Origin of the sequence: Chryseobacterium contaminans, assembly GCF_001684955.1 — a bacterium.
Classification (GTDB): domain Bacteria; phylum Bacteroidota; class Bacteroidia; order Flavobacteriales; family Weeksellaceae; genus Chryseobacterium; species Chryseobacterium contaminans.
In genome coordinates this window covers 1-57,671 of record NZ_MAYF01000301.1, presented here as the reverse complement: position 1 = coordinate 57,671, position 57,671 = coordinate 1, and the positions used below count along the sequence as shown (strand labels likewise).

At 36.2% G+C, this 57,671-nt stretch carries 41 protein-coding genes and 1 pseudogene (1 of these 42 running past the window's edge); 19 read left to right on the top strand and 23 right to left on the bottom strand.

Features of this window, described 5'->3' with window-relative positions:
• A protein-coding gene (gene ileS, locus BBH99_RS14405; protein ID WP_066697034.1) for an isoleucine--tRNA ligase crosses the window boundary here: on the bottom strand, positions 1 to 1,364 show its start. The gene continues 2,032 nt to the left of window position 1, outside the view; the window shows 1,364 of its 3,396 coding nt (coding positions 1–1,364); its start codon is at positions 1,362 to 1,364; the stop codon falls past the left edge of the window.
• 430 nt (positions 1,365 to 1,794) lie between these two features.
• Here ileS and BBH99_RS22990 point away from each other — a divergent pair, with 430 nt between their 5' ends.
• From BBH99_RS22990 to BBH99_RS14390, 3 genes are all read left to right on the top strand, one after another.
• Positions 1,795 to 3,480, top strand: coding sequence for a M23 family metallopeptidase (locus tag BBH99_RS22990; RefSeq protein ID WP_066697032.1), 1,686 nt, complete (start codon positions 1,795 to 1,797; stop codon positions 3,478 to 3,480).
• Between the two features lie 86 nt (positions 3,481 to 3,566).
• Positions 3,567 to 4,859: a phenylacetate--CoA ligase family protein gene (locus BBH99_RS14395; RefSeq protein ID WP_066697030.1), complete on the top strand. Its 1,293-nt coding sequence runs from the start codon at positions 3,567 to 3,569 to the stop codon at positions 4,857 to 4,859.
• A gap of 67 nt (positions 4,860 to 4,926) precedes the next feature.
• On the top strand, positions 4,927 to 5,538 hold the full coding sequence (locus BBH99_RS14390) for a hypothetical protein (protein WP_066697028.1): 612 nt from the start codon (positions 4,927 to 4,929) through the stop codon (positions 5,536 to 5,538).
• Between the two features lie 34 nt (positions 5,539 to 5,572).
• On the opposite strand, the gene BBH99_RS14385 is transcribed toward BBH99_RS14390, so the two are convergent.
• Complete coding sequence (locus BBH99_RS14385) at positions 5,573 to 6,823, bottom strand: NAD(P)/FAD-dependent oxidoreductase (protein WP_066697026.1); 1,251 nt, start codon at positions 6,821 to 6,823, stop codon at positions 5,573 to 5,575.
• A gap of 98 nt (positions 6,824 to 6,921) precedes the next feature.
• Here BBH99_RS14385 and BBH99_RS14380 point away from each other — a divergent pair, with 98 nt between their 5' ends.
• The 7 genes from BBH99_RS14380 (at position 6,922) to BBH99_RS14350 (ending at position 15,228) form a co-directional block, all read left to right on the top strand.
• Positions 6,922 to 8,442 (top strand): HAL/PAL/TAL family ammonia-lyase, encoded by a 1,521-nt coding sequence (locus BBH99_RS14380; protein ID WP_066697024.1) that lies wholly within the window; start codon positions 6,922 to 6,924, stop codon positions 8,440 to 8,442.
• Positions 8,443 to 8,513: 71 nt separating this feature from the next.
• Positions 8,514 to 9,245, top strand: coding sequence for a 3-oxoacyl-ACP reductase FabG (gene fabG / locus BBH99_RS14375; RefSeq protein ID WP_066697022.1), 732 nt, complete (start codon positions 8,514 to 8,516; stop codon positions 9,243 to 9,245).
• Between the two features lie 111 nt (positions 9,246 to 9,356).
• On the top strand, positions 9,357 to 10,577 hold the full coding sequence (locus BBH99_RS14370; RefSeq protein WP_066697020.1) for a beta-ketoacyl-[acyl-carrier-protein] synthase family protein: 1,221 nt from the start codon (positions 9,357 to 9,359) through the stop codon (positions 10,575 to 10,577).
• A gap of 4 nt (positions 10,578 to 10,581) precedes the next feature.
• Positions 10,582 to 10,836, top strand: a complete 255-nt coding sequence (locus BBH99_RS14365; protein WP_047377388.1) for an acyl carrier protein — start codon at positions 10,582 to 10,584, stop codon at positions 10,834 to 10,836.
• 105 nt (positions 10,837 to 10,941) lie between these two features.
• Complete coding sequence (locus BBH99_RS14360) at positions 10,942 to 11,826, top strand: LpxL/LpxP family acyltransferase (RefSeq protein WP_066697018.1); 885 nt, start codon at positions 10,942 to 10,944, stop codon at positions 11,824 to 11,826.
• A gap of 179 nt (positions 11,827 to 12,005) precedes the next feature.
• On the top strand, positions 12,006 to 13,523 hold the full coding sequence (locus BBH99_RS14355; RefSeq protein WP_066697016.1) for a phytoene desaturase family protein: 1,518 nt from the start codon (positions 12,006 to 12,008) through the stop codon (positions 13,521 to 13,523).
• 10 nt (positions 13,524 to 13,533) lie between these two features.
• Entirely contained in the window at positions 13,534 to 15,228 is a 1,695-nt protein-coding gene (locus BBH99_RS14350) for a C45 family autoproteolytic acyltransferase/hydolase (protein WP_394333797.1), read from the top strand.
• 37 nt (positions 15,229 to 15,265) lie between these two features.
• Here the strand turns inward: BBH99_RS14350 and BBH99_RS14345 are convergent, their stop codons facing one another.
• From BBH99_RS14345 to BBH99_RS14270, 16 genes are all read right to left on the bottom strand, one after another.
• On the bottom strand, positions 15,266 to 16,438 hold the full coding sequence (locus BBH99_RS14345) for a DUF2062 domain-containing protein (protein ID WP_066697014.1): 1,173 nt from the start codon (positions 16,436 to 16,438) through the stop codon (positions 15,266 to 15,268).
• Between the two features lie 4 nt (positions 16,439 to 16,442).
• On the bottom strand, positions 16,443 to 16,919 hold the full coding sequence (locus BBH99_RS14340; protein WP_066697010.1) for a hypothetical protein: 477 nt from the start codon (positions 16,917 to 16,919) through the stop codon (positions 16,443 to 16,445).
• Positions 16,916 to 17,296, bottom strand: a complete 381-nt coding sequence (locus BBH99_RS14335; RefSeq protein WP_083188839.1) for a 3-hydroxyacyl-ACP dehydratase — start codon at positions 17,294 to 17,296, stop codon at positions 16,916 to 16,918. Before BBH99_RS14335 ends, BBH99_RS14340 begins: the two co-directional genes overlap by 4 nt.
• A gap of 76 nt (positions 17,297 to 17,372) precedes the next feature.
• On the bottom strand, positions 17,373 to 18,008 hold the full coding sequence (locus BBH99_RS14330; protein WP_083188838.1) for a hypothetical protein: 636 nt from the start codon (positions 18,006 to 18,008) through the stop codon (positions 17,373 to 17,375).
• Entirely contained in the window at positions 17,974 to 18,600 is a 627-nt protein-coding gene (locus tag BBH99_RS14325) for a LolA family protein (RefSeq protein ID WP_066697007.1), read from the bottom strand. Before BBH99_RS14325 ends, BBH99_RS14330 begins: the two co-directional genes overlap by 35 nt.
• The gene (locus BBH99_RS14320) at positions 18,593 to 19,348 is read right to left on the bottom strand and encodes a polysaccharide deacetylase family protein (protein ID WP_066697004.1); all 756 of its coding nucleotides are present in this window, start codon (positions 19,346 to 19,348) and stop codon (positions 18,593 to 18,595) included. Before BBH99_RS14320 ends, BBH99_RS14325 begins: the two co-directional genes overlap by 8 nt.
• 186 nt (positions 19,349 to 19,534) lie before the next feature.
• On the bottom strand, positions 19,535 to 20,596 hold the full coding sequence (locus tag BBH99_RS14315) for a beta-ketoacyl synthase N-terminal-like domain-containing protein (protein ID WP_066697001.1): 1,062 nt from the start codon (positions 20,594 to 20,596) through the stop codon (positions 19,535 to 19,537).
• A complete protein-coding gene (locus BBH99_RS14310) occupies positions 20,593 to 21,792 on the bottom strand; it encodes a beta-ketoacyl-[acyl-carrier-protein] synthase family protein (protein ID WP_066696999.1) in 1,200 nt (399 codons plus the stop codon). The genes BBH99_RS14315 and BBH99_RS14310 overlap by 4 nt, the downstream gene beginning before the upstream one ends.
• Before the next feature lie 87 nt (positions 21,793 to 21,879).
• A complete protein-coding gene (locus tag BBH99_RS14305) occupies positions 21,880 to 22,137 on the bottom strand; it encodes a phosphopantetheine-binding protein (RefSeq protein ID WP_066696998.1) in 258 nt (85 codons plus the stop codon).
• An 87-nt stretch (positions 22,138 to 22,224) separates the two neighbouring features.
• Positions 22,225 to 22,764 carry a beta-ketoacyl-[acyl-carrier-protein] synthase family protein gene (locus BBH99_RS14300; RefSeq protein WP_083188837.1) on the bottom strand — a complete coding sequence of 180 codons (540 nt, stop codon included), beginning with the start codon at positions 22,762 to 22,764 and terminating at the stop codon, positions 22,225 to 22,227.
• 10 nt (positions 22,765 to 22,774) lie between these two features.
• Positions 22,775 to 23,917: a beta-ketoacyl synthase N-terminal-like domain-containing protein gene (locus tag BBH99_RS14295; protein ID WP_066696996.1), complete on the bottom strand. Its 1,143-nt coding sequence runs from the start codon at positions 23,915 to 23,917 to the stop codon at positions 22,775 to 22,777.
• Positions 23,914 to 24,342: an acyl-CoA thioesterase gene (locus BBH99_RS14290; RefSeq protein WP_066696993.1), complete on the bottom strand. Its 429-nt coding sequence runs from the start codon at positions 24,340 to 24,342 to the stop codon at positions 23,914 to 23,916. The genes BBH99_RS14295 and BBH99_RS14290 overlap by 4 nt, the downstream gene beginning before the upstream one ends.
• A gap of 68 nt (positions 24,343 to 24,410) precedes the next feature.
• Positions 24,411 to 25,679, bottom strand: a complete 1,269-nt coding sequence (locus tag BBH99_RS14285) for an ABC transporter permease (RefSeq protein ID WP_066696992.1) — start codon at positions 25,677 to 25,679, stop codon at positions 24,411 to 24,413.
• On the bottom strand, positions 25,666 to 26,424 hold the full coding sequence (locus BBH99_RS14280; RefSeq protein ID WP_083188836.1) for an ABC transporter ATP-binding protein: 759 nt from the start codon (positions 26,422 to 26,424) through the stop codon (positions 25,666 to 25,668). The genes BBH99_RS14285 and BBH99_RS14280 overlap by 14 nt, the downstream gene beginning before the upstream one ends.
• 1 nt (position 26,425) lies before the next feature.
• Positions 26,426 to 27,421, bottom strand: a complete 996-nt coding sequence (locus tag BBH99_RS14275; RefSeq protein ID WP_066696990.1) for a BtrH N-terminal domain-containing protein — start codon at positions 27,419 to 27,421, stop codon at positions 26,426 to 26,428.
• 49 nt (positions 27,422 to 27,470) lie between these two features.
• On the bottom strand, positions 27,471 to 27,875 hold the full coding sequence (locus tag BBH99_RS14270; protein ID WP_066696988.1) for a hypothetical protein: 405 nt from the start codon (positions 27,873 to 27,875) through the stop codon (positions 27,471 to 27,473).
• A 434-nt stretch (positions 27,876 to 28,309) separates the two neighbouring features.
• Between BBH99_RS14270 and BBH99_RS14265 the strand changes: the two genes are divergently transcribed.
• Complete coding sequence (locus tag BBH99_RS14265) at positions 28,310 to 31,222, top strand: M16 family metallopeptidase (RefSeq protein ID WP_066696986.1); 2,913 nt, start codon at positions 28,310 to 28,312, stop codon at positions 31,220 to 31,222.
• Between the two features lie 853 nt (positions 31,223 to 32,075).
• On the opposite strand, the gene BBH99_RS14260 is transcribed toward BBH99_RS14265, so the two are convergent.
• From BBH99_RS14260 to BBH99_RS14240, 5 genes are read right to left on the bottom strand one after another with little or no spacing between them, the layout of a single operon-like run.
• Positions 32,076 to 32,519, bottom strand: a complete 444-nt coding sequence (locus BBH99_RS14260; RefSeq protein WP_066696983.1) for an ABC transporter permease — start codon at positions 32,517 to 32,519, stop codon at positions 32,076 to 32,078.
• A gap of 7 nt (positions 32,520 to 32,526) precedes the next feature.
• Positions 32,527 to 32,958 carry a hypothetical protein gene (locus BBH99_RS14255; protein WP_066696980.1) on the bottom strand — a complete coding sequence of 144 codons (432 nt, stop codon included), beginning with the start codon at positions 32,956 to 32,958 and terminating at the stop codon, positions 32,527 to 32,529.
• Positions 32,958 to 34,097 (bottom strand): beta-ketoacyl-ACP synthase III, encoded by a 1,140-nt coding sequence (locus BBH99_RS14250; protein ID WP_066696976.1) that lies wholly within the window; start codon positions 34,095 to 34,097, stop codon positions 32,958 to 32,960. The genes BBH99_RS14255 and BBH99_RS14250 overlap by 1 nt, the downstream gene beginning before the upstream one ends.
• Position 34,098: 1 nt before the next feature.
• Positions 34,099 to 35,013, bottom strand: a complete 915-nt coding sequence (locus tag BBH99_RS14245) for a hypothetical protein (RefSeq protein WP_066696972.1) — start codon at positions 35,011 to 35,013, stop codon at positions 34,099 to 34,101.
• Positions 35,014 to 35,055: 42 nt separating this feature from the next.
• Entirely contained in the window at positions 35,056 to 38,709 is a 3,654-nt protein-coding gene (locus tag BBH99_RS14240) for an MMPL family transporter (protein WP_066696969.1), read from the bottom strand.
• Positions 38,710 to 38,880: 171 nt separating this feature from the next.
• Between BBH99_RS14240 and BBH99_RS14235 the strand changes: the two genes are divergently transcribed.
• The 8 genes and pseudogenes from BBH99_RS14235 to BBH99_RS14195 form a co-directional block, all read left to right on the top strand.
• On the top strand, positions 38,881 to 39,894 hold the full coding sequence (locus tag BBH99_RS14235; RefSeq protein WP_066696967.1) for a hypothetical protein: 1,014 nt from the start codon (positions 38,881 to 38,883) through the stop codon (positions 39,892 to 39,894).
• 12 nt (positions 39,895 to 39,906) lie between these two features.
• Entirely contained in the window at positions 39,907 to 41,055 is a 1,149-nt protein-coding gene (locus BBH99_RS14230; RefSeq protein WP_123873190.1) for a hypothetical protein, read from the top strand.
• 495 nt (positions 41,056 to 41,550) lie between these two features.
• A complete protein-coding gene (locus BBH99_RS14225; RefSeq protein ID WP_165601951.1) occupies positions 41,551 to 45,348 on the top strand; it encodes a T9SS type A sorting domain-containing protein in 3,798 nt (1,265 codons plus the stop codon).
• A 662-nt stretch (positions 45,349 to 46,010) separates the two neighbouring features.
• Complete coding sequence (locus tag BBH99_RS14220; RefSeq protein WP_083188834.1) at positions 46,011 to 50,591, top strand: T9SS type A sorting domain-containing protein; 4,581 nt, start codon at positions 46,011 to 46,013, stop codon at positions 50,589 to 50,591.
• 1,478 nt (positions 50,592 to 52,069) lie between these two features.
• Positions 52,070 to 53,206: an EpsG family protein gene (locus BBH99_RS14210; protein ID WP_066696961.1), complete on the top strand. Its 1,137-nt coding sequence runs from the start codon at positions 52,070 to 52,072 to the stop codon at positions 53,204 to 53,206.
• An 81-nt stretch (positions 53,207 to 53,287) separates the two neighbouring features.
• The gene (locus BBH99_RS14205; protein WP_066696959.1) at positions 53,288 to 54,436 is read left to right on the top strand and encodes a hypothetical protein; all 1,149 of its coding nucleotides are present in this window, start codon (positions 53,288 to 53,290) and stop codon (positions 54,434 to 54,436) included.
• A 54-nt stretch (positions 54,437 to 54,490) separates the two neighbouring features.
• Positions 54,491 to 57,052 carry a type I DNA topoisomerase gene (gene topA / locus BBH99_RS14200; RefSeq protein ID WP_066696957.1) on the top strand — a complete coding sequence of 854 codons (2,562 nt, stop codon included), beginning with the start codon at positions 54,491 to 54,493 and terminating at the stop codon, positions 57,050 to 57,052.
• 148 nt (positions 57,053 to 57,200) lie between these two features.
• Positions 57,201 to 57,671 (top strand): annotated as a pseudogene (locus tag BBH99_RS14195) (arginase); the annotation flags it as partial.

Below are 57,671 nucleotides of genomic sequence, written 5' to 3'. Positions count from 1 at the left end.
GGATAGGAGTGAACATATTTCTCTACTTTGAAGGCTTTGTTCTCTGTTTTTAACAAGATCGCCAATTCTACGTCCCAAGATTTCTCAGGGGCAGTTCCTTCATCGTAATATTCATTTTTGATATATTTTCCTGAGAAAACTTCAGGAACATTCTCGCCCTGGATAAATTTACCCTGTAAATCTACCAATGGAACAAGATTGTCATTGTCATCCTTTACCAACATCGGCGGGATCTCCGGCTGAGCCATTTTAGCAACTCTCGCATCATCAGCACCAAAAGTAGGAGCGGTGTGTACGATACCTGTACCATCCTCAGTGGTTACGAAATCACCTAAGATTACTCTGAAAGCATTTTCAGGGTTATCGTTTGGCGTAAACCAAGGAACTAATTGCTCGTATCTTGTATCCACAAGCTTTTCTCCGGTGAACTCTTTTAAAATTCTGAAAGGAATTACTTTCGTTTCCGGAGTATAGTTGGCAAAATCTTCGTCTGTACCTTCAGCATATTTCTTACCGAATACTTTAGGTAAAAGAACGCTGGATAATACAACGGTTACCGGCTCAAATGTATATTGGTTGAATGTTTTAACAACAACATATTCAATATCTCTACCAACTGTTAATGCGGTGTTGGATGGCAACGTCCAAGGAGTAGTCGTCCATGCAAGGATGTGTACATCTCCATCAACATCGTTGAACAAAGCAGATGAATCTTTCTTTACTTTAAACTGAGCTACAACCGTAGTATCTGAAACATCACGATACGTTCCAGGCTGGTTTAGTTCGTGAGAAGAAAGCCCTGTTCCTGCTTTTGGAGAGTAAGGTTGGATTGTGTATCCTTTATACAACAAACTTTTGTCGTATAACTGCTTCAACAACCACCAAACAGTTTCCATATATTTCGACTTGTACGTAATGTACGGATCATCAAGGTCTACCCAATATCCGATTTTCTCTGTAAGGTTATTCCATACATCGGTATAACGCATTACAGCTTCACGACAAGCTTTATTATAATCTTCAATAGAGATTTTTTTGCCAATATCTTCTTTTGTAATTCCTAATTCTTTTTCTACACCCAGTTCCACAGGAAGACCATGCGTATCCCAGCCAGCTTTACGGAAAACCTGCTTTCCGTTTTGAGTCTGGTAACGGCAGAAAATATCCTTCAATGCTCTTGCCATTACGTGGTGAATTCCAGGCATACCGTTTGCTGAAGGCGGACCTTCATAAAAAACAAACTCAGGATTTCCCTGACGAATCTCAACACTTTTATTGAAAGTTTTATTTTGTTTCCAAAATTCCGCTACATTCTCTGCTACGTCAATAAGGTTGAGGCTTTTGTATTCTTTAAATTGGCTCATTGTAAATATCTCAATTCGTTGATTAATTAAGTCTGCAAATTTAGTGAATTTTGTCGGTTTATAAGATATGTTTTCTGTAGGTAATTTCTATTAAAAACTTCAATCTCAGAAATATAAATGAAAAGAGGGATAAAAAGTGAATGATGAATGGTAAATAAGCGGATTTTCAGCTTTGTTTTTATGCAGGTTTTGAAGTTGTTTTTATTCAATAGAAGCGGGCTTTAGCCCGCGAAAAAAATAAAACACGATCCATTGGCTTTAGCCAAAATCTAAATATAATCTCTCGCAAATCAGGCAGATTTCGCAGATTGACGATCATCATCTGTGAAAATCCACGTCATCTGTGGGAAAATAAACCAAGTTAGAGCACTATAGCACGATCATTGCTTGAAATCTCGTATATTTAAGTAGAACTAAACCCAAATGCTGTATGAAAATCTTTCCCAAACTGATGGTTGCTATTTGTTTTATCCATACAATCATCACACAGGCTCAAAATTACCCTCAAAACTATTTCCGCAATCCACTGAATATTCCTATGCAACTGGCTGCCAATTTCGGAGCAGTACGAACCAATCATTTTCACATGGGATTGGATCTAAGGACGAACAGCCAGGAAAATTTATCGGTATTGGCTGCAGCTGATGGGTATGTAAGTAGAATAAAAGTGGAACGTTATGGTTTCGGAAATGCAGTATACATTACACATCCCAATGGCTTTACTACCGTGTATGCTCACTTGAATAAATATTTTGATAAGCTTGACGAATATGTAAAGGAGAAGCAATATAAAGACGAAAAATGGGAACAGGATATCACATTTCAACCAGGACAATTTCCGGTTACAAAAGGTCAGCTCATTGCTTTAAGCGGAAATACCGGAGGCTCAGCAGGTCCTCACTTACATTTTGAGATAAGAGATACCAAAACCGAAGAATGTCTTAATCCTCTGCTGTTTGGATTTAATATTCCCGACTCTGTATCACCTATTATCAGTGGACTGTATTGGTATGATCGCAGATTCAGTACCTATGAGCCTGGAGCAAACGGAATTCCTGTTAAAAAAGTAGGAAATACTTACACTGCAGATGTTGTAAGAGTGAATTCTCCGATGATAAGCTTTGGAATTAAAGCTGTAGATAAAGCCAACCAGGGTTTTAATCTGGGAATTTATAAAGCCGAATTATTAATGGATGGAAAGTTAATCTACGGTTTCAGTATTGATAAAGTAAGCTATGACGACACCCGCTATCTGAACGGCTGTATAGATTACACCAAGTTCAGCAGGGATAAAGTAGGAATTCAGCATTTGTCTGCATTACCGGGGATGAAGCTGCAAAACTACAGCACGCCCAACCTGTCGGGAATTATCAATCTTCAGGATGAGAATATTCATACGATTGAAATTGTTTTAAAAGATGTAAAAGGCAATACCAGTCGGCTAACCACAAAAGTTCAGCTGAGTAATGTTGGGAGTGGAATTACTTCTTCAGGGAAAACAATTTTACCCAACGAAGGAAAAACGCTTACTACTGAAAATGCGGAAATCAGTTTCAGTAAAAATGCATTATATGATGCTGTAAATTTCAGTATGTATGAAAAAAGCAGTAGTGATGGTAATGCTGTTTCCAACACAATCGTTTTACAGAATCCATATCTTCCGGTTCAGGATTATTATACTGTAAAAATTAAACCTAACAGAAAACTTTCCAAGGAAGAAAAAGATAAAGTAGTAGTTTTATTTAATTACGGAAGTGATAAAGATGCCGTAAAAGCAAAATGGAATGGAGATCAGGCAGAAGCACAATTCAACAGATTGGGTACTGCAGAATTGATATTGGATAACAGCTTACCATCAGTTTCTTCAAACTGGAAAGACGGAGCTATTGTAAGTGGTGGTTCTTTACGATTAAAAGGAAGCACAAAAGTGGGTGATATTGTTTCATTCAGAGCGGAACTTGATGGGAAATGGCTGCGGTTCGCCCGTGTAAAAAATGATTTTGTCTATATTTTTGACGAAAGATGTCCAAAAGGTTCAGGTTCGCATACTTTAAAAGTGACTACCATTAACAGCGCAGGAAATGCCAATACACAAAATTTTACATTTCAAAGGTAAATGACTGGGGAAGGCATAATCTTTTGATCTTTTACTGTTTCAATCCTTTAATTTTAAATAAATTTGTCCTTTAAAAATTAAAATCATTGGAATTTCATCCGCTCATCGAAAAATCAAGTACTCAGGAAATCAAGGCGTTTCAGGAAGAAAAACTTCAGCAGCTTCTGGCTTATCTTGAAGGAAATTCACCTTTTTATCAGAGACTGTTTACAGAAAATAATATCAATATTGCAGAGATCCGTACATTGGAGGATCTTCAGAAGATTCCTACCACAACAAAAAATGATCTTCAGCAAAATAATCATGACTTTTTCTGTATTACTCCGGATAAAATTGTAGACTATAGTACAACTTCCGGAACGTTAGGAGATCCGGTAACCTTTGGCTTATCTGATAGAGACCTTGAAAGGCTGGCTTACAATGAAGCTATATCTTTTGCCTGTGCAGGAATTCAGAAAGGGGATGTGGTGCAAATGATTACAACGATTGATAAACGTTTCATGGCGGGACTTGCCTATTTCTTAGGATTAAGGAAAATGGGGGCAAGTGTTGTGCGAATGGGACCTGGAATTCCTGAGCTACAATGGGATTCTATTTTCAGATATAAACCGAAATACCTGATTACAGTTCCTTCATTTTTATTGAAAATGATAGATTATGCCGAAAAACATGGCCTGGATTATAAAAATTCAAGTGTTTATGGAGCGGTATGTATAGGGGAGAGTATTAAAAATCAGGATTTTACGGATAATATCCTTTCGCAGAAGATTAAAGAAAAATGGGATATAAAACTATTTTCCACGTATGCTTCTACAGAAATGAGTACAGCTTTTACAGAATGCGAGTACCAGATTGGAGGTCATCAACATCCTGAACTTATCATCACAGAAATTCTTGATGATGAAGGAAACCTTGTTAAAGAAGGTGAAAGTGGTGAACTTACCATTACAACTCTGGGTGTAGAAGCAATTCCTTTGTTGAGGTTTAAAACCGGAGATATTGTAAAAGCCCATTATGAACCTTGTCAATGTGGAAGGAATACAATGAGATTGGGGCCTGTCATCGGAAGAAAACAGCAAATGATCAAATATAAGGGCACAACGCTGTATCCACCTGCAATGAACGATATTCTGAATGATTTTAATAATATTCTGTGTTATCAGATCGTGATCCAGGCTAATGAGATCGGGTTGGATGAAATTATCATCAAATTAAGTACAGATCAGGAAAATGAAAACTTTGTAAATGAAGTAAGAGATCATTTCCGTGCCAAATTAAGAGTAAGCCCTAAAATTGAAATCATTGATTTTGATATTCTGTCTAAAACTGTTTTTAATCCCAATAGCAGAAAGCCAATTACTTTTATTGATCTTAGATAGATTAAATTAAAAATACAGATCAAAAAAGTCATTTTTTCTAATATCTTTGCCGCTTAACTATAAAATTATGAAAAGATTATTTCTGCTGATGCTTACCATTATGGTAACAACAGTAGCATTTGGACAGGAGAGAATGAGCGTAGTCTCTGGAAATTTTGAGGTTTTAAAAGATCAGACTGAAGTGAATGTAGAAGTTCAATTTGAGAATGTATTATTTATGAAGGAAAATATTACAGAAACTCAATACCTGGAAAACAGAAAAAAACAAGTGTTGGAAAACCCTAAACGAGGTGAAGAAGCATGGAAAACATGGATTGCAGAATGGGAGAAGTATAAAAAAGAAGAGTATGTTCAATATTTTGCAAATGGTTTAAATAAAACCTACAAAGAAATTTCCTTTAAAAAGGATAATGCTGCAAAATATACGCTGCTTTTAGATACAAAATGGGTGTTCCCGGGTTGGCATGCAGGATTGACGGCAATGACAGCAGAAATAAGTGGAACTATAAAATTGGTTGAAACCAATAATCCTTCAGTTGTTTTAGCAGAAGTAGCACTTAACAAGTTTGATAGGTTTGTTCATAATGATCAGTTTGTAATGGAATATGGCAGAATTGCCGCAGCCTATGAATCAGTAGGAAGAACTTTAGGAAAAAAAATGAAAAAATCATTGAAATAAAAAGGAAAACGGTCTGAAAATTCAGACCGTTTTTTTATTCTTGAGTTTGCTCTTTCTCCAGTTTGATGAGGTTGGCAAGATTCTTAATTACCGTATCATGCTTTTTCACAAAAGGATTGTCTTTGTTCCAGACATATCCGGCCAATACGGCGCAGATCTTTTTCTTCACATCCGGGTTTTCCGGTTGGTGGAAGAATAATTCCTGAAGATTTCCGGTATACCATTCCTTTACGTAAGTGGTGAAAACATCTACACCATATAAAATATAATCGGAGTATTCTGTTTGCCAGTCGATTTTCTCACCATTTAGCTGTCTTAATGCTAATTTAGCAGCAAGCATTCCGGATTCTGTAGCAAAAGCCATTCCTGAAGAAAAAACCGGATCAAGGAATTCCGAAGCATTTCCGGTTAAGGCAAATCCTTCTCCGAATAATTTTTTTACAGAACATGAATAATCTTTCAGATGTTTTGGTTCAAAAAGAAATTCCACATTGCCAAAACGCTTTACATAATATTCTGAAAGGGAAATTGCTTTTCTTAAAGCCTCTGTAGGATCTCCGTTTTCAGATAATTTGTCGATATATTCAGTGGGACCTACAATCCCTAAACTTGTATTTCCATTGGAAAAAGGAATCACCCAAAGCCATACTTCAGTTTCAATAATATCAAAAGAAATTAAAGTCCCTTCTTCACCAGGTTCTCTGTTGATATCATTTACATGAGAAAAGATAGCCGAGTGCGGAGATAATTTTGAAGGTTTTTCAAGATCCAAAAGACGGGGTAAAACCCTTCCGTAACCACTTGAATCAATAACGAACTTTGCATGGATCTCTTTTGTTTCTCCATCTTTAGTTCTTACGGTTGTGATAGAGTCTGTTCCATTAAATTTGATGTCGATAACTTCTGTTTCAAATTCAAGATCAATACCTTTATTGATGACTTCCTGAGCAAGTGTATTATCAAAGTCAGCTCTAGGAACCTGCCAGGTCCAATCCCAGCCTTCTCCAAATTTATTACTGAAATCAAAAATGCAGACTTCATTGCCGCGAAGGAAACGGGCACCTAGTTTCTTTTCAAAGCCCATTTTATCCAGCGCAGGGAAAAGTCCCGCCTCGTCAAAGTGGTCCATTACCCTTGGAATTAAGCTTTCACCAACTACCAGTCTTGGGAATTTTGTCTTTTCAACAACTTTTACGCTGACGTTATTGTTCTTTAAGTACGAAGAAGATACGCATCCGGAGGGTCCTGCTCCGATTACAAGAACGTCAACAAATTCTTTGCTCATCTTTGATTTTTTATTTTAATAATAACTTTTATCTTTGCCGCAAAATTAGTGACAAATAATTAATATTTTACAAAATTATCAACTATTACTTTTAATTGATGAAAATAAATAACTTTTTAGAACTGAAAGACTTTCAAAAAATTATCATTGAGAATGAAAAAATAGAACTGGATGAATCACTTTTATCAAGGGTGAATACAAGTTTTCAGTTTTTAAAGGAGTTTTCAAAAAATAAAGTAATATACGGTGTGAATACCGGTTTTGGGCCAATGGCTCAATTCAAGATCAGTGATGAAGATACGCACCAGCTTCAGTATAACCTGATAAGAAGCCACTCTTCGGGTATCGGAAATCCTTTGCCTGCTGAAGAAGTGAAAGCTTGTATGCTGGCAAGAATGAATACCTTATCATTAGGAAATTCAGGTGTGCATGAATCTGTTATCTATCTTCTTCAGCAATTGATCAATAGAGATATCATTCCATTGATCTTTGAGCATGGAGGAGTAGGAGCAAGTGGTGACCTTGTTCAATTGGCACATCTTGCATTGGTACTGATTGGAGAAGGTGAAGTATTCTATAAAGGAGAAAGAAAGTCTACCAAAGATGTTTTTGAAACAGAAGGATTAGAACCCATAAAAGTAGAAATTCGTGAAGGTCTTGCCTTAATGAACGGAACTTCTGTAATGTCAGGAATCGGTATTGTTAATGCTTATAAGGCAAATCAGTTGACAGATATTTCCATTAAGCTTTCCTGTGCCATCAACGAGATTGTTCAGGCTTATGATGATCATTTATCAGAAGCATTAAATGGAACCAAAAGACACTACGGTCAGCAGAAGGTTGCAGAAAGAATGCGTGCCCACCTTGCCGACAGTAAGCTGATCAGAAAAAGAGCAGACCATTTGTATACCCACTTTGAAGAACAGGAAAAAGTATTCAAGGAAAAAGTACAGGAATATTATTCTTTAAGATGTGTTCCACAGATTTTAGGCCCGGTATTGGATACTTTGGAATATACTGAGAAAGTTCTTGAAAACGAGATCAACTCTGCGAATGATAACCCAATCATCAATGTTGAAGATCAGCATGTTTATCATGGCGGTAATTTCCATGGAGACTATATCTCTCTGGAAATGGACAAGCTAAAAATTGTGGTAACCAAGCTTACCATGCTTGCAGAAAGACAACTGAACTATCTTTTAAATGCTAAAATCAATGAAATTTTGCCCCCTTTTGTAAATTTAGGTAAATTAGGGTTTAATTTTGGAATGCAGGGAGTACAGTTTACAGCAACTTCTACTACAGCAGAAAGCCAGATGTTGTCTAACCCTATGTATGTTCACAGTATCCCGAATAATAACGATAATCAGGATATCGTAAGTATGGGAACCAATGCTGCAGTGATTTGCAGAAAAGTGATTGAAAATGCCTTTGAAGTATTGGCGATTGAAGCGATTACAATTATTCAGGCTATTGAATATCTTGGTTTCCAGAATGAAGTTTCATCGTCAACAAAAGAGCTGTATGATGAGATCAGAAAAATAATTCCTGCCTTCTCAGATGATATGGTAATGTATCCGTACCTGGAAGAAGTAAAGAAATATTTAAAGGCAATGTAATTATTTGCAATAATAAATTGTCTATAAAACAAGGTAACTTAAAAAAACTAAAACAAAATAAACACTAACGCATGAAATGTGCAATTATAACAGGAGGCTCCAGAGGAATCGGGAGGGCAATCTGTATAAAACTGGCTGAAGAAAAGAACTACCATATACTCATTAACTACACTTCCAATGAAGCTGCAGCAAAAGAAACTTTAGCTAGAATAGTAGAGCTTGGAGCTACAGGTGAAATTCTTAAGTTTGATGTAGGAAATACCGAAGAAGTAAAGGAGGTACTCACAGCATGGCAGGAAAACAATCCTGAAGCAGTGGTAGAAGTGATTGTTAATAATGCCGGAATTACAAGAGACGGTCTTTTTATGTGGATGCAAAAGGAAGACTGGAGTAGTGTCATCAATACCAGCTTGGATGGATTCTTTAATGTTACTAATTTCTTTATTCAAAAATTACTTCGTAACAAATACGGAAGAATCATCAATATGGTTTCAGTATCAGGAGTAAAAGGCACAGCCGGCCAAACAAACTATTCAGCAGCTAAAGGAGCGCTAGTAGGAGCAACCAAAGCCCTTGCTCAGGAAGTTGCCAAGAGAAATATTACTGTAAATGCAGTAGCACCGGGGTTTATTAAAACTGATATGACTCAGGAGTTTAATGAAGATGAACTCAAAGCAATGATTCCTGCCAACAGATTTGGCGAAGCAGAAGAAGTGGCAGATCTTGTAGCGTTTTTAGCTTCCAGAAAATCTTCATACATTACAGGAGAAGTCATTAATATTAACGGCGGAATTTACTCATAAATAATCTAACAATATACCAATGTACCAGTGTACCAATGCTGATTGAATGAATCTCAATGAAAATATTGTTACATTGCTAGACTGATACATTGTTAAATTCAATATCAACACATGGAAAATAGGGTTGTAATTACCGGAATGGGAATTTATTCCTGCATCGGGACGTCTTTAGAAGAGGTCAGGGAATCCCTATATCAAGGAAAATCCGGTATTGTCTTAGATCAGGACAGAAAAGAATTCGGTTTCAGATCAGGGCTTACAGGAGTTGTTCCAAAACCTGATTTAAAGAACCTTTTGAACAGACGCCAGCGTGTAAGCATGGGAGAAGAAAGTGAATATGCTTATCTTGCTACCCTTGATGCACTGAAGCAGGCCAATCTTGACGAAACCTTTTTGGATACCCATGAAGTTGGGATTTTATACGGAAACGACAGTGTTTCTCAGGCCGTGGTAGAGTCTATAGACATTGCAAGAGAAAAAAAAGATACTACTTTGATGGGGTCGGGAGCGATCTTTAAATCAATGAACTCAACCGTAACGATGAACCTTTCTACCATCTTTAAGCTGAAAGGGATCAACCTTACGATCAGTGCAGCCTGTGCCAGTGGTTCACACTCTTTAGGGCTTGCTTTTATGATGATTAAGAATGGGTTTCAGGATATGATTATCTGTGGTGGAGCTCAGGAAACCAACAAATACTCTATGGCCAGCTTTGATGGATTAGGCGTTTTTTCCGCAAGAGAAGACGAACCTACAAAAGCGTCAAGGCCTTTTGATGCTGATAGAGATGGCTTAATTCCAAGTGGTGGAGCCGCTTCTTTAATCGTGGAAAGCCTTGAGTCTGCCCAAAGAAGAGGGGCTCCAATCATTGCAGAAATTATTGGATATGGCTTCTCCTCAAACGGAGGGCATATTTCAACGCCAAATGTGGATGGGCCTGCTTTAGCTATGGACAGAGCCTTGAAACAGTCTGGTTTGAAAGCCTCAGATATCGATTATATCAACGCTCATGCTACTTCAACACCAATTGGTGATGCCAACGAAGCCAAAGCTATCTATCAGATCTTTGGAAGTGAAGTTCCGGTAAGTTCTACCAAATCCATGACCGGACACGAGTGCTGGATGGCTGGTGCAAGTGAAGTTATTTACTCCATTCTGATGATGCAGAACGATTTTGTTGCTCCAAATATCAACCTGGAAAATCCTGATAATGAGGCTCAAAAGATAAATTTGGTCTCTAAAACAAAAAATCAAAAAATTGATGTATTTTTGTCGAATTCTTTTGGGTTCGGGGGAACCAATTCTGCACTAATAGTTAAAAAATTTGATTAAAAACATGGAAAGGGAAAAAATTGTTGCTATTGTTAATGATTTTCTGGTTAACGAATTTGAAGTTGACGGAGATGAAATCAGTAATGATGCCAACCTTAAAAATACACTGGGACTAGACAGCTTGGATTATATTGATATGGTCGTAGTGATTGAATCCAATTTCGGAGTGAAATTAGGAGAAGCAGACTTCAAGAAAATGGTGACATTTGATGATTTCTATACAACGATTGAAAATAAAATCGCTGAGAAAAACGCATAGTTATTAAGTAATCTATATTCCTTACAAGGTACCAATGTAATAATAGAAGAGGACACTCACAGATATTGTTACATTGGTACTCTGTTATATTAGCAAACTGTATTTATGAACAAATGGAAAGGTAAATCTAAAGGGACGGTACTGGGGTACAGAATATTCGTCTGGTGTATTAGAAATATCGGGATCAGAAGTTCATATTTTGTATTGTACTTTGTGGCTGCTTATTATACGATATTCCAGAAAAAAAGCAACCAATACATTCTCTATTATTTCCAGAAAAGGCTGAATCTCGGCTATTGGAAAGCGAAGCGCTCTATTTTTAAAAGCTATTTCACCTTTGGGCAGGTTTTAATTGATAAAACGGCTATTTCTGCCGGATTGCGGGAAAAATACACCTATGAATTTGATGGAATTGAAAACCTGAGAAATCTCTTAGCTGCCAAGAAAGGAGGAGTGCTTATCAGTGCCCACATCGGTAACTTTGAAGTGGCGGAACATTTCTTTGCAGACATTGATTTTGACTGTCAGATCAATCTGGTAACCACAGACCAGGAAGTAACTGTTATTAAAGAATATCTGGAAAGTGTTTCCGTAAAGAAGAGTAATATCAAGTTCATTTATGTGAAAGAAGATATGTCGCATATCTTTGAGATTAATCAGGCTTTATCCAACAACGAACTGATCTGCTTTACCGGAGACCGTTATTTTGAAGGTTCAAAATTCCTTGAAGCCGATTTATTGGGGAAAAGTGCCAAGTTCCCGGCAGGCCCGTTTCTTATTGCTTCCCGATTGGGAGTACCCGTGGTATATGTTTATGTAATGAAAGAAAAAAATCTTCATTATCATTTATATGCAAGGGTAGCTCAGAATATTAAAAACAGAGATTCCCAGGGGCTTTTACAATCGTATGTCCAGAATCTTGAAACCATGATCAAAAAATATCCGCTCCAATGGTTTAATTATTTCGACTTTTGGGATGATATTGATTAATTTTTCTATTTTTATTCCCTAAAAACTAATACAACTCAAAACCATTAAGAAGCCCGGAGAAACTGAGATTCAAAAAAGATATTATATTACCCAAATAGGATTTTATCGTACAGTAATCACAAAATAATATCCAAATTTCTTAAATTCCCAATCTCTTAATTAAAAAAGCACATTCTCCTTTGAAAAAAGAATATGACATACTTGTAATCGGCAGCGGATTGGGAGGTCTTGTTTCGGCTCTTGTTTTGGCGAAAGAAGGCCTGAAAGTTTGTGTGCTTGAGAAAAACAATCAGTATGGGGGAAATCTGCAGACATTTTCAAGGGATAAGCTCATTTTTGATACCGGAGTACATTATTTAGGCGGACTTTCAAAAGGACAGAATCTGAACCGTTTTTTTTCTTATCTGGAGATTATGGATGAGCTGGAACTTCACAAGATGGATGAAGACGGATATGACAGAATTTCCTTCGGTGATGATGCTATTGAATATCCACATGCTCAAGGCTACGAGAACTTTGTAGAACAGCTATCTGCTTATTTCCCTGAAGAAAAGGAGAATCTTGAAAACTATTGTGAAGAAATTCAGTATGTATGCAGTCAGTTTCCGAGATATCATGTAGTGGGAAAGGAGAATTACAACGAAGAGATCCTGCATTTAAATACCAAAAGATTCATTGAATCCGTTACCCAGAATAAAACCCTTCAGGCAGTCTTATTGGGATCTAATTTCCTGTATGCAGGAGATTCAGAGAATATTCCTTTTTATGTTCATGCTTTAACGGTAAACTCTTACATACAAAGCGCCTATAAATGTGTAAAAGGAGGAAGTCAGATATCAAAGCTGCTCATTAGAAGGCTTCGTCAGTATGGAGCTGAAGTTCACAAGCATTCGGAAGTTTCCGAATTTATTTTTAATGAAAAAAATACCCTTATTTCCGTAAAAACAAAATCAGGGAAAGAATATGCCGCTAAGCAGTTTATTTCCAATATTGAAATCCGTTCTACCATTAAGCTGATAGGGGAGAACAGACTGAAAAAATCTTTTCTGAACAGGGTTTTAAGCTGGCAGCCGGTTTCATCATGCTTCAGTGTTTATATTGTTTTAAAACCCCGTTGTTTACCCAATTTTAATTATAATATCTATCATTATTCCTCTGAAGATCAGGTTTGGAATGCATACCATTACCATAAAGAAGCCTGGCCGGAGACTTACATGCTTTCATCTACCCCCGCAAAGCATCATCCTGAATTTGCAGAAAGTCTTACCGCTATTTCCTATATGGATTTTGATGAGGTGAAGCAATGGGAAAATACAGTTAATACTGTTGTGGATGAACATGAAAGAGGAGAACAGTATGAAAAGTTCAAATTGGAAAAAACGGAAAGGATGATTGATGCTCTGGAAAAGAAAATTCCCGGCTTAAAACATGCTATCCAACACATATATACCTCTTCCCCTTTATCTTATCGCGATTATATCGGAAGTTATGAAGGAAATATGTATGGCTATATGAAAAACTCAGATAACCCACTTAAAACTATGGTTTCTCCCCGTACAAAAATTGATAACCTGTTCCTCACCGGTCAATCCGTCAATATGCATGGAATTTTAGGGGTAACGATAGGAGCATTCAATACCTGTGCTGAAATTCTGGGAAAAGAAACTATTGACAGCCGTTTGGACTCAATGACCTAATAAAATAACCGTGAAGAAAACTAAGATCCATAACCTGTCCTATAAAAGGCTTCTCCTATATTTCCTTTTTTCCTGTCTCCTGAGCGCATGTGGAGTGTCTAAATCTGTTCATCACCTTCCTGATGTACATCAATATACACTGGAAATTCCGAAGGTTAATAAAATCAACGACAGCACATTCTCTTATAATCAGAATTTTCTTACTAAAAATAAGCAACAGCTTTGGGAACTTTATATTAAAGGCAATCCTTTGCAATTAGGTTATAACAACGGAGCATTAACTGAGGATCTGATGCAGAAACAGGAGAGTATCTTCTTCTCCAAAGTGGAAAGCTTTGTTCCCTCAAAGTTTAAACAAAAGCTTTTAAAAACCTTCTTGAAGTGGTACAACCGTAAAATGTATCTGAATGTAAGGGAAGATTATCAGGCAGAATTGTATGGTTTGTCCCAATATTCATCTGATCAGTATGATTTTATCGCACCAAGGTATCTGAGAAACCTATATTTACATGGAGCTCATGATATTGGGCATGCCATGCAGGACCTGGCAATGGTAGGTTGTACTTCCCTTGCGGTCTGGAACGAAAATACCGAAGATGGTAGTATGCTGATCGGAAGAAACTTCGATTTTTATGTAGGAGATGAGTTTGCCCAAAATAAACTGGTTGAATTCGTGGAACCAGAAGATGGGATTCCTTATATGTCTGTAAGCTGGCCGGGAATGATAGGAGTCGTTTCCGGAATGAATAAAGAAGGAATTACGGTAACCATCAATGCAGGAAAATCAAGGATTCCTTTAACGGCGAAAACACCTATTTCTTTAGTAACAAGGGAAATTCTGCAATATGCTAAAACCATAGAAGAAGCCATTGCCATTGCTAAAAAAAGGAAAGTTTTTGTTTCAGAATCCATCTTAGTGGGAAGTGCTCATGACAGAAATGCCGTCATTATTGAAGTTTCACCGAAGAGTTTCGGTGTGTACAGGGTTCAGAATAGCAGCAGAGTGCTTTGTACCAATCACTTTCAGTCTGATGCTTATAAAGCTGATAAGAGAAATCAGAAACAGATTGAAGAAAGCCACTCGAAATACCGTTATGAGAAACTTCAGGAACTGTTGCAGGAGGAAAAAAAGCTGACTCCTGAGAAAATGGCTGCTGTTTTAAGGAACCGCTCCGGTTTAAAAGATAAAAGCATCGGATATGGAAATGAGAAAGCATTGAACCAGCTATTGGCTCATCATGCGGTTATATTTTCACCCGAAAAAAAACTGGTTTGGGTATCTTCCAATCCATATCAACTAGGAGAATTTGTATGTTATGATCTCAATGAAATATTTTCAGATAAGGTTTTAAAGCCTAATGATTTTTCAAAATCGCAATTGAATATTCCGCGTGATCCTTTTGCAGACTCTGAAGAATTTGAAAATTATGAAGTCTCCAGAATGGTGAGTAAAGAGATTAATGATGCTGCAGAGAGTAAGGGTATTGTCCTAACAAATGATGCTATCCCTTATTATCAGTCTCTGAATCCTGATTTCTGGAAAGTCTATTTTTTGAGCGGAAAATATTATTATCACAAAAAAGAATACTCAAAGGCAAAGCTAGAGTTTGAAAAGGCCCTTACCAAAGAAATAACCACGGTTCCGGATCGGAGAATGGTGGAAAGATATCTTGATAAGGCCAATAAAAAGATTAAGAAACAATAAAAAGTATAAGCTTCGAAGTGTTTCGGAGCTTTTTATTTTAATTATTCTCAGGATTCAGTTTATTGAGGAATAGAAAAGTACTTATTCCCGCAACGGCAGATAATGTGGTACTCAGGATAAAGCTTCCGATTATATACTGAAGTAGATTATTTTTAATAGATTCAAAATCAATATTTTGAATGACTAGATTACTATCACCATGTACAAACGGTGCACCCAGAAATAAGGAGGCTGCAATAATAAACGGAATAAAAGGCGGTAAACTTACATTGGAAGCTACAAACGCCAGCACTTTATTCAGCTTAAAAAGTACAGATAAACTGATCACAAGCAAAGTCTGGAATCCCCAAAAAGGAGAAAGTCCTATAAATACTCCAAGCGCAATGGAAAAAGCCTTTGTACGGTTGCTTCCGTCGCTTTCCAGCACATCTTCCTTTATGAACCTTTTAAAACTTTTTTTTTTGAAATTATTCACGAAGTTCCTCGGAACAATGTAGAACAGGGTAATCGTAACCAAAATCGTATTCAGAATACTGATCCGGGTAAAATCCTTAAACGGTCTGAAATGAGAAACACGCTCTGCAGGATCATAGAGAACCTTGATGGGAACATTCTTTACCGGAACGTGTCTCCAGGCTGTTCTTACGATAATCTCAATTTCAAATTCAAACTTAGGAGTAAAATATTTCTTTGGAATTTTGTGTAAAGGATAAAGTCGGTATCCGGATTGGGTATCTTCCAGCTTAATTCCGGTTTCAAACCAGAACCAGAAATTGGAAAACCGGTTTCCGAAACTGCTTTTCTTTGGAATCCCGTCCTGGGACATGTTTCTGTTTCCAATCAGAAGAACATCTTCATCTTCCTGAAGAAGTGCTTCTACAAATACAGGAATATCGTCCGGATAATGCTGCCCGTCAGAATCAATAGTTATGGCATGATCATAACCCAATTCTTTTGCTTTTCTGAAGCCTGTTTTAAGCCCGTTTCCCTTTCCTTTATTCTCAGATAAGGAGATTACCGTAATCTGAGGATATTGGCTAAGGATCTGAGCGGTGGAATCGGTGGAGCCATCATTCACCACAATAATACTTTCGGTGTAATCTAAAACGCCGTCAATTACCCTTCTCAGGGTCTTTTCATTATTGTAGGTAGGTATTAAAACACAGATCTTCCTTTCGGAAATTGCATTTTGTACTTCAGCAAGGGACATGTTTTTATTTTAAAGTGGCTCTTTCCGCCTCGGTAATAGTTTTAGACTGCATCGCAAACCTTTTGATATAGTTTTTTAAGGCCGCATTCTGTTTGCTGTAATTATTCAGAAGAAAGGCTTTGTCATCTTTTAAGCTTCCTCTGTAACCCACAATTTTAGGGATGTTTTCCTGAACACTTAGTCTTATCAGACGCAGTTCTGCATTATTAGGATTGCTTTTAATGATCCCTTCAAGGTTGGTTGCTCCTGTTTTTACCAGCGCTTTTCTGTTTCCTTTGGAAACTTTGGCTTCCATAATTTTGGCTGCTGCTTTGTAGCCTAAAGTTACCGGATCAGAACCCGATTGCTTCTCTGCAACTTCAATAAAGCTGGATGTATTGGCACTGGAATCATTGGCTTTGGCATAGCTGTTCCTCAGTGCTTCAAGATCAGACTGAAAGAAAAATAAGAATGCCGCTATGAAGGATAGAATAAGTTTCATGACATTAATTTTTTATAGCTTACAGACAGTTTCAATGCAATAGTCTCGCCAAAAGAGGTTGAATTTTTTACTTTAACATCCTCACCATCTTCTGTAATATCCAACTGAAGTTTAAGATCAGGAGTTTCAAAAGGGTTGATAATGGCCATGAATTTTACATTCGAAGCTGTTTTTAAAAATAATTTTGAACCTGTAAATTCTTCTGTCAGTTCCTTAATGATCTGCATCATACAAACTCCCGGAGTCACAGGGTTTCCAGGAAAATGTCCCTTGAAAATATCGTGATCCTTATTTAAATGGATATGGGCGGTAAAGCTTCCGTTTTCTGCTTTGTCGTATGATGTTAAAGTATAAAAATCTGTAAGAATGGTCTGCATGATCTTATTTTTTAAGATTAAATGGATGATAAATTCCTGTCTGAAAAGTGATGTTCATCTGTTTTCATGTTGGGAATCATTCTGTTTCGGTTATTTGAAATAGTTTTATATTGATCTTAAAATCCTTATGTTGTAAGTTTAAGCTGTCTGCGAAGATATGCTTTTTTGCATCAAAAGTAAAATCGATCTTTTCCCTGTTGTTTTTTGTGTAAATGATCTGTTTCAGCAGGTTGTTTTCTTTGTTGAAGAACAGATAATAGCTTTTATTGTCAATTTTAGAGAGATAGATTTTAGCATTTTCATTTTCAAAACTTTCACTCACAGGATATTGTCTTTTTAACAGCTGTTGAAAATCATTTTTCAGAAAGTTGATGACAATTTTCTTATCCAGATCCGGAAGTACGTAATTGAGCTTGAAATTCTGATCTGAGATTTCAAAATCAATCAGTTTATTCCCGAAATCAGAGGTTAATGCAACACGATGTGTCGTTTCATTCAGCTTTTTGATGATCAGGATGCCGCTCACATGGTTTTTATAAATATCCATCTGGCATTTATACACATAGTCTTCGGCAGATGAAAAATAAAGATTTTCAACTGTTTTTTCCGTTGCCGGAACTGACTTCACATCAGTAAGCTGATAAGATTTACAGGAAACAGCCAGTATTAAAATCAGGCTATAAAGTAAATTCTGACGCAGGAATGGAAGCATTGATCTTTGTATTTTTGAAAACAATATTAGTTGTATCACCTGAAGCCTCAGTCATATTCACCTGGGAAACGGTAGATTGGCTTTTAGGAAAGTAAAGTTCAATCTGCTTGATGTATTTTAAAAGCTGCGAAGTCTTCGGAACAAATTTCGCTACATTGTAATTTCCGTTTTTGAAATATGTTACTGTAAACTCAGGATCATTAAACATTGTTCCGTTTGAACTTCCTACAATCAGTTTATTGATCTTTTCAAAAGTCTTGCTCTTAGCATCTACAGACGATTTTTTCCCCTGGTCATTAATGTAGATCTTGTTGCTTTTAAAAACGATACTATACTGATAAGGCTTAGTATATTTCCAGCTCAGCATACTGGGAGTTTGCAAAGACATTTTTCCGTAAGTAACAATGCTTTTATCCAGAAAATCCATTTTCTTCGTCTGGGTAAAATCACTCTGCAGCGTTTTGATTTCTTTAGTATCTGCCGAAACTTTAGATACAAACGCTTTTGCCTCTGCTCCGGACATCGCCGTGTTTTGGGCAAAAAATAATCCGGATACCAGTAAAAATGCTCCGAAAGCAATATTTTTAATCATTTTGTCTTGAATTTCTAATGGAATCAACTGTAAAAGTTGAGTACTTTTTATCTGCCAAAAATACTAATAAATCTGCCAGCACACGATACGTTTTTTCTGAAGTGTCATGAAGAAGGATAATGCTTCCTTTTTTTAGCCCTTTGGTTACTCTTAGGTAGATTTTCTTCTCATCATCAATAATAGTGTCCAGGGAACGGACATTCCAGCCGATGCTTGTTTTATGAGTCCTTCTGATCGCTTTGGCAATACTCGGATTGGTAACCCCGAATGGAGGTCTGTATAAATGGGTTTGTATATTGCCAACATCCTTCATGATCTTATCACAGTTTTCAATCTCAGCCATCATTTTTGAGGTTGATAAAAAACCTGTTGAATTGGAGTGGGATAAAGTATGATTTCCGATGGTATGACCTTCAGCAATAATTCTTTGAAAGGTCTCGGGATATTTTTCAATCTGTTTTCCGATACAAAAAAAGGTTGCTTTTATTCTATGTTCTTTCAGTAGATCTAAAAACTTAGGCGTAAATTCCGTAGGGCCATCATCAAAAGTAAGGGCTACTTCTTTGATTTTTGTTCTTTTATGGGTAATACTGTTGACAAAATATCCCAGTTCAATAGCAAATGATCCCCAAACCACGACTGCTGAAAAAGCAAGGAAACATGCAATATACACCCAAAGACTTCCATGAAACGCATAGATAAAAACGTTACAGAAGATATAAAACAGGATGAATGAATAATGTTTCATGATTAGTGAGGTATTTCTAGTAGAGATTCTTCCTTCGTCAGAATGACAATCGTAAAAATTTTATGTCTGCTTGATCTATTTTAGAGTTCTTTTGTCACTCTGTAAGAGTCTAAACTTATATATGTTGAGATTCCACGCTCCACTTCGTTTCACTGTGAATGACAGAATTACGCTATAATAAAATAATTAAGCTCTTTCCAATAAGACCAAACTATGATCGTCCCCTGCCAGATGATTGTAAAGAAGTATATTTTTTATTTCCTGCTTTTTCTCTGCGTTAATCATCATCACTTCCGGAATCTGTTGTTCCTTAAGAATATGGCAAGCGATAAACGTAGAAAAACCGCTCGCCGTATTAAACTCTCCGCTCAAATGCTTGTAATACAGTAATGCTGAACCTGGAAACAGGTCCATTGCTTTTGTATAATAAATATCAGAGTCTGCATCACTACTGAAACCTAAAATAACAGCATCAATATCTTTTGCAGAAAGATTATTCTTTGTTAAAAACTCCTGAATAAAATCTGAAGTTTCTTCAGATTCTAGTTTGTTACTGATTTTAATGTCAGTAAGTTTGGCGTAGGAATTTTCTGTTTTATCTTTTCCAACTACGAAAAAGCTTGCCCCTTCGCCCCAAATAACCCCTTTGGTAGTGGAATGCAGATAATCCACAGGAAGATCTGATTCTTTTTTAATGGTATTATTCAGGCAGTAGAGTTCCATAGTCCTGTCGGTCTGCTCATCGGTAGCCCCAACCAGTATATTTTCAGCTTCGCCATCCTTAATCTGAAGTTGGGCATCCAATAATGAAAACTCCAGCGACGAAGAAGTATTTACATAGGTAAAGTTGTAGGCGTGGCATTGTAATCCCAGTGCAATCTGACCTGCAACGGTATTATGGGTAGACTGAATGAAAAATGTTGGAGTTAAAAATTCTTCATGATGATCAATCACGTTTTTCAGGAACTTTTCAGAATCCTGTGAACATCCCATTCCGGTTCCTACAATAATGGCATCCGGTTTTTCAATTCCAGCTTCTTTTAAAGCGTAATGAGAAGCTACAGAACTCATTTTAACAGTTTTAGACATTCTCCTGATCATGGCAGGCGGAATGAATTCTTTGTAGTTAGGTTCTATGGCTTTTATAATCTTTGCGGAGTTTTCCGGCTTAAGATTCTGAAGGATATTTTCGTTTAAAGTGTCCTGAACAGAGATACAGGATGCACTGTTGATGTATACTGTACTCATGATTTAGAGAATATTAAGGTGGAACAGTTTCCTCCAAATCCAAATGAATTGGAAAGAACATGATTGATATTTTTCTCCTTCAGCTCAGTAACCGGAGTGAGATCAAACTCTTCCATTTTCGTTTTAAAATTCAGGTTTGGGAAAATAAGGCTGTGCTGCATCGCTAAAATTGAAAATACAGCTTCAATTCCGGCTGCGGCAGCCAGTGTATGTCCTGTAAATGCCTTTGTAGAGCTGAATTCAGGAACATTATTTTCTCCAAATATTCTGATCATGGCAATTCCTTCAGACAAATCATTATTAGGAGTTGCTGTTCCATGAACATTGATATAATCGATGTTTTCTTTTTGTAAGCCTGAAATTTTCAGGGCCTGCTGCATTGCTAAAAATGCTCCCTGTCCGTTTTCAGAAGAAGCAGTTTGATGATGGGCATCATTAGCATTTCCATATCCGGAAAGATAAGCCAGCACCTGTTTATTTTCTTTTTTAACAACCTCTTCAGATTCCAGTACTAAAAAAGCGGCTGCTTCTCCAAGATTTAATCCTTTTCTGTTGTTATCAAAAGGAGTGTTGTAAGAGTCTGTAAGAATCATCAGGGTATTGAACCCGTTCAGTGTAAATTTTGAAAGGGAATCTGTTCCACCAACGATTACACGATCCAGAACTCCGTTTTTAATAAGTTTGGCTCCCATCATGATGGCATTTGCTGCCGATGAGCAGGCTGTGCTGATGGTAGAAACCATGCCTTTTAATCCTAAATGATCAGCAATAGCCAATGAGGAATTTCCGGCATCATGGGCGTCAATGTATTTTTGCTTTTCAGGAAAGTCTTCGTAAGAGTAGAAATATTTTTCAGTGATATCCATTCCTCCAACGCTGGTGGAAGAGATTAATCCGGTTCTGTACCCGTTGATATCGGATATTCCTGCACTTTCTACAGCTTCTTTAGCGGCAACCATCCCTAATAAGGATGTTCTTGTTACGTTATTATCATCATGTAATTGAAGCTTCTGTACAAGTTCCTCATTGGATAATTTTATTTCACCGGTTTTAATAGCTCCGGCGTGGCGGGTTTCAAACATCTGAATATCTGAAATACCATGTTTTCCGGACCGTAATGAAATAAAATTTTCCTCCACATTGTTTCCGATGGAGGAAATGATGCCCATTCCTGTTATGGCAATTTTTTGACTCATTCTATTAAATAATGTAACAATGTATCAATGTAACAGTTTACCAATTCTTCTTAGTACATTGATACACCGTTAAACAGTTATATTAATTTATTTTGTTCTGTTATCTTCGATGAATTTAGCCATGGTATCGATAGATTGGAAAATTTCCTTTCCTTTTTTAGGATCGGCTAATTTTATTCCATAATCTTTATCCAGAAGAACGATCAATTCCAAAGCATCAATAGAATCCAATCCTAACCCACCTCCGAATAACGGATCTGCGTCTTTGATTTCCTCTACAGAAACGTCTTCAAGGTTAAGTACTTCGATAATTTTGTGCTTCAATTCTGTTTTTAAGTTTTCCATAATTTAATTAATTTACCAATGTATCCATGTACCAGTTTATCAATATTTAAAATTGTTACATTTCCACATTGTTATATTGTTACATTTTTACAAGGTTAGCAAATATACAAAAGCTTTGTAATTTTCCTGAAATAATTCAACCCAGCCACACAATACTTTATCGGCTTTTCCGGATTGAAGGATATTTTCAGCATAATCGTTTAAAAATTTTTCATCAAATTCATCCAAAACGAAGAAAGCATTCTCTGTCTGCATTTTGTGTTTAATGCTAATTTCTCCCACACAGATATTGGGTAAGGTATAAACAAAGACTGCTGGACTGGGGAAGTAGTTTTCATGGGAGTTGATGCTTTCCTGGTATTTAAAATCAGTATCCAGGCTGGATGATTTGTTAGCAAAAACTAATGCTGTTCTGCTTTGGTCTTCTTCTTTTAAAAGCATTTCAGCAGCAAGAAAGGCCAGTTTACTTAAACTGTCCATTTTATGAAATTTCGGATAGCTGAGCTCTAGGTTTTTATAGGCTTCTTTCGCAAATTCCGGAAATGTATTGCTTTCGGTTTCAAAAATAAGGTTTCCGTCAACGGTTATTTTTGAATGTTCTATGGTGCAGCTGCTTATTTTCTTCATCCTATTCATTTTAACATTTTTCCAATACAAGTGCCGCGTTACACCCACCAAAACCAGAAGCCGTTTTCAGAATATATCTGATGCTTGCAGGTTGGTTTTCTTTAATGATATTCAAAGGTTGAGACACTCCCATTTCTTCAAAGTTTTTAGATGGGATCAAAGTGTTTTGAAGAGCAGATTCCATAGAAATGATACTTTCCAGCAATCCGGATGCACCTAAGCAGTGTCCGTAATAGCCCTTCATACTGTTCAGAGGGATATTTTGCAGCTCCATTCTGCTGAAGGCAATGCTTTCCATTTCATCGTTATATAATGTTGCCGTTCCGTGGGCAGATATAAAATCGATTTCTTCTGAAGAAACATGGGCTTCCATCATCGCATTTTTGATGCTTCCATATAAACCGTCTCCTGTTCTGGATGGACCTGAAATATGGTTGGCATCGTTGATGGCAGAATCTCCTAAGACTTTAAATCTGAATGTCTCGTTTTCGGAAGGCTCTGAAGTAATATAAGCTGCAGCTGCTGCCTCTCCGATATTGATTCCGTTCCGGTTTTTATCATAAGGTTTGCAGGGTTCTGATCCAATGGCCTGAAACGAATTAAATCCTGAGATCACAAATTCAGTAATTTCATCTCCTGCGATTACGAAGGCATCTTTATATCTTCCCGCCTGAATCATATTCTTGGCAACGGCAATAGCCATTACTCCTGATACACACGCATTGGAAACTACAATAGGTTTGGTTTTAAATCCGAAAAAATCAGCAATTTTTTGTGCTAATTGTGATAGATAAACACCATCCGGTAATTCAGCCTGATTTTTTAATAAGCTGATATTTCCTTTTGTTGTTGAAAGGATGAAAGCTGTGTCTTCAGTTACAGGATGCTTTTCAATCAAAGGTTTCATGCTTAAAAGAAGCATTTTTTCCAGTCTTGTGAATTTCAGATTGGTCTTTTGAGTGAAAATTCTCCCAAATTCATTCTCCAGCTTTTCAGAATCAATCACCGATGCATAGAATGCGTCCTGGCTTTCTATAATTTTATGTAAAGTAACCCCTGATTGTCCGGATACAAGTGCATTCCAGTTAGAATCCACATCAAAACCGAGGGGAGTTACGCAGTTATAGTCTGTAATATAAATTTCCTTCTTCATGATAATCCCATTTTATCTTTCCAGGTTTGAAAAAACTCCGGATTGTATAAGCATAAACTTCCGTTGCTGTCCAGAAACACCTGGATGGTTTCTCCACTGCATACTAATTGATTTTCCTGATTGAAAAGCTCATACTTATAAATAAGCTTTGCGGAAACAGAATTGACAAAAGTGGTCACAATTCTGAAGGTTTCTCCATATTTTAAGGGAAGAAAATGTTCGCAGGTACTTTTTACGATAGGGGTTACATAGCCAGCTTTCTGAATATCAAGATAAGTAAGGCCATGCTGGCGTCCGAATGCTTCCCTTCCGTCTTCAAAATAAACGATATAATGGCCATGCCAGACAATACCCAGCGGATCTGTCTCATTGAATCGTACTCTTACTTCTTCAGTACAGGTTAATATATTTTCGTTAGACTGCATGTTTTTTCTTCCTGAGTTTTGTTTTAATGGTGTCAGAAACTTTCTGACAATATTAGTAATAAAATAGATTAAATATTATGAAGTTTTCTTTCGTAGAAAATAGAGATGGATACGGTGGCAATGTAAAATAAAAACAGGAATACCAGTTCTTTGGCAATCCCTCCGATTCCGCTGTTTCTTAAAATAATATCATAATAAGCATTCAATCCCCAGTTCATAGGGGAAAATTTGGCTACGGTCTGCATGAATTCAGGCATCAGAAATACCGGAACCCAGATTCCTCCGATCGCCGCTAATACCACAACTGATGTTGCTCCAAAAGGTGCGGATTGTTCCTGTGTATCTGCAATAGTTCCTAATAATACTCCAAATCCAATGGCTGCTAACCCAGCAAATAAGGTTACCGTTACAAGCTGGACCATTTTTCCGGATACATCAAACGCCGGAAGATCCATGTATGGGAAAAGATAAATCCCTACAGCTACCATCAATAAAAACTGAATAAGGCAGATAATAAGATAAGTAAATGTTTTTCCTAAAATATGTACGAAATAAGGAGTAGGGCTTATTCTTGCTCTTACACTTGTTCCCTGGCTTTTTTCTTTGACAAGATTGATGGATAAAGGGACAACAATGAAAAAAATCGCGAAAAGAGTCCAAGCAGGAACATTGTGCTGAACAGAATTCGGCATAATGTCCATTTCCCCTTTTTTCGGGGTGATTTCCTTGAAGCTGATAAGGTTTTTATTTTCTTCAAGATTTTCCTCGGTTCCCAACTGATCCTGGAAGGCTTTATAGATCTTTTTATTTTCGATCTCAAAAACCATTTTGTTCACGGAATTTATCACAGAGTTTTTGAATCCAGCATTGGTAGCCGGGTCAAAATACAAATGAATCGCTTTGGCTTTAGGAGCTGCTATTTTTGTTTTTGCAGAATCACCTTCCAATCCAAATGAGCTTACAATTGTCTGAACTTTAGAATCGATATTGGAATTTAAATCTTTTGTAAGATTTTCAGGAATCACGATGGCCATCTGGTATTCTCCTGCAAATACAGCATCTTGTGCTGATTTTTCGTTGAAATTGGTCAAAAGTTGAAAAGTCTTGCTGTTTTCAAGCTCACCTTTTATATTTTTAGAAACTTCAGACTTATCATTATCGATAAAAATGATCGGGATTTTTGAACCTTCAAGATTTTTAAAGGTAGAATCCTGAATCAGGGTAATGGTTACAATTAAAAGCAACGGCATTACGAAAATAATGACAATTCCTCCGATATCTCTTTTCAGCAGAAGAATTTCCTTAATAAAACTTCTCCACAGTTTATACAACAACATCTCTTAATTCTTTTCCGGTTAATGAAATGAAAACATCTTCTAAGTTTTCTGCATGGGCGATCTGAGAAACCAGTTCTTCAGGAGTTCCCACAGCATGAATTCTTCCTTTGTCTATAATCGCAATCTTGGTACAGAATTCTTCCGCTTCAGAAAGGTGGTGAGAAGTATAGATAATGCACGTTCCGTTTTTATTCAGTTCTAAAAGGAAATCTATGATTACTTTTTTGGATTGTACATCTACTCCTACAGTTGGCTCATCCAAAAACAGAACTTTGGGATTGTGAAGCGTTCCGGCGATGAGGTTGCAGCGGCGTTTCATCCCTCCGGAGAATTGTCCTACCTGTTTATTGGCAAATTTTGAAAGACCCATAATTTCCAGGGATTCATCAATAGTCCTGATAAGCTGCTTATGCTTCAATCCGTATAAACTTCCGAAGAACATAAGGTTTTCTTTGGCTGTAAGGGTAGGATACAGCGCATATTCCTGTGGAACAATACCCATAATCTGCCTGATCTTGAAATTGTCTTTTTGTGGAGACAATCCGTTAATCGTAAATTGCCCTGAAGTAGGTTTAATTAAACCCGAAAGCATGGAAATTAAAGTTGTTTTTCCTGCTCCGTTTGGCCCAAGAATTCCATAGATTTCGTTTTTGTCAATATTCAAAGAGATATCATTGACAGAAAACTCATCAGAATTTTTGTATTTTTTATATAGATTTTTAATCTCAATCATATTCTCTGCCATATCAGATTGCTTTTCTCAGTTTTTTATAGAAAGCTTCTTCTAAATCTGCAATATGAAGCATTGTTTTTGATAAAGTGTTGTAGATATCGCTTTTAGCATTTCTGTTTTTGTAAACTCTCGCAATATCTACGGCAAAGTCTCTCCAAAGATCACCAATAGCGGTAATTTCCTTTGAAAGCTCTTTTAATTCATCGTTTTTAAGAATGACGGATGCTTCCTGAAGGAATGCTCCATAGATAAACCTGAAGCCTCCGCCTCCGGTCCCGATTTCTTCCTGCATTCTTATCAGCTGTCCCAGATAATGGTTGGTAACTTTTGTCCCTTTCTTTTCGGCCCATTTCGGGATACTTTTAGCAACCCATCTCATAGCTTTTACTCCAATAAGCGGTACGGGAGCCAGCATGTTTTTGCAGGTATCCTTAATCCCTTTTTTTATAGCTTCTTCCAAGTGAATATCTTCCGGAATATAAATTGGATAGTACATATGCCCTTTTGGAGGAAGCGCCCCCTTGGCATATCTTACTTTTTCCAGTTCTGCTTCTGTAAGCGTTGTGGTGTAATCCATTACCGGATCACTGATGAGGAATTTTCCGTCTTCTTTCCCATATACAACCAGGTTGTGGGCATTGAAGTGGAATTTATATTCTTCCGGAAAATAGGTGAGGTTAAAAACACCTACCTGAAGTCCTGTAGGGATATTCTGTTCTAAATTTCTTTCCAGTGCCTTTTGAGCATCTTGAGGATTTGAGAATTTTTCTCTTTTGATTTTAATTCCTAATCTTTTCGCTGCTTTACTGAAAATAGCACCCGGCATCGGACGATAGCTGAAGCCCGGAGCAAAATTCACCTTTAAAAAGGGAAGGTAGACAAAAAACAATCCTGAACCGATTCCGAAGATCATAGGTTCACTTAGTTTCAGTCCTCTGTTAAGCAGTAGATTAGAAGCAACACCGTTTTCGCAATGCGCAGTCTGATGGTGTTCAAAGTTTAATTTCATTTGCAGTTTATATCTTTTTCATAGGTAAATAAAGCGTGTTTTACTTTATTTATTTCCCGTCGAAGTTTTTGAGTTCATTCACTGAAATCCCGAAAGCATCGGCATATTTTTTCAGTGCAGTTTCACTTAGTGTTTTAAATACTTTGGGCTTAAAATGTCTTTTTACCCTCCATTGCCACATTCCTACATAAGAGGACAGTACTCCCAGGTCCATTTTATTCAGTTCCATAAAATAAACGATAGGGCTTACGATATTATTGGCAACGTTTTGCTTTGCTTCCTCAATTCTCTCATAAATCAATTCCATGGATTCATCCAAAGCCGCTTTTTTTGCATCCCAGCCTGTACTGTTGGCTGTTGTATAATTATCATTTTCATCCGTTACATACAGTACTTCTGTCATGTTGGCGGATTTCAGATTACTTTCGTCTTGAGGCAGGTCTTGTTTTTTCATCTGAATAATGTTTAATTTTTTAGATTCCGGATAAACTTTATTTTATCTGTTCTGGATTTTTTTAATCAGTTGGCTAAAATAGTGAAAATACATAATATGAAAATTATGCCAAATCTGATGAGGAAATCGTTCTAAAATAAAGGCTGTATCAGATTTTTAGTCAAAATCTGATGATAAAGCGGGCCATTGTCTTTCTCCGTTTTAATAAGAGGGAAAATGGTTTTTGTATTTTCTTCCTAAGCTTATCGGTGGGAAGAGATTTTATGTTTTCTTCTGTTTTTATCCGGAGATGTTTAACTATTTAGGGGTAATGAAATCTTAAGAAATACTGTTAATACTTATGATGTATGTTTATATTGAGGGACGCTGTAACAAGTGCCTCCTGTCATAAGACTAATGGATTAGAAATTTGAATATAAAATTAAACAACCACTATGAAGAAATTTTTTATTTCTGTTTCGCTTTTCTGCATGCTTAGTGCTATGGCTCAGAAATTCGATACTCAAAAACTAACTGATGCCCAAGGGTATACGTATGAAACTGTAAAAAATGACCAGGCTGGGGTAAGAGTGTATACCCTGAAAAACGGATTAAAGGTTTATCTTGCTAAAAACGAAGATGCCCCGAGAATCCAGACTTATATTCCGGTAAGAACAGGATCAAATAATGACCCGAGTGATAATACCGGATTGGCTCATTACTTAGAGCATATGGTTTTCAAAGGAACTTCAAAACTTGGAACTCAGGATTGGGCAAAGGAAAAAGCTTTGCTACAACAGATTTCCGATCTTTATGAGCAGCATAAGGCAGAAAAAGATCCTGCAAAGAAGAAAGAACTGTACAAAAAGATTGATGAGGTTTCTCAGGAAGCATCAAAATATGCTATTGCCAATGAATATGATAAAGCAATTTCTTCACTGGGAGCTACCGGAACCAATGCTCATACCTGGTTGGATGAAACGGTTTACAAAAACAATATTCCATCCAATGAACTTGAAAAATGGTTAAGAGTTGAAAAGGAACGTTTTTCAGAGCTGGTTCTTCGTCTTTTCCATACAGAACTGGAAGCAGTGTATGAAGAGTATAACAGAGCACAGGATAATGACGGACGTTTGGTAAACTATGCTTTGATGGAAGCACTTTTCCCAAAACACCCGAACGGACAGCAAACGACTATCGGTACTTCTGAACACCTGAAGAGCCCTTCAATGGTAGCAATTCATAAGTATTTTGATACGTATTATGTTCCAAATAACATGGCGGTTGTATTGGTTGGAGACCTTGATTTTGATAAAACTATAAAATTAGTTGATCAATATTTCGGAGCATTTAAGTACAAGGAACTGCCGATGAAAAAGATGGTAACAGAAGAGCCGATGACTCAGATTGTTTCCAGAACGGTAAAAAGTCCGTCTACTCCAAGAATGACTATGGCGTGGAGAACTGATTCTTACGGAACTCAGGAGGCGAGGTTAGCAGATGTTGTTGCTGAGATTTTAAGCAACAGAGGAGATGCTGGATTAATTGACCTTAATATCAATCAAAAGCAGAAAACATTAGGAGCAGGAGCTTATGAATCACCATTCAAAATGTATGGAACATTTGCATTAGTGGTAACTCCTAAGGACGGACAAAGTTTTGATGAAGCTAAGAAACTATTGTTAGATCAGCTTGATTTAGTTAAAAAAGGACAATTCCCTGATTGGATGCTGAAAGCTATCGTCAATGATAAAAAGGTTCAGCGCATGAAAGGGTTGGAAACTGCGGATGGCTTGGCAACAGAACTTTATGATTCCTATATCAAAGGAAGAACGTGGGAGCAGGAGCTGGATGAGATCAATCAGTATGAAAAGATCACTAAGGCTGATGTAGTAAAGTTTGCGAATGATTTCTTTAAAGATAACTATGTCGTAGTTTACAAAGAAAAAGGAGTGAATGATAAGCTTGTTCGAGTAGAAAACCCAGGAATTACCCCAATTAAACTGAACAGGGAAGCGCAATCACCTTTCCTTAAAGATATTTTAAATACCAAGGTTGCAGAAATTAAGCCTGAATTTATCGATTATAAAACAGCAATTCAGACTTCAAAGGTAAAAGACAAGACGGTAAGTTTCGTAAAGAATAAATACAATGAAATTGCCCAGGTAAGCTATGTTTTCCCTTTCGGAACAGACAATGATAAGGAACTTTCATTAGCAGGAACTTTTTTTGAATATCTGGGGACCGATAAATATACTCCGGAGCAGCTGAAAGAAGAGTTTTATAAGTTAGGAATTACTTATAGTTTCAGAACATCTAATGACCAAACTACGGTTACTTTATCAGGGCTTGAAGGCAATATGAAGAAAGGGGTAGAACTGATGAATCATTGGATGACGAATGTAAAGGCAGATAAAGCTGTTTACAGCCAAACAGTGAAAACTATTCTTGAAGCCAGAGAAGCTGCTAAGAAAGATAAAGTGAGAATTATGGGAGCCCTTTCCAACTATGCAAAGTATGGAAAAGATTCAAGAATGACGGATGTGATTTCTAAAGCCCGCCTTGAAAGCATTGACGCTGTAGAGTTAGTGAAGAAAATCAAAACACTGAACCAGTATCCATACGAAGTTCTTCTTTACGGACAGGATAAGGCAGGAATGGAGAAAGCAGTACAGCCTTATATTGTGAATGCAAGTCTGCAGCCTGCAAAAGCTAAAGAGTATGCAGAGCCTGCAACAACAGGAAAAGTCTATTTCACAAATTATGACATGGTACAGATGGAAATGGCTAAAGTAGCGAAAGGAAGTCCTGTAAACCTAAGCAACTTCGGAAAGGCTAATGTTTTCAATGAGTACTTTGGAAGAGGATTATCTTCTATTGTTTTCCAGGAGATCAGAGAAAGTAAGTCCCTGGCTTATTCTGCATATGTTTCTTATGCAAATGCTTCAGAGAAAGGACATGCGAACTATATCACGAATTATATCGGAACACAGGCGAATAAACTTCCATTAGCTGTAAATGCAATGAGCGAACTAATGGTTGAGTTACCGCAAATTCCAACACAGTTTGAAAATGCAAGAGGTTCAGCATTAAAACAGATTGCTTCCAACAGAATTAACAGAACAAATATTTTCTTCAGTCAGTTAGCACTTAAAAAATTAGGGGTTGATTATGACCTTAGAAAAGATACTTATGCTGAAATTCAGGGATTAACACTGCCTCAGCTAACAGGATTCTATAATACAGAAGTGAAACCTGTACAATACAACACCGCAATTATCGGTAAGAAAGAAAACCTGAATATGGAATCTATCAATAAAATGGGAACATTCCAAGAGGTGTCTCTTGAAGAGATTTTCGGATACTAATATTTTAGTTTTAATAATAGGTAAAGTGGGGCAGAAATGTTCCACTTTTTTTGTTTAAATAAGGTATTTGTCTGATAGTGAATGTTTCACAGTATTGTAGAATGTTTCACGTGAAATATGCCGCTGTTTTAACACGAATATCACAAATAATTCCACAAATGGACACGATTATTTTGGAGAAATTTGTTATAACGCAAAGTTCGCAAATGATTATGTAAATATGGTTAATTTCGATCGCAAGGATGTTTCACTCAGCAAAGGGAATACCTTTGATTGACGTGTGAGTTTTTATTTCAATAGAGGTGGGCTTTAGCCCGCCTAAATAAAGAGATAAAATTCGTTTGGCTTTAGCCAAAACTTATTTATTCTGCACGCAATACTCTCTACTCAAAAATAGTGATAGATCTTAGCTAAGTGAAACACCTTTGCGAACTAAAAAATAATAAGACCAAGGATTTCCCTTGCGATCATGGCGTTTAAAAAGCATTTGATTTTAACGCAAAGTTCGCAAAGGATTATTAAATGCGGTTGTTTTCGATCGCAAGGGCGTTTCACTCAGCAAAGGGAATACCTTTGATTGAAGTGTAAGTTTTTAATTCAATAGAGGTGGGCTTTAGCCCGCCTAAATAAAGAGATAAAATTCATCTGGCTTTAGCCGAAACTTATTCATTCTTCACGCAATAACCTTTTCAAAGACAGGCAGAAGTCTTAGCTGAGTGCAACGCCTTTGCGAACGTGAAAAAATAAGACTAGGCATTTCTTTGCGATCATAGCGTTAAAAACAAAAAGAAATCATTGTAAAAACAAAAAAGCTGCACAAAATGTACAGCTTTTATAGTCTTTTTCTTTCTTTTTACGATTTTACCTCCTGAATAAACAGGTTAATCTCTGCCCTAATCAACAATTCGTCATTATTGAAGGTTTCGCAGAAAATGTGGCAGATGTTTTCAAACTGGGAAATCAGTGATGCTTTTGAAATGATTTTGTCATTTACTTTTGGAAGTCCGAAGATCTCAATCTTTTTGATATTGGTGATAAAGCCTATCACTTTGGTATCTGCTTCCGGATTTTCGAAGAAACTTTGTCCAAGGATGGATGAGCAGGTTTGGGCCAGATTTTCAATTAAACCGGCTTCAGCCAATTCATTGTTATGAACAAAGATATTGTCATCTTTTATTTCAAAGGAAGTCACTACTTTTTCCTTGGTCAGTTCCAGGATATAGTCTGCCATCAGCATCGGTTCACGATGAGGTAAAAAGTTGTGTATATTGATGATATTTTCTTCCCTGATTTCCATTAAAAAATTATTTTACAGCGGTTTTCATTTGAGATTTTGCAATCACTTCACCGTTTAATTTGGTAACAATGTCTACAAGTGTTACTCCCATTACTTCATTGAGGATGGTTACCTCAGATTTCAGTTGATCTCCAACTTTAGGCAATACTTCAGCTTCAAAGGATTTGATGGCTCCAATATATCCTGTTGGAGCGTCTTTTCCAAGCAGATAGTATTTGTATCCTGTATGAAGGGCTACACTTTGTGCCTGATGTTCAATAAGTCCGGAAGCCTGAAAAGATCCTTCATGAACAAAAAGGTTGTCTTCTTTTATTTCAAATCCGGAAATAAGATGGTTTTCAGAATATTCTGACAACTCGTGTACCATTACAAACGGGGCACGTTGCGGGATGAGACTTTGTACAAAATCTGTATCGGATGTTGGCAGTCTGTTTTCCATTAGCAGACCGTTAATAAAGAACAAGAATAGGCAAATCTTCCACTCTCAGGAACACAAAGAAGTACTTTTTCTCCTTTTTTCAATGTTCCGGAGTTCATTAGTTCTTCTAATGCGACGAAGATAGATCCGGCACCGATATTTCCAATACTTGAAAGGTTGTAGAACCATTTTTCAGCAGGGAAATCCATTCCTTTTTTAGCGAATTCCTCTTTCAATCCATCTTTGAAGTATCCTGAAGAGATGTGAGCCAATACATGGTCAATTTTTGCAGGATCAAGATTATGTTTATCGAAAGAAGCTCTTAAGCTTTCCGCTCCTTTTACAAGGATGTATTTGTCAAGGATTTTCGTGTCCTGTTTAATAGCAAAAATAGAGTCTTTCAACCAGGAATCAGATGGGTAATCTGCCCATGATTTTAAGCTTCCATCTTCCTGCTTTTCGCATCCTGCATACATACATGCTTCGATTTCGTGAGCGTAGGAATAGAAATCAATGAATTCTACTTTTAAAGAGATTCCGTTTTCTCTCGGTTTATTTTCTAATAGGAAAGCACCTGCTCCGTCAGAAAGCATCCATCTCAGGAATTCTCTTTTAAAAGCAATAATCGGTCTTTCTTCCAGTAATTTTAAATTTTCCGCTTCGTGATTGAATTTATCAGCTGTCATCCATGCAGACATTCTTTCAGAGCCAGCACATACAGCACTTTCCTGTACACCAGCTCTTACAGAAAGGAATCCATAGTTTAGAGCATTCATCCCTGAGTTACACAGTCCGGTTGCAGTATTGATTTCAATAGATTTTCCAATATTCAGTTCACCGTGAACCATAGAAGCGTGTGAAGGTTGGATCTGATCGGGAGAAGTAGTTCCTACCGATAATAACTTCATATCTTCTTTTTTGAAGTTCTCATCAAAAAGTCCTTCAATGGCTTTTGCGGTAAGCTGTGCATTGGTATGCGTAGGATTTCCTTCTTTATCTAAAGCGTAATATCTTGTAGTGATTTTATTATTTCTTAAAATAAGTGATCTGGCTTTAGAAGGTGCGTCATTGATAAGCCCCAGATATGTTTCCATTTCATCATTTGCTACCGGTTCATTGGGTAAAAATTTTGAAGCTTTTGTTATAAATACGTCGTACATTCTATTTTAAATTAATTCCTTGTAAATATCTTTTTTGTTTTTGTCTTTTAAACCAAAATATAGGGGTTGTAAGCAGGTGTAACACCAAAACGACAGGTGAGATAATCCATATCGCTGCCATCAAATATACCTTAAAGAATTTTATCAGCAATGGACGTTTCTCTTTTTTCTTGATAATCAGATGAGACCATACTGTGAAAATCTTGTTCCCAACCTTTTCTACACGCACTAAAAACGGACGGATTTCAATAGCTCCATTTTTTACAAGATCCGGTTGTAAATTTTCCAGATCATTGTTTTTAAAATGCTTTTCGATGATTGTTCCATATTTTACCGAACCTGTAATTTCTTCATCTGAAACTCCAGCTGCGGGAAGCATACCGGATTTCTCCTTTTGCCCTGTGGTTAACCAGCGAAGAATCGTCAGTACACTGGTATAATTATCATGTCTGTCTACTAATGCAATGTTTCCAACAAGTTTGGCTTTTAAATCTCTTAAATATACTTTCAGCTTTTCCTGGGAAAGCATCCACATATTTCGGGTTCCGGAAATAGTAACTACAGGTGTGTCCTTTAAGATTTGTTCTGCATAGCCACTTTTCAGAAATGAAATAATCGGGATAGATGGCGTGAGATACCATACCTGATACCCGAACAGGATGAGGTCATACTTTTTGCTCAATATTTCTTCTGAAGGAGGTACAATTTCCTTAGGTATTTGTAAATAAGATTCCGGGAAGGTGTTGAAAAAAACATCACTTGGCCAGGGAAAAGGAAAGTCTTCCTTTAACTTGATATTGTAAAAGGTAACATCATATTCTTCCTTTTGGGCTTCAAAAGGCTTGGCAATATTTCTCACAATATCCTCCAGTTGGCCGGTTTGAGAATAATATATGACAAGTATATTCTTTTTCATGGAATCTTTTTAGTGTTTACAAAAATATGTTTTTCATATGTATTATTCAGTTTTAAATACTTTTAATGATTCAGAACCGAATTTTAATGTGTGATTTTCACTTTCTACCGTCTTGTTTCTGGTATTGATGAAAATGATGGTTTCAGGAAGATTCTTGATTTCGCTGAGATCAAAACGGTCATCAGAAATCAGAAGAGCATCAATCTTTTTATTAATTTCAGACAGATCTTTTATATAATTGATCTTCCTTCTTTTTACCAGATAGTTATGGGCTGCTATTGCTCTCTTATCTTCATTCCTGATCCATGAGAAAACTCTTCTACTGGCTTGATAAAGGGTTAATAAAGCATCTTTCTGTCCAAAATCATCCGCAATATGCAGAATATTGGCGTCATCCGCAATATGTTTATTCAATTCAAAGTAAACCGATTTATTAGCATTGAAATCTTTTTTTACTTCTGTTACCACTTCATTATCCTTATATAGATAGCTTAAGAATAGCTGCTTTTTAAAATAATTTTCGTCCTCTATCTCTTCTCTCAACTTAGCAAACTCTTCTCTGTAGTAAGCGTTGATCTTTTTTGTTCTTTCGGAATAATTTTTACCAAAGCTCAGATCATCCTTACTGATTCTGTCACCCACTTTTACCGTGATGCTTCCATCATAAATAATGAAGTCGCCTTTCGGAAGTACTTCAGAATTTCCGTGAATATACAACGGAAGAACATCCAGCTCAAACTGTTCGGCAAGATAGAATGCTCCTTTATGGAATCTCTTCACATCATTGGAATAAGAACGTTCTGCTTCAGGGAAAACTACCAAAGAATAGCCTTGTGCAATTTTTTCCTTCAATTTATCCATTCCATTTTCTATACCTTGAGAAACCGGATAAAAACCCAGCGCTCTTACCAGTTTTCCAAATACAGGAGATTTATACACCCAGTCGTTCACTAAATAAATGATCTTATGGGTAGCCATTGCAATGGCCAACGTGTCCAGAAAAGAGGTGTGATTGGCAATAATAACAGCTGGTTTGCTGAAATCTTCATTCGGATTTGTAATGACCTTCTTCTTTACAAATGGATTCGAATACAGAACAGAAGTTAAAAATTTAGCTAAAATAAGTTTGATAATATTCAACGTTTTGCCCTTTGAGTTTTTCACAAAGAAGCTTCCTATAGCTGAAAATATCAGCCCTCCAAGTCCATAATATAAAAAAGAAAATACAGATATAATAAAAAGCCTGAATGTTATTGGTGAAAGTCCTTTTTTCGCTCTATTGGTAATCAATAACCTGAACCAGAAAGGGTATAAGGTAGAAGTAATGATAATCACGGAGAACATTCCGATTAAAGCCACCAAAGCCAATGAATGTAAAGCAGGATGTTTTGCAAAAATTAATGATCCAATGGATAAAATGGTTGTGAATACTGCTAAAATAATAGATGTTCTGTAAGTAGGAAGTTCATTCTTTCCTGTGGTATGCTCCTTTTGCATTGCCTGCGTAAGGAAAATGCTGAAATCATCTCCAACTCCGAAGACCAGTGTACAAACTACTGTACTGAAAATATTTAATTCCAGTCCTAAGAAATATAAAATTCCGGCGGTTACCACTCCTGTCAGAACAATAGGAAACATGGTAAGAACCGTCAGTTCGAAATTTCTGAAGAAGACAATAATGGTTAAAATAATAGCCAGAAGAGAATAATTGATCAGCGTATTGAAGTCTCTTTTTAATAAGCCTAAAAAGTTTTCATTCATCTGCTGACGGTCAATTGCAATGGCATCATGCTTCTTTTCAATATCCTTGATGAAGGCGTCTCTTTTGCTCTCGTCAACCTTTACTACATTGGAAACCGTATAAAAACCATTTTCATTGCTCATGAACTCTGAAAGCTGAAGTGCTTTCACTTTTTCATAGTCTTTGATACCTAATGTAGAGTAGTTTTTATTTAAAACCTCATTGAAATTGTCAAAAGCAGAGCTGTTGAACCCGAATTTATTTCCGTTACTGATGAGCTCAGAAACAGTTTGATTCTTTTTACTGTCATTCCAGAAGTTTTCCCAGTCCTTAATTTTCTTTTGCTGATCTTTCTCAGACAGAACAATGTTTCCAATCGAGTTATAGCTAAGAATTTTACCGTCTTTTTTCTCCTGTTCCAGGAAAGTGTTTAATTGAGAGTTTCTGGCCAGAGCCTGCTCTTCAGAACTTCCATAAGAAATCGTGTAAATGGATTTTGAAGTAATATCTGAAAGCTTTTGAAGTTTGGCCTCACTGATTTTCATTTCCTTTGGAATGTAGTTCAGATCTCCAATATCTTCATTAAAACCTACATGCCTGAATCCAAATAAACATGCCAGGATGATAACAGAACAGCCAATAATCAAAGGCTTGTTTTTTTCGTACGGATAAGAACCGATTCTATCAATAAAATTGGTATTAAGCTTTTCTTCAGAATGTTTTGGCTTATAAAGCTGAGGAACAATAATTAATGCCGTAATGGACGATAAAATAACTGTAATGGCAGCAAAAAGTCCCAGATCCTTTAAGGCTTCAGAACGCACAAATACCAGGCATAGAAAGGAAACCGCAGTAGTGGCACTACTTAATATAATGGGCTGGGTAATTTCTTTATAAAGCTCCTCAATATTATTATTGTGTTTGTAATGGGTAAGAATATGCAGTGCATAATCTATGGTAATTCCAATAAGGATGGCCCCTACACTCAATGAAATGGCAGAAATTTTATCCTTAATAAAGTATAAAACCAATAACGCCAGTAAAACAGAGAAAACTGTAGGAAGAAAGACAATGATTGGGGTAAAGAAATTTCTGAAATAATAGATCAGAAGGACCAGAAGTACCGTCATGGAAATCACAACCGTATTCTGAATGTCTTTTTTAATCTGTTTGGCATTGGCTACCGCAATCACAGGAGAACCGAAATAACTGATCTCCGTTTTTCCTTTGAACTGTTTGTTAAGATTGTCTTTTATGGTAGTAAGCTGGTCAATAAAAGCTTCATTGGCCTTGGTATCGTTGCTTTTATTTTTAGGTTCAATAAAAAGCAGAAGATTTTTGCCGTCTTTGGTTACAATATAGCTGTCTTCCAGTTTGAAATCCTTGCTGATATTTAAAGCGTTTAATTTTTTAATTCCTAAAAAAGTCAGTCCCAAAGGGTCCTTTTTGATGAATTCCTTAGTAACAAGGCTGGTAGGAGAAACCAGAGATATATAATTATCCTCAATCTGCTTGGCAATGCTGTCTTTCTGAAGCTTCCTTTCAATCTCTTTATAATCATTTTCATTGAGGAATAAAGGGAGGTTCTGATTCACAAAATCAAAGGTTTCAGAGATTTCATTATCGTTTACTTTTCCCTGGATAGAACCTATGTACTTTTGTAAAGGCTCTGTTTTCTGTAAAAAAGTATCTGCCGTTTCAGAAAGCTGGAAGCTGTCTTCGCCGGACTTATTTTCTATGATAACAATAATCTTATCCGAAAAATTAAGCTGTTTAAGGACTTTTGCCGTAAGGTCAGATTTTTCATTTTTAGGGATGATCTGATTGATATCTTCTTCAAAATTAATCTTAGAAGCAAAGAAAAGACATACGAGGGCAATTCCTAATGCTGTAAAAGCAGAAAGAATTTTGTTTCTGGAAATCAGATAATATAAAAATATAAAAAAGCGATGCATTGCATTTGAATCAAGTCTGCAAATTTAAATTTTTAAGAATTACATCAAAATAATTAGGGATAAGTTTTGGCTGGAAATCAATAAAATATTCTACTTTTGTAAAAGTTCCCTTTTGATGAAATGTATTTTAAACCCCAATTATTATTTAAAAAATAAGAATCTGTTTTTGATATGTTGATAAAAAATGATGAAAAAATAAACGGATTTTTGTTTGTAGCCGTGCTTCCGTTTCTGCTGTTTGCAATGGCTTACTATGGCTTTGAGTCTTCCTATGTAAGATTGAAAACCATGGAGAAAGCTCCGGACTTTATGTTCTCTTCAGTATATGCTTATAGGGTGATTCCGAACTATCTGAGTATACACGTTACGGAAGCCGTAACTTTTATGGTAAACAATTATGTGCCTTTTCTGAAGAATTTTCTTTTAAAGCAGGGAACATTGTTTTATCATAGTATTTTTCTGATCAACAGTTTCTTTTTTGTGCTGTCTTCAGTGGTCTTGAATTCACTTCTTAAATTAAATCCTACAGGGGTTCCTTTACATTTGAATATCAGAAGAATGATCCATCTGCTGGCGGTATTTTTTATTGTTATCGCACAGTATGTTCCCACCAATTGTGATTCTATTGCCATCTTCTTTTATCTTTTAGGGGCATTACTCACATTGAAATACCTAGAGAATAGAAAACGTATATATTTTATTCTTTTATGCCTGGTAGTATTTGTTTCTACGCTGGCAAGAGAAAGCTCATGCCTGAATATTTCTTTCTTCGCTGCCATGTGCATTGATTTTGAAAAATTGAAAAGCAAGGATTTTACCTTCATCAAAGAAATTGTATTGTTAGTCATTGCTTTTGTTATTCCTTATGCGGGGCTTAGAATGATGATTCATCAGAATGTTTCTTTTGTGGAAGGAGTTTATTTCCTGGATAATTTCAGCAGTCCCTTTAACTTAAGCGGTCTTTTATTTGGAATATTAAGCTTATATTTCAGTTATTTATTGTGTGATGAGAAAGGACAAGTCATTATCAGAAAATATTTGTTCTTTGCCATTCCTTACCTCATAATGATTGCTATGGTTGGCCTTTTCTGGGAGACAAGACTTTTCTTGCCTTTAATTCTTACGGGAATTGTGACAGCTGCACATCAGTTTAAAAATGTGATACCCCAACAGAGAGATTCATAATAAATGAGTTCGATGAAAAAAGCACTGAAAGAATTTAAACTAGGATGGTACCTTACAGGAGTTACCGTGATCTGTTTATTTAAAATCGGATTTGCCTATTATGCATGTAATGGGTTTGCTTTTGCGGACTGGCTGATTAATTATCAGGATGGTGGATTTAAAAGGAGAGGACTGCTGGGGACTGTTTTTGTTTTTTTATATGATTCATTCTCCATAAAATTACAGTATTCTGTTTTCGTAGTTCAGGCAATCGTTTATATCTCGTTTTTTTATTTTTTGTCGTTGCTGTTTAAAGTTAAGCAAACCAATATTATAGATGTATTCTTATTTCTTACGCCGTTTTGCCTTTGGGGATTTTTGTCTGATGCGGCGATTGGTTCCAGGAAAGATGGGATTTTATGGCTGCTTTTTTCAATATTTACCTACTTTTTAATAAAAAATAAATATTCCGGATTTAGGGAAACTATTCTATTAATTTCTTTTTCTTTATCCGTCTTCATTCATGAGAGTTTTATTTTCTACGTTCCTTATTTTTTATTTATACTCTTCCTTCATAGCGGGAAATTAGATATTCAAAAGAGTATTAAAATTATATTGGCTTTTTTTATTCCGGCTGCATTAATTTTTTTAATGGGAAATATGAATCCCGACTATAGCTATACCCTTCAGCTTGTTAAAGAGTGTGGTATCAATTTACAGGATTCAAATATTTTTCAATGGAAAGAAAATGAATTAATGAAGATCCAATATTATAGGGAACATTTCAATACAGTCAGCCTATATTTAGTGAGCTTCACCTTGCAGTTATTCTTCATTCTCTATTATATTTTTCTCATCAAGAAAGATGAACTGCCTAATAAGAGATTTCTGTTAGCTGCTTTTTTTATATTGATTATATCTACTGCTCCTCTGTTTTTAATTGCTATTGATGTAGGAAGATGGCTATATAATCATTTTATTCTTTTCTTTATGATCCTTATTTTCCAACTTCCTGATAGAAAGGGTGAAATGAAATTAATGGATAGATCATTAGTAAATAGTAAAAATATATTTTTCGTTTCTCTTGTCCTCATAGCTGACTTTGTTTATCGTGTTCCTTCTTATGAACTGGGCATTGATATCGGATTACCATTAAAATTTCTTTTAAAATTACTCAGCTAACTAGCGTAGATGAATAAGCCCTAAAATAGTCTATCCATACCCAATGTAAATATTCTTCTTATTGTTTGATATGTAACCTCATTGATAGTTGAGATAATGGGCGTGTGTGCTTACCTCTTAACCGCTTTTTAAATTAATTGTACCACATTTTATCAAAAAACGAACTCTCTGTTGTGAGAGAGTATATTTTTTTATTTAACTTTGTTAAGTCTTTATATATTAGCGTTATCTGTGGTTTTCAGTTAAAAAAATACCAGAAAAACTCAAAAACATATAAGGATGAAAAAAATATACATGAGGCTGAATATCTGCTTCATGACTTTTCCGCTTACTTAGTCTGATTTAACTGACTGAATATTCCAGATAAAAATTGAAAATAACTGCTTTAGGTAATAAAGTTGGAGACAGTTGAATGTTTTGCATTCTATCTGATGATGAATTTATTATATGGATTACCCATTTATACCTATTCAAAACACTTTTAATTCTATACCTATGGAAAAGAAGTCAATGTTAAAGATTTTTGTTGCAGTATTTTGTATTGCATCGTCTCCTATATGGGCAAGGATAATCTCCTTCCAACAATCTGGTGAGACCAGTATCGGATTCAAATATAAGCCGGCTTTACCGCCAAGCACCTATGATCTGGATCCTCTTATCATTATTTCACAGAATGTGAATCAAAAGGGATTGGTAGCTATTAAAGGAAACTTTCAAAAACCCGCTACCACAGGAGATGTAAAAGTTACCATCAAATATAAGGATATCCAAAATAACTGGATTCCCATATGGTGTAAAACTTTTGCAGGTAACTATGAGTATAATAAAGATCTTACGGCTAATTTCGAGCTGCCCGCATCAGCTTTGAATGCACAGTCCGTTAAAATCGAATTAAGCTCAAATGAAAATATTCCGAATTGGCAGTCAGTTGTGTGGAATAAATCAATAAGTCATTACAAGTATTCAGATTACGTCTATGGTAATTGTGATCTGAATGAAAACCGGAGTTTTACAAATTCAGCTACAGAGGAATGTGCTGTTTCCTGCTTTACCATCAACTCAAGAGCTGTATCAGATTTTGCAGACTGGTCTAAAGCCCCAAACAGCTATATCTTCACAGGGAAGGATAAGAAAACCAACGCAGATGTAGATGGGCTTTATATCCCTGTAAAAAAGGCATATAAAATGTGGAATACTAACCCTCTCATGGGCGGAAGCCCTATCCCGGCGGGTACTGTGACTGCGGATGTATATTGGGAAGATATCCATGGATTAATAAAATCCGGAGACAATTACAGCCTGGAAATTATAGGATCCGGAGAAGATGCTAAAATAAAAGTTCCGATTAATAAGACTAAAGAAGGAAATGCAGTCATTGCTTACAAAGTAAACGGAGAGATTTACTGGTCCTGGCATGTTTGGGTTACTGATGATCCTACCAACGGCTCCACTTACAAGAGTTTTGATGGGGTAAAAAGACAAAGAACAGACGGAACTGTAGAACTAATCCCAGATGCAGACTGGGGCTGGATGGACAGGAACCTGGGAGCTTTAGGGAATACCATTACCGGAACCGATTATAACAAAAATGGAGGTCTGCTTTATCAATGGGGAAGAAAAGACCCGATTCCTCCATTGGCATACAAAGGAAACGACTTCTACGAAGCTTCCGGATCTGTAGGAAGAATAAGACACAAACATTCCAGGAATATGGCGAATGGTTCCCAAAGAATAGATAATTTAATTAAAACGGTAACCTTATCCAATGCCACTGTTATTAATAACCTCCGCTTGTCCATTAAAAACCCGTTAAGTTTAATATATGTAAACAAAGATGATAATTCCGGACAGGCCCTTTATAATAACAATGCCAATCTCCAGGTAAACTGGTTTGGTAATTCAGCAACACTGCCTCCGAATAGATTAAGTGAGTTAAACTTATGGTCTGATAATTCAAAAGGCTTTATTACAAGCGGAGATTATAATAGTGATAACAGCGCTAATCCGTATAGGGATAAATCATCTTTTGACCCTTGTCCTAACGGATGGAGAATCCCTTCTGTATTGGTTTCCAATTTAGGGAATGGAAGCTATATTGATGATTTAAGAGTAGATTTCAGTCCGTTTGGTATTAAGAATAATATATCCAAAAATATCTTTGAAGCCAATAAGTATCATATCATTAAGCCTAATGATAATAATACTCCGGATTTTATGAAAGGGTTCAAAATCTATAACAATGTGGGGGTAGACCTTAGTAATGTAGGAGGGAATAACATGGGAATATTCCCTGGTACCGGTATGCTTGTAAGAAATTACCATGAAGGGCAGTATACAGATCAGCACGAAACGTATTTATGGACTGCAACAATGCCAAAATGGTTTGATGCCACCCCTGTAGTATCAGCCAGAAGTTTCCGTATGATTCCTGACAGAGATCAACCGGATGTTCCTGATCCTTCTCTACCTTCAATCACTGGAAGATACCAATATTATCCGATAGGAGGGGGAGCAACTTCCGGAGCCTATGGATGCAGATGTATCAAAGATCCTTTGTATGAAGTAAACAATTATAATTTCCCTACCGAATTCTTTAATAATGCAGTGGAATATGCTGAAGGCTTAAACAATCCAAACTCGTATACGATTGTTAAAAGCACTGTAGAATCTACCATCCAGATCCCAATCAGTAAGGCTTTTTCTGCTCAAAGCAAACTGCTTAACAATCCTGATATTTTAAATCCATCAAACTTCAATGATCTGAAAGTTAACGTATTGTGGTCTACAGCTACCGGCTTGATCAGTAATATTGCATTGTCTAATGCTGCTCCTGCTTCATTAGCCGATATTTCCAATACGAATATCAATGTTAAAATTGCACCAAACCAATCAGGGAATGCTGTTGTTACATTACATAATGGAAGTATCACCAACCCTATTTACTGGAGCTGGCATATCTGGGTAACCAATACGCCTATCAGCTCTGTTACCTATGTTACTGAATTACCTAATCAGGCAGCGGTAAATTATATCAATTACCTCAAGCCTGGTGAAGTTATCAAAACAGAGATAATGGATAGAGACCTTGGAGCTAATCAGGCTATTGCGGAAGCTAATAAAACGACTTCTACCGGAGGATTACACTACCAATGGGGTAGAAAAGATCCACTGCCTGTTTTTGTAAATGCCAACAGAAACTCAGCGCCGGTTTATTTAGGGACTGTACAGTCAAATGGCACTGTTACTTATAGCACACTTTCTGCCGCAACGTATTATTCAGATTCTTACCTTAAAAAGTATCCTGATTATTCTGTACAGGCGAATGTATTGGCCACTGATAAAGTTGCGGATAAAATCAGCAAAGTTTTATCTTATTCTGTGAAAAATCCTATGATCTTCATGGTTCCTACTATGACCACGAAATCAGCCGATACGAATCATACCAATGGAGCAGACTGGCTTGCAAATGAGCCTAACCTGGCCCCGGAAAGATGGGGTAGAGGAGGCAAAAAATCACCTTTTGATCCTTGTCCTGAAGGATGGAGGATTCCTGATGTAACAGGTGTTTCTAATACAAGCGTGGGAGCAACTCCTTTTTATAAACCTACTGCTGGAGCAAGCATTCCTAACAATTATGGAGGAACAAGAATCAACAGAAATCCTTACAGTTCCGCAGCTATTGGATATACTTTTGGTGATCCTGCTTATAATATAGGAAGTTTTGCCAATCTGGGAGTAAGAGGAGGTAGAAATACCATAGAAGCCACCCCTGCCGCTCCGGATTTCAATGCTATCGATTACGTTTATGGAGGCTTTTGGTTAGGAGCTTTAGGTTCCAATTATACAGGAAGAGCATTAAGAACGGAGATACAGTACATCGGGAACTACTTAATTCCGTTTAGCAGTAATGCTGATCCGTACTTTGCCCAAAACTGCCGTTGTGTTAAAGTAAAATATGATGAAAACGGAAATGAGTTAGGCCCGATTCCTAAACTACAGGTTACTTCATTATCTGCGGCTAAAGCTACTAATGTTTTAGCCAAATCAGTAATTGAGGATAAAATAACCCAGAATAAGTTTGAGTTATTCCCTAACCCTGTGAAAAGGATATTATACATCAAAGGGAATGAGAGGGTTAAAGAATATTATTATCAGATCTATAATACTGCAGGAGAGATGGTAAAATCGGGTAAGTTTGAAAATGAACAGATTGATCTTTCTTCTTTACTATCCGGAGCTTATTTAATACGAATTAACAACTCGGAAACCATAGTGAAGATTATTAAAGAGTAACATGAATGCATGTGAAATTTGGAACCGCCTCAAAAACTGAGGTGGTTTTTTTATAGAGTTAAGGGCCTGTTTTAGAATTTTTTTTTTGAAAATGATTTCAATTTATTGTCACAAGGATATCTGAATACGTTTTAAAATTAATCAGCAATAATTTTTTATAATTAATTTAAATTTGAACATGTAAAGTCTGAAAGATCGAAGCTGTCATTTACTTTTTCGAGTACAATGGCAGTTTTTTATAATAAATTGACTTTATGAAACTGTAAATCACTCATTTTTGATTTACCTACTCTGTTTTTCAAAAACACAATCTCTCTATTGTGGGATATCTTTTTTTTTATAATTTTGTTAATGATTTAAAGATCAGATTTATCTGTCTCTTTAATTATTTAAAAACACATAACAGGAAAACTCAAATAGATAAACATGAAAAAAAATAAATACGTTCTACATATGGGGATATTATATTCTTTACTGCCTATGAGCCCCACTCATAAGGACTTGATTTAATCACGCTTTTTTCCAGATAATAAAATAGGAAATTCCACTTTTTAATTGTAGAGGTTGGGATTGGAATAGTTTTTTAAATTCTATTTAATTCCTAATATTATTTGGTCTATATATTCATTTCACCCCTCTAAAACACTTTTAATTCTATACGTATGAAAAAAAAATCGACCTTAAAGATTTTTGCTGCAGTACTTTGTATTGCTTCGTCTCATACCTGGGCAAGGGCAGTATCTGTCCCCAGACCTGTTGAGACCAGTATTGGATTCAAGCATAAGGACGCTTTACCCCCAAGTTCCTATGATCTTGATCCGCTTATCATCATTTCACAAAATGTGAATGAGAAGGGATTGGTAATTATGAAAGGAAACTTTCAAAAACCGGCTACCGCAGGAGATGTAAAAGTTACTATTAAGTATAAGGACGCCCAGAACAACTGGATCTCTGTATGGTGCAAAACTTTTGCAGGTAATTATGACTATGACGAAGATCTAACAGCTAATTTTGAGTTACCACAATCAGCTCTAGCTTCACATTCTGTAAAAATCGAACTGAGTTCTAATGAAACGGTAACCAACTGGTCGTCTGTTGTATGGAACAAGACAGTAAGCCATTACAGACAATCGGATTATGTCTATGGAAACTGTGACCTAGATGAAAACCAGTACACCATTCTGTTTACGCCTAAAAAAAACGGAACTGTTGTATATAATCCTAACGGAACGGTTTCAGGAGTAAAGGATAGGGTAACTTCCCAGCATTTGGTAAGGAAACTTGATGATATTGTTTTGTCATTCCAGGGCAACGCGACATTAGATAATTCCAATGTTAATTCGCCGGTGGTTAATATTACAAATCCGAATAACCTTCCTACGATTGCCAGTTCTCAAAAGTATATTTATCAGAATAGTGATACCAGTCCTTTCGAGTTCTCTTATCATGATCCGGTATATATGTTTGCAGGAAAGTTTTCCAATGAAAGTTTCTTTATCAACTTCAGCAACTGGTTTTTACCAGCGGATCAGGGAGGTGAAGCCTGGGGTAGGGGATATCTTGATTTTACAAATCCTAATGCTCTTGTCAATCGATATTATAATCTTTATAATTACATCAATGAAAAGCTGGGTGATGTATTTACCAATCAGCAGCCAGTTGTTATTGTGATCAGTAAAGTCACCGGATTAAGAGTATATAAAGCCAACGGCGAATATGTTTCTCTTTCTGCCATAAGTAATTATAATACAACGAATGATTTTGGGTATCCGCCGCTTAATAATAAGCAGAGAGGTCCTGGTTCTGAAAACTTTTCACTGAGTAACACTTCTCAGGCATCTTTGTATGGTGTTGGAGCTATCAGAAACAGAAAAGTAATTGCCAGTTGGAACGGTCCGTCAAGACCTTTGATGGATATCGAAAGCGAGATCAATAAGTTTATAAAGTATGTGGGGATTTTTACCAACCCTGTTACAGAAGAATGCCCTGTTTCTTGTTTTACCATCAACTCTGGAGCTGTATCTGATTATGCAGACTGGTCTAAAGCACCAAACAGCTATATCTTCACAGGTAAGGACAAGAAAACCAACGCAGATGTAGACGGTCTTTATATCCCTGTAAAAAAGGCATATGAAATGTGGAATACCAATCCTCTTATGGGCGGAAGTCCTATCCCGACGGGTACTGTGACTGCAGATGTATATTGGGAAGATATCCATGGATTAATAAAATCCGGAGACAATTACAGCCTGGAAATTATAGGATCCGGAGAAGATGCTAAAATAAAAGTTCCGATTAATAAGACTAAGGAAGGAAATGCAGTCATTGCTTACAAAGTAAACGGAGAAATCTTCTGGTCATGGCATGTTTGGGTTACTGATGACCCTACCAACGGCTCCACTTATAAGAGTTTTGATGGCGTAAAAAGACAAAAAAGTGATGGAACAGTAGAATTAATTCCTGATTCAGATTGGGGATGGATGGACAGGAACCTGGGTGCTCTAAGTAATACCATCACCGGAACTGAATTTAACAAAAATGGAGGTCTGCTTTACCAATGGGGACGAAAAGACCCGATTCCTCCATTGGCATACAAAGGAAATGACTTTTACGAAGCTTCCGGATCTGTAGGAAGAATAAGACACAGACAGTCCAGGAATATGGCGAATGGTTCCCAGAAGATCGACAATTTAATTAAAACAGTAACCTTATCCAATGCTACAGTTCCTAATAATATCCGTTTATCTGTTAAAAATCCATTAAGCTTAATTTATGTGAACAAAGATGATAATTCTGGTCAGGCTCTTTATAATAACAATGCCAATCTTCAGGTAAACTGGTTTGGTAATTCTGCTACATTACCTCCGAATAGATTAAGTGAGTTAAACTTATGGTCTGATAATTCAAAAGGCTTTATTACAAGCGGAGATTATAATAGTGATAACAGCGCTAATCCGTATAGAGATAAATCATCTTTTGACCCTTGTCCTAACGGATGGAGAATCCCTTCTGTATTGGTTTCCAATTTAGGGAATGGAAGCTATATTGATGATTTAAGAGTAGATTTCAGTCCGTTTGGTATTAAGAATAATATATCCATCAATACTTTTGAAGCCAATAAGTATCATATCATTAAACCTAACGATAATAATACTCCGGATTTTATGAAAGGGTTCAAAATCTATAACAATGTGGGGGTAGACCTTAGTAATGTAGGAGGAAATAATATGGGGCTATTCCCAGGTACAGGCGTTCTGGTGAGAAATTACCATGAAGGGCAGTACACGGATCAACACGAAACGTATTTATGGACTGCAACAATGCCAAAATGGTTTGATGCCACCCCTGTAGTATCAGCCAGAGGCTTCCGTATGATTCCTGACAGAGATCAACCGGATGTTCCTGATCCTTCTTTACCTTCTATTACAGGAAGATATCAATATTATCCTATTGGTACTGGAGCAACTTCCGGAGCTAACGGATGCAGATGTATTAAAGACCCTCTGTATGAAGTAAACAATTATAATTTCCCTACCGAATTCTTTAATAATGCAGTGGAATATGCTGAAGGCTTAAACAATCCAAACTCGTATACGATTGTGAAAAGCACTGTAGAATCTACCATCCAGATTCCAATCAGTAAGGCTTTTTCTGCTCAAAGCAAACTGCTTAACAATCCTGATATTTTAAATCCATCAAACTTCAATGATCTGAAGGTTAATGTATTGTGGTCTACTGCCACAGGCTTAATCAGTAATATTGCATTGTCTAATGCTGCTCCTGCTTCATTAGCTGATATTTCCAATACGAATATCAATGTTAAAATAGCTCCAAACCAATCAGGGAATGCTGTTGTTACATTACATAATGGAAGTATCACCAACCCTATTTACTGGAGCTGGCATATCTGGGTAACCAATACGCCTATCAGCTCTGTTACCTATGTTACTGAATTACCTAACCAGGCTGCTGTTAATTATATCAATTACATCAAGCCTGGTGAAGTTATCAAAACAGAAATAATGGATAGAGACCTCGGGGCTAATCAGGCTATTGCAGAAGCTAATAAAACGACTTCTACCGGAGGATTACACTACCAATGGGGTAGAAAAGATCCACTGCCTGTTTTTGTAAATGCCAACAGAAACTCAGCACCTGTTTATTTAGGGACTGTACAGTCAAATGGCACTGTTACTTATAGCACACTTTCTGCCGCAACGTATTATTCAGATTCTTACCTTAAAAAGTATCCTGATTATTCTGTACAGGCGAATGTATTGACTACTGATAAAGTTGCGGATAAAATCAGCAAAGTTTTATCTTATTCTGTGAAAAATCCTATGATCTTCATGGTTCCTACTATGACCACGAAATCAGCCGATACGAATCATACCAATGGAGCAGACTGGCTTGCAAATGAGCCTAACCTAGCCCCGGAAAGATGGGGTAGAGGAGGCAAAAAATCACCTTTTGATCCTTGTCCTGAAGGATGGAGGATTCCTGATGTAACAGGAGTTTCCAATACAAACGTGGGAGCAACTCCTTTTTATAAACCTACTGCAGGAGTAAGTATTCCTAATAATTATGGAGGAACAAGAATCAACAGAAATCCTTACAGTTCCGCAGCTATTGGATATGCTTTTGAGGATGCAGCTTATACCATAGGAAGTTTTGCTAACCTGGGAGTAAGAGGAGGTAGAAATACCATAGAAGCCACCCCTGCCGCTCCGGATTTCAATGCTATCGATTACGTTTATGGAGGTTTCTGGCTAGGCGCTTTAGGTTCCAATTATACAGGAAGAGCATTAAGAACTGAGATACAGTATGCCGGAAATTATTTATTTCCATTCAGCAGCAATGCTGATCCGTACTTTGCCCAAAACTGCCGTTGTGTTAAAGTAAAATATGATGAAAACGGAAATGAGTTAGGGCCGATTCCTAAACTACAGGTTACTTCATTATCTGCGGCCAGAGCAACTAATGTTTTAGCCAAACCAGTAATTGAGGATAAAATAACCCAGAATAAACTTGAGGTATTCCCTAACCCTGTGAAAAAGATATTATACATCAAAGGGAATGAGAAGGTTAAAGAATATTATTATCAGATCTATAATATGTCCGGCCAGATGGTAAAATCGGGTAAGTTTGAAAATGAACAGACTGATCTTTCTTCTTTACTATCCGGAGCTTATTTAATACGAATTAACAACTCGGAAACCATAGTGAAGATTATTAAAGAGTAACATGAATGCATGTGAAATTTGGAGCCGCCTCAAAACTGAGGCGGTTTTTTATGAATTAAAAATATTCATATTTGTTCCGGTTTTATCTGGCTGTCTATAATTTGGATTGTAAAACTCTTTGATAGACTTGTTGTTACTAATATTATATTCATATAAATTATTCCGAATATTCAATAAAAACTTTAAGGTCTATTAATACTTCCTTTTGTGAAATTAATTACCTTTGTGATGTTCCAAATAAATAGTATCAAAACACAAATGGGTTCTATTACAAACTACTTTTTGCGATTTTTTTTATTCTTTATTACTCTTTTTTTAATTTTTAAGATTTATTTCGCATATACTATTGCCAATGGTTATCCTTTTGGCGACTGGCTTATTAATTATCAGGATGGAGGTTTTAAAAGAAGAGGATTGCTGGGAACAATCGTTTTTTTTATGTACGAGAAATTTCAGATTAAAGTACAGTATACCGTATTTTTCTTTCAGTTTATCTTCCATTTTCTTTTTTTCTACTATCTGGTCCGGCTAATCAGTTTGAAAAAATACAATTTTCTTGATTTTGTATTTTTATTTACACCTTTCTGCTTATGGGGATTGGTTTCAGATTCTGGCATGGGGGCAAGAAAGGATGGGGTTTTATGGTTTATGATGTCTTTTTTTACCTATCACCTTACAAAGGGGAACATGGGCAAGTGGCGTTGGTATTCTTTTTATATACTATCTTTTGTTTCGGTTTTTATACATGAAAGCTTTGTTTTCTTTTTTCCCTGTTTTGTTAGTCTGTATTACTTTCATACAAAAAAGATTGAGGTTTCTAAGATTATCCTGATTTCATTATCATTCTGTATTCCCGCTTTGATTATCTTCTTTTTGGGAATGAAAAGTGTTGGTTCAGAATATACAATAAATGTCATTAAAGCTTGTGGAATTAATTTTCAAAGCGATAATATCTTTGCATGGAAAGAAAATAAGTTGTTAAAATTAGATTACTATTATGAACATCTTTATGGTTATTCACTTTATATCATAACCTTCACATTGCAGTTTATGTATGTGATTTTCTATTTATTGATAAGAGAATTTAAAAAAGAAAATATACAAAGACTGGTATTTTTCTTTTTTGCCTGTTTATTGTGTGCAGTCCCTTTGTTTTTGATTGCTATTGATTTTGGAAGATGGTTCTACAATTTGTTTATCTTCTGGGGTATTTTGATTATTTCTCTTTTGCCGGTTGCAGATGCAAAGACATCCGTTTTTGATGATAAAACTATTTTTTCAAAAAAAAGTATGAGCTTTATAGTGTTGGTTTTTTTATCCAATTTTCTTTATAGAGTGCCTTCATACCTTATTGGAATTGAAATAGCAGCGCCGTTAAGAAGATTGATGATTTGGTGCGGATATTCGTAGAATAATTCAAAGGATAAGCTTCAATTATGAGATTTTATTAATATTTGATTTTTTGATACATTAGCAGTATGGATATATTACCTCTTTACTTTTTAGTAATTTTCATTATTTTATTATTTCTTTCTTTTCAAGAATATTCCGGCGGGTATATACACCCCGGAATCTTATATACAATTTGTTTTTTTCAAATTATTCTGATTGGATTTCGAAATGAGGTAGGACCGGATTATGGTTCTTACAGAGGGATTTTTGACTACTCTTATCTTAATGATTATTCGAAAATATTTTTGAGTAATGTTCCATTCAGCAATACTCCAAAGCTGGGAATAGAATGGATATATGTCCTGATGAACAGGGTGGTATTTGATCTGGGACTTCCTTTTTATGTAGTTACTTTATTAGTAGCCACTATCTCACTGACATTATTCTATACATTCCTCATTAAAAATTCGGATTATCCTACTCTTTTGATTTTAATAGGCTTTATTCCCGGAATGTTAATTTCTACTGGGGGACAGATGAGGCAGGCAATAGCCGGGGGAATTATGTTCTACTCTTTCATTTTTATTAAAGAAAGAAATCTGTTAAAGTACTTTCTCTGTGTGTTTCTGGCTGCAGGATTTCATACTTCTGCGTGGGCAACCTTACCATTATATTGGTTGGTGAGAATCCCCTTGAATAGATTCTTAATCTTTGCTTTGGTGCTGGGCTCAATGATATTATCTCCCTTTAAAATATATGAACAGCTTGGGGTTTTTCTGAATGCTGTAGCAGGAGGTACTTCAATTTCAGATGGAGTTAATGGATACATGGATGAACAGTATGCGAGAATTAACGGAGGTTTTGGTATTCCTGAGATGTTAATGGTTCTTTATACATGTTTTATTTTATATTTTAATGATAAATTAGAAGAGAAAAGCCCTTATTATGAGTATTACAGAAACGTTACCATAATAGGAATATGTGCATTTTTCATTCTAAGGGAAAATCCAATTCTAAGTTCCAGACTGGTAGGGGTTTTCATGGGGTTTGTAATGTTACTTATAGCAAATTCAATGTCAGTGGTTTCTAAAATAGAAAGACGTTTTATTTTTTCAGGACTTCTCTTTATCGTATTTTTTAACTTTATTATATTTTCAATTTTTAATGCTAAAAAGGCCAATTATTCTATAGATACCTATAAGAATTTTGTATTACCTAATTAAACTGATTTTATATATTAATGGCAGACTGATTGGGTAAGGTTACTTTATCATTTCGTTTCTTGAGGATTTTAAAAATACACTATGCGGATAGAAAAGCTTGTACAACATTTTAATAGTAAGATATTTATTTATTTTCTTATCGCCGTTACAGCAATTTATACCCTTGCATTTACCCTTGCATTTAATCTTAAGGATGACGGATATATTCTTGCAGACTGGCTTATTAATTATGAAGACGGAGGTTTCAAAAGAAGAGGGCTATCCGGGAGCTTCTTTTTTATTCTTCAGGATATAACAGGATTTAGTCTTAACTATATTGTTTACTTTTTTCAGTTTATCATTATTTCCCTGTTCTTTTGGTGTTATACAAAGCTTATCAGGTATAAAGTTACAGATCTGCTTTATCTCTCCCTTTTGCTGTCTTCCATTGGTTTTGTAGGGCTTTTGAACACTGTGACTTATGTAGGAAAAAAAGAATTTATTGTTTTTCTTTTATTTACCTGTTTTGTATATCTTTTAGATCATGATAAGCTTTCAAAATATAAAGAATATATCTTCTGTTTATTTCTTTTCATAAGTACACTTTTGCACGAGGTTACTCTGTTCTATGTTCCTTATTTTGCCATTGCACTCTATGTGAAAAACGGAAAGCTGGAGGTCAGAAGATACATCAAATACTTTCTGGCAGTAATTATTCCCGCAGCAGCTATTGTAGTATTTGGAAAAAATGTGAACGAAGGAATGTCTTTGGAAATTTTGAGCAAAAGAGGGGTACATCCTACTTATGGAATTTTCTATTGGAATATTGATGAAAGACAATACATTAAAGAACACCTTAACGAATATCTGCTGTACTTTATCAGTTTAGGAATAAGTATATTTCATATCGGCTATTATTTAAAATATCTAAATGGGCGAAAGATTTTATATATATTATTAATCGGGGCCTTTATCTTTTCATTTCCATTGTTTTATCTCGCTATAGATTGGGGAAGGTGGATGTATATTCATATGATATTAATAATTGTACTTTTTGCCATGATGCTGAAAAAAGGAGATTCAATATATGTTTATGAGCCCATCACTATCAACCGAAAATTCTACATTACAATAGCTATCATACTGCTGTCCCTACTATACAGAGTAGAAATGTCCGGCAGTGGTTTTACCTTCGAAGGAATACTCTACAGACTATTTGTTGCTCCCATGGAATTATTAAATAAAATGTGATTTCAAAAAGTATATAATAAAAAAGCTTTACTTTTGCAAAAAATTTTTTTTAGAATGTCGAAAAATTTAGTAATCGTAGAGTCCCCGGCGAAGGCAAAAACTATTCAGAAATATTTAGGTAAGGATTTTGAAGTGAAATCCAGTTTCGGACATATCCGGGATCTGCCTAAAAAAGGAATGGGAATAGATCTTGCCACCTTTAGTCCTGATTACGAAGTTTCAGCAGACAAGAAGAAATTGGTGACAGAATTAAAGGCCGCCGTAAAGAAAGCAGACATGGTTTGGCTGGCTTCCGATGAAGACCGCGAGGGAGAAGCTATTGCATGGCACTTAGCAGATGAATTGAAGCTGAAGCCTGAAAACAGGAAAAGAATTGTTTTCCACGAGATTACTAAAAATGCCATTCTAAAAGCAATTGAAAATCCAAGGGATATCGATCAGAACTTAGTGAATGCTCAGCAGGCAAGAAGAGTGCTGGATAGGATTGTAGGTTTTGAAATGTCTCCGGTTTTATGGAAAAAAGTAAAACCAGGGCTGTCTGCAGGAAGAGTGCAGTCGGTAGCCGTGAGATTAATTGTAGAAAGAGAAAAGGAAATCCGTGAATTTATTCCAAAAGCAAGTTTTAAACTGGACGGAATTTTCTTAAACAATACAGAACAGGAAATTGCTGCTAAGCTTAAAAAAGACTTCGAAAAAGAAGTGGAAGCAGAAAAATTCCTTGAACAGGCAAAAACCACAGAATTTAAAGTTCTGAATGTAGAAACCAAGCCTGGAGCACGTTCTGCATCTGCACCTTTTACCACTTCTACCTTACAGCAGGAAGCTTCATCAAGATTAGGCTATAATGTGACCAATACCATGCGTCTGGCGCAGAGACTATATGAAGAAGGATTCATTACTTATATGAGAACAGACTCTGTAAACCTTTCTCAGGAAGCTATTGAAGGAGCCAAAAAACAAATTATCTCAGAATATGGAGCAGAATATTCTTCTCCAAGAAATTATACTACGAAATCAGCTTCTGCACAGGAAGCTCACGAAGCCATCCGCCCTACGGATTTTGGAGTAAAGAGCATTGGGGATGCACAGTTGAATAAACTGTATCAGCTGATCTACAGAAGAACATTAGCTTCCCAGATGGCGAATGCTAAAATTGAAAAAACAGTCATTGAGATCGGAAATGCTTCTTTACCACATCATTTTGAAGCTCAGGGAGAAGTTATCATCTTTGATGGTTTCCTTAAAGCTTACGGGATTGTAAAAACCGAGGACGATGATGAGGAAAACAATGAAAAACTATTGCCAAAAGTAAAAGTTGGAGAAATCTTAAATTATAAATCCATTACGGCAACAGAAAAATTCACAAGACCAAGTGCAAGATATACCGAAGCCGGATTGGTTAGGAAACTTGAAGAATTAGGGATTGGGAGACCTTCTACTTATGCACCCACTATTCAAACCATTCAGAACAGGGAATATGTGGATAAAAGAGAAATTGAACCGCAAACCCGTGAAGTGATCAAAATGTCTTTAGTAAAGGACAATATCAAAAAGGTAGTTTTGGATGAAAAGTTCGGTGGTGATAAAAATAAATTTGTTCCTACAGATATAGGTGAAGTTGTTAATGACTTTTTAACAGATAACTTCAGAGAAATCCTTGATTATGGTTTCACAGCAAGAGTAGAGGAAAGCTTCGACGAAATTGCCAGCGGAGATCAGAAATGGAAAGAAATGATGACAAACTTTTACTCTAAATTTCACCCAAGAATTGAAGATGTAGAAGAAAATGCAGACCGTGCAACTGGAGACAGACTTTTAGGAGTTGATCCTAAAACCGGTAAAAATGTTCATGCAAGAATTGGAAGATTTGGAGCAATGATCCAGATCGGAGAAACAGATGATGAAGAAAAACCAATCTTCGCTTCATTAATGGCGGGCCAGAATATTGCAACCATTACCTTTGAGGAAGCATTGGAGCTTTTCAAATTACCTTTTGAACTGAATGATTTTGAAGGTCATGCCGTTTCCGTTGGAGTAGGAAGATTCGGGCCTTATGTAAAATGGGGAGAAACTTTCATCAGTATTCCGAAAGGGGAAGATCCGCTTTCTGTAGACCAAAACCGTGCAGAAGAGATCATCAACGAAAAGAAAAAAGCAGATGCTCCTATCGCAACCTACAAAGGAGAACCTGTTACCAAAGGATCAGGAAGATTCGGACCATTTATCAAATACAAAGATATTTTCGTGAATGTTCCGAAGAAATATAACTTCGATAACCTTTCTCAAAGCGATATCAACGAACTGATTGACGCTAAACTTGAAAAAGAAGCCAACAGATATATCCAGCAATGGGAAAAAGAAAAAATTTCCCTTGAAAACGGAAGATGGGGACCTTTTATCAAGTTTGGAAAAGCCATGTTCAAAATTCCAAAGAAAAGTGATGATACCAAATACGATGCAGAAGAACTGAAAGAAGTATCTTTAGATGAAGTAAAAAAATGGATCACAGATCAGGATAAAAATGCCTTTGCAGAAAAGAAAAAACCTGCGGCGAAAAAGACAGCAGCTACCAAGAAAACTACAGCTGCTAAAAAACCGGCAGCTAAGAAAAAGTAATATTAATTATATAATACAAAGCCGTTAACAAATAGTGTTAACGGCTTTTTTTATGAACAAAAGTCTTCGGAAGGTTCCCAGTTGTAGCGTTTTTTTGTATGTTTGTTAGATCAAGCAATTGTTAAACTATTATATTTTCAGGTTAAATATGGATTTTGAAGACTTTATCATTTCACCAAGAAATTTTAAAACAGAAAGCTGGCAGATTGGAAATAGGATCAAAAAAGATATAAAAGAAGACAGTATTGTTCTTTTGTTTGTATCAGATTATAGAGGAGCAGGCGGTGATGCGGAAGTACAGGATTTCACAGCAGTCAGAAAAGAGTTTTATAAACTGTCACAGTTGGATTTTGAAATTCCTATTGTGGATCTTGGCGATCTGGTTTCAGGAAAATCCGTTCAGGATACCCATTATATTCTACAGGAAGTGTTGTCAGCCTGTCATTATAAGAGAGCGCTTCCGGTAATTATCGGAGGGTCTAACGACTTTGCTTTTTCACTGTTCTCAGCCTTGAACTTCCATCAGAAAAGCATTAATTATACACAAATCAGCAATATCATTTCCCTGAAACAGGGCGAAGAAATTAATGAATATACTTTTTTAGGGAAAATATTTGGA

Excerpts from the sequence above, each read along its gene's own strand:
- BBH99_RS22990 (WP_066697032.1), top strand. The coding sequence starts at position 1,795 with ATGAAAATCTTTCCCAAACTGATGGTTGCTATTTGTTTTATCCATACA.
- BBH99_RS14390 (WP_066697028.1), top strand. The coding sequence starts at position 4,927 with ATGAAAAGATTATTTCTGCTGATGCTTACCATTATGGTAACAACAGTA.
- BBH99_RS14385 (WP_066697026.1), bottom strand. The coding sequence starts at position 6,823 with ATGAGCAAAGAATTTGTTGACGTTCTTGTAATCGGAGCAGGACCCTCC.
- BBH99_RS14380 (WP_066697024.1), top strand. The coding sequence starts at position 6,922 with ATGAAAATAAATAACTTTTTAGAACTGAAAGACTTTCAAAAAATTATC.
- fabG (WP_066697022.1), top strand. The coding sequence starts at position 8,514 with ATGAAATGTGCAATTATAACAGGAGGCTCCAGAGGAATCGGGAGGGCA.
- BBH99_RS14370 (WP_066697020.1), top strand. The coding sequence starts at position 9,357 with ATGGAAAATAGGGTTGTAATTACCGGAATGGGAATTTATTCCTGCATC.
- BBH99_RS14365 (WP_047377388.1), top strand. The coding sequence starts at position 10,582 with ATGGAAAGGGAAAAAATTGTTGCTATTGTTAATGATTTTCTGGTTAAC.
- BBH99_RS14360 (WP_066697018.1), top strand. The coding sequence starts at position 10,942 with ATGAACAAATGGAAAGGTAAATCTAAAGGGACGGTACTGGGGTACAGA.
- BBH99_RS14345 (WP_066697014.1), bottom strand. The coding sequence starts at position 16,438 with ATGTCCCTTGCTGAAGTACAAAATGCAATTTCCGAAAGGAAGATCTGT.
- BBH99_RS14340 (WP_066697010.1), bottom strand. The coding sequence starts at position 16,919 with ATGAAACTTATTCTATCCTTCATAGCGGCATTCTTATTTTTCTTTCAG.
- BBH99_RS14335 (WP_083188839.1), bottom strand. The coding sequence starts at position 17,296 with ATGCAGACCATTCTTACAGATTTTTATACTTTAACATCATACGACAAA.
- BBH99_RS14330 (WP_083188838.1), bottom strand. The coding sequence starts at position 18,008 with ATGCTTCCATTCCTGCGTCAGAATTTACTTTATAGCCTGATTTTAATA.
- BBH99_RS14325 (WP_066697007.1), bottom strand. The coding sequence starts at position 18,600 with ATGATTAAAAATATTGCTTTCGGAGCATTTTTACTGGTATCCGGATTA.
- BBH99_RS14320 (WP_066697004.1), bottom strand. The coding sequence starts at position 19,348 with ATGAAACATTATTCATTCATCCTGTTTTATATCTTCTGTAACGTTTTT.
- BBH99_RS14315 (WP_066697001.1), bottom strand. The coding sequence starts at position 20,596 with ATGAGTACAGTATACATCAACAGTGCATCCTGTATCTCTGTTCAGGAC.
- BBH99_RS14310 (WP_066696999.1), bottom strand. The coding sequence starts at position 21,792 with ATGAGTCAAAAAATTGCCATAACAGGAATGGGCATCATTTCCTCCATC.
- BBH99_RS14305 (WP_066696998.1), bottom strand. The coding sequence starts at position 22,137 with ATGGAAAACTTAAAAACAGAATTGAAGCACAAAATTATCGAAGTACTT.
- BBH99_RS14300 (WP_083188837.1), bottom strand. The coding sequence starts at position 22,764 with ATGAAGAAAATAAGCAGCTGCACCATAGAACATTCAAAAATAACCGTT.
- BBH99_RS14295 (WP_066696996.1), bottom strand. The coding sequence starts at position 23,917 with ATGAAGAAGGAAATTTATATTACAGACTATAACTGCGTAACTCCCCTC.
- BBH99_RS14290 (WP_066696993.1), bottom strand. The coding sequence starts at position 24,342 with ATGCAGTCTAACGAAAATATATTAACCTGTACTGAAGAAGTAAGAGTA.
- BBH99_RS14285 (WP_066696992.1), bottom strand. The coding sequence starts at position 25,679 with ATGTTGTTGTATAAACTGTGGAGAAGTTTTATTAAGGAAATTCTTCTG.
- BBH99_RS14280 (WP_083188836.1), bottom strand. The coding sequence starts at position 26,424 with ATGGCAGAGAATATGATTGAGATTAAAAATCTATATAAAAAATACAAA.
- BBH99_RS14275 (WP_066696990.1), bottom strand. The coding sequence starts at position 27,421 with ATGAAATTAAACTTTGAACACCATCAGACTGCGCATTGCGAAAACGGT.
- BBH99_RS14270 (WP_066696988.1), bottom strand. The coding sequence starts at position 27,875 with ATGAAAAAACAAGACCTGCCTCAAGACGAAAGTAATCTGAAATCCGCC.
- BBH99_RS14265 (WP_066696986.1), top strand. The coding sequence starts at position 28,310 with ATGAAGAAATTTTTTATTTCTGTTTCGCTTTTCTGCATGCTTAGTGCT.
- BBH99_RS14260 (WP_066696983.1), bottom strand. The coding sequence starts at position 32,519 with ATGGAAATCAGGGAAGAAAATATCATCAATATACACAACTTTTTACCT.
- BBH99_RS14255 (WP_066696980.1), bottom strand. The coding sequence starts at position 32,958 with ATGGAAAACAGACTGCCAACATCCGATACAGATTTTGTACAAAGTCTC.
- BBH99_RS14250 (WP_066696976.1), bottom strand. The coding sequence starts at position 34,097 with ATGTACGACGTATTTATAACAAAAGCTTCAAAATTTTTACCCAATGAA.
- BBH99_RS14245 (WP_066696972.1), bottom strand. The coding sequence starts at position 35,013 with ATGAAAAAGAATATACTTGTCATATATTATTCTCAAACCGGCCAACTG.
- BBH99_RS14240 (WP_066696969.1), bottom strand. The coding sequence starts at position 38,709 with ATGCATCGCTTTTTTATATTTTTATATTATCTGATTTCCAGAAACAAA.
- BBH99_RS14235 (WP_066696967.1), top strand. The coding sequence starts at position 38,881 with ATGTTGATAAAAAATGATGAAAAAATAAACGGATTTTTGTTTGTAGCC.
- BBH99_RS14230 (WP_123873190.1), top strand. The coding sequence starts at position 39,907 with ATGAAAAAAGCACTGAAAGAATTTAAACTAGGATGGTACCTTACAGGA.
- BBH99_RS14225 (WP_165601951.1), top strand. The coding sequence starts at position 41,551 with ATGGAAAAGAAGTCAATGTTAAAGATTTTTGTTGCAGTATTTTGTATT.
- BBH99_RS14220 (WP_083188834.1), top strand. The coding sequence starts at position 46,011 with ATGAAAAAAAAATCGACCTTAAAGATTTTTGCTGCAGTACTTTGTATT.
- BBH99_RS14210 (WP_066696961.1), top strand. The coding sequence starts at position 52,070 with ATGGATATATTACCTCTTTACTTTTTAGTAATTTTCATTATTTTATTA.
- BBH99_RS14205 (WP_066696959.1), top strand. The coding sequence starts at position 53,288 with ATGCGGATAGAAAAGCTTGTACAACATTTTAATAGTAAGATATTTATT.
- topA (WP_066696957.1), top strand. The coding sequence starts at position 54,491 with ATGTCGAAAAATTTAGTAATCGTAGAGTCCCCGGCGAAGGCAAAAACT.